The sequence below is a fragment of the Campylobacter sp. BCW_4338 genome (assembly GCF_001763255.1).
Classification (GTDB): Bacteria; Campylobacterota; Campylobacteria; order Campylobacterales; family Campylobacteraceae; genus Campylobacter_D; species Campylobacter_D jejuni.
Genome location: NZ_MJYJ01000061.1, coordinates 1 through 57,671 on the forward strand (window position 1 = coordinate 1; position 57,671 = coordinate 57,671).

The 57,671-nt window shown below is 29.6% G+C and carries 57 protein-coding genes and 2 pseudogenes (1 of these 59 running past the window's edge); 18 read left to right on the plus strand and 41 right to left on the minus strand.

Going from position 1 to position 57,671, the window contains the following annotated elements; all coding sequences use genetic code 11:
* Window positions 1-123: 123 nt before the first annotated feature.
* Genes AJN69_RS06250 through secA form a run of 3 tightly spaced genes read right to left on the minus strand, consistent with a single transcriptional unit; the run spans window position 124 to window position 4,722 of the window.
* Window positions 124-909, minus strand: a complete 786-nt coding sequence (locus AJN69_RS06250; RefSeq protein ID WP_053872395.1) for an amino acid ABC transporter permease — start codon at window positions 907-909, stop codon at window positions 124-126.
* A 22-nt stretch (window positions 910-931) separates the two neighbouring features.
* Window positions 932-2,137 (minus strand): ABC transporter permease, encoded by a 1,206-nt coding sequence (locus tag AJN69_RS06255; RefSeq protein ID WP_070210846.1) that lies wholly within the window; start codon window positions 2,135-2,137, stop codon window positions 932-934.
* Window positions 2,134-4,722 (minus strand): preprotein translocase subunit SecA, encoded by a 2,589-nt coding sequence (secA, locus tag AJN69_RS06260; protein WP_070288139.1) that lies wholly within the window; start codon window positions 4,720-4,722, stop codon window positions 2,134-2,136. Before secA ends, AJN69_RS06255 begins: the two co-directional genes overlap by 4 nt.
* Before the next feature lie 100 nt (window positions 4,723-4,822).
* On the opposite strand from secA, the gene lolA reads away from it, so the two are divergent.
* Window positions 4,823-5,332: a LolA-like outer membrane lipoprotein chaperone gene (lolA, locus tag AJN69_RS06265; RefSeq protein ID WP_002871477.1), complete on the plus strand. Its 510-nt coding sequence runs from the start codon at window positions 4,823-4,825 to the stop codon at window positions 5,330-5,332.
* On the opposite strand, the gene AJN69_RS06270 is transcribed toward lolA, so the two are convergent.
* Complete coding sequence (locus AJN69_RS06270; RefSeq protein ID WP_070233129.1) at window positions 5,329-6,063, minus strand: hypothetical protein; 735 nt, start codon at window positions 6,061-6,063, stop codon at window positions 5,329-5,331. The genes lolA and AJN69_RS06270 overlap by 4 nt on opposite strands.
* A gap of 9 nt (window positions 6,064-6,072) precedes the next feature.
* Window positions 6,073-7,416, minus strand: coding sequence for an ATP-dependent DNA helicase Pif1 (pif1, locus tag AJN69_RS06275; RefSeq protein ID WP_070233127.1), 1,344 nt, complete (start codon window positions 7,414-7,416; stop codon window positions 6,073-6,075).
* Window positions 7,417-7,464: 48 nt separating this feature from the next.
* Between pif1 and AJN69_RS06280 the strand changes: the two genes are divergently transcribed.
* Entirely contained in the window at window positions 7,465-8,811 is a 1,347-nt protein-coding gene (locus tag AJN69_RS06280; RefSeq protein WP_070247957.1) for an SH3 domain-containing C40 family peptidase, read from the plus strand.
* Window positions 8,812-8,822: 11 nt separating this feature from the next.
* Here the strand turns inward: AJN69_RS06280 and AJN69_RS06285 are convergent, their stop codons facing one another.
* The 14 genes from AJN69_RS06285 to rpmH all read right to left on the minus strand — a co-directional run bounded on the left by AJN69_RS06285 (window position 8,823) and on the right by rpmH (window position 22,807).
* The gene (locus AJN69_RS06285) at window positions 8,823-9,695 is read right to left on the minus strand and encodes an N-carbamoylputrescine amidohydrolase (protein ID WP_002871473.1); all 873 of its coding nucleotides are present in this window, start codon (window positions 9,693-9,695) and stop codon (window positions 8,823-8,825) included.
* Window positions 9,692-10,579, minus strand: coding sequence for a cation diffusion facilitator family transporter (locus AJN69_RS06290; RefSeq protein WP_070247955.1), 888 nt, complete (start codon window positions 10,577-10,579; stop codon window positions 9,692-9,694). The genes AJN69_RS06285 and AJN69_RS06290 overlap by 4 nt, the downstream gene beginning before the upstream one ends.
* Window positions 10,576-11,553, minus strand: a complete 978-nt coding sequence (locus AJN69_RS06295) for an agmatine deiminase family protein (RefSeq protein WP_070247953.1) — start codon at window positions 11,551-11,553, stop codon at window positions 10,576-10,578. The genes AJN69_RS06290 and AJN69_RS06295 overlap by 4 nt, the downstream gene beginning before the upstream one ends.
* 98 nt (window positions 11,554-11,651) lie before the next feature.
* A complete protein-coding gene (locus tag AJN69_RS06300; RefSeq protein WP_070247951.1) occupies window positions 11,652-12,086 on the minus strand; it encodes an META domain-containing protein in 435 nt (144 codons plus the stop codon).
* Between the two features lie 9 nt (window positions 12,087-12,095).
* A complete protein-coding gene (locus AJN69_RS06305; protein ID WP_070288141.1) occupies window positions 12,096-13,688 on the minus strand; it encodes a methyl-accepting chemotaxis protein in 1,593 nt (530 codons plus the stop codon).
* Window positions 13,689-13,786: 98 nt separating this feature from the next.
* Window positions 13,787-15,319 carry a bifunctional phosphoribosylaminoimidazolecarboxamide formyltransferase/IMP cyclohydrolase gene (gene purH / locus AJN69_RS06310; RefSeq protein ID WP_070288143.1) on the minus strand — a complete coding sequence of 511 codons (1,533 nt, stop codon included), beginning with the start codon at window positions 15,317-15,319 and terminating at the stop codon, window positions 13,787-13,789.
* 2 nt (window positions 15,320-15,321) lie between these two features.
* Window positions 15,322-16,092 (minus strand): DnaJ family molecular chaperone, encoded by a 771-nt coding sequence (locus tag AJN69_RS06315; protein ID WP_002881661.1) that lies wholly within the window; start codon window positions 16,090-16,092, stop codon window positions 15,322-15,324.
* Window positions 16,092-18,275: a phosphoribosylformylglycinamidine synthase subunit PurL gene (gene purL / locus AJN69_RS06320; RefSeq protein ID WP_070247943.1), complete on the minus strand. Its 2,184-nt coding sequence runs from the start codon at window positions 18,273-18,275 to the stop codon at window positions 16,092-16,094. Before purL ends, AJN69_RS06315 begins: the two co-directional genes overlap by 1 nt.
* A gap of 10 nt (window positions 18,276-18,285) precedes the next feature.
* Window positions 18,286-19,614: a tRNA uridine-5-carboxymethylaminomethyl(34) synthesis GTPase MnmE gene (mnmE, locus tag AJN69_RS06325; RefSeq protein WP_002881663.1), complete on the minus strand. Its 1,329-nt coding sequence runs from the start codon at window positions 19,612-19,614 to the stop codon at window positions 18,286-18,288.
* On the minus strand, window positions 19,607-20,425 hold the full coding sequence (locus AJN69_RS06330) for a Jag N-terminal domain-containing protein (RefSeq protein ID WP_002853389.1): 819 nt from the start codon (window positions 20,423-20,425) through the stop codon (window positions 19,607-19,609). Before AJN69_RS06330 ends, mnmE begins: the two co-directional genes overlap by 8 nt.
* Before the next feature lie 3 nt (window positions 20,426-20,428).
* Window positions 20,429-22,015 (minus strand): membrane protein insertase YidC, encoded by a 1,587-nt coding sequence (gene yidC, locus AJN69_RS06335; protein ID WP_002861707.1) that lies wholly within the window; start codon window positions 22,013-22,015, stop codon window positions 20,429-20,431.
* The gene (gene yidD / locus AJN69_RS06340) at window positions 22,012-22,353 is read right to left on the minus strand and encodes a membrane protein insertion efficiency factor YidD (protein ID WP_002865962.1); all 342 of its coding nucleotides are present in this window, start codon (window positions 22,351-22,353) and stop codon (window positions 22,012-22,014) included. Before yidD ends, yidC begins: the two co-directional genes overlap by 4 nt.
* Window positions 22,350-22,676 carry a ribonuclease P protein component gene (rnpA, locus tag AJN69_RS06345; protein ID WP_002853349.1) on the minus strand — a complete coding sequence of 109 codons (327 nt, stop codon included), beginning with the start codon at window positions 22,674-22,676 and terminating at the stop codon, window positions 22,350-22,352. The genes yidD and rnpA overlap by 4 nt, the downstream gene beginning before the upstream one ends.
* Complete coding sequence (gene rpmH, locus AJN69_RS06350) at window positions 22,673-22,807, minus strand: 50S ribosomal protein L34 (protein ID WP_002776864.1); 135 nt, start codon at window positions 22,805-22,807, stop codon at window positions 22,673-22,675. Before rpmH ends, rnpA begins: the two co-directional genes overlap by 4 nt.
* A gap of 130 nt (window positions 22,808-22,937) precedes the next feature.
* Here rpmH and AJN69_RS06355 point away from each other — a divergent pair, with 130 nt between their 5' ends.
* Genes AJN69_RS06355 through AJN69_RS06365 form a run of 3 tightly spaced genes read left to right on the plus strand, consistent with a single transcriptional unit; the run spans window position 22,938 to window position 25,209 of the window.
* Window positions 22,938-23,417 (plus strand): GNAT family N-acetyltransferase, encoded by a 480-nt coding sequence (locus AJN69_RS06355; protein ID WP_002867426.1) that lies wholly within the window; start codon window positions 22,938-22,940, stop codon window positions 23,415-23,417.
* The gene (locus AJN69_RS10110) at window positions 23,414-24,022 is read left to right on the plus strand and encodes a uracil-DNA glycosylase family protein (RefSeq protein WP_070210213.1); all 609 of its coding nucleotides are present in this window, start codon (window positions 23,414-23,416) and stop codon (window positions 24,020-24,022) included. The genes AJN69_RS06355 and AJN69_RS10110 overlap by 4 nt, the downstream gene beginning before the upstream one ends.
* A complete protein-coding gene (locus tag AJN69_RS06365; protein ID WP_070210214.1) occupies window positions 24,019-25,209 on the plus strand; it encodes a hypothetical protein in 1,191 nt (396 codons plus the stop codon). Before AJN69_RS10110 ends, AJN69_RS06365 begins: the two co-directional genes overlap by 4 nt.
* On the opposite strand, the gene AJN69_RS06370 is transcribed toward AJN69_RS06365, so the two are convergent.
* Window positions 25,201-25,575 (minus strand): YbgC/FadM family acyl-CoA thioesterase, encoded by a 375-nt coding sequence (locus tag AJN69_RS06370; RefSeq protein WP_002871461.1) that lies wholly within the window; start codon window positions 25,573-25,575, stop codon window positions 25,201-25,203. The two genes, AJN69_RS06365 and AJN69_RS06370, sit on opposite strands and share 9 nt — an antisense overlap.
* A 305-nt stretch (window positions 25,576-25,880) precedes the next feature.
* Between AJN69_RS06370 and AJN69_RS10400 the strand changes: the two are divergent.
* The 4 genes and pseudogenes from AJN69_RS10400 to AJN69_RS06390 form a co-directional block, all read left to right on the plus strand.
* Window positions 25,881-26,450 (plus strand): annotated as a pseudogene (locus AJN69_RS10400) (hypothetical protein); the annotation flags it as partial.
* Window positions 26,451-26,489: 39 nt separating this feature from the next.
* Window positions 26,490-26,959 (plus strand): annotated as a pseudogene (locus tag AJN69_RS06380) (ShlB/FhaC/HecB family hemolysin secretion/activation protein); the annotation flags it as partial.
* Window positions 26,960-27,032: 73 nt separating this feature from the next.
* Window positions 27,033-27,923, plus strand: coding sequence for a tRNA 5-methoxyuridine(34)/uridine 5-oxyacetic acid(34) synthase CmoB (gene cmoB, locus AJN69_RS06385; RefSeq protein ID WP_079860344.1), 891 nt, complete (start codon window positions 27,033-27,035; stop codon window positions 27,921-27,923).
* 71 nt (window positions 27,924-27,994) lie between these two features.
* Window positions 27,995-28,573 carry a hypothetical protein gene (locus AJN69_RS06390; protein ID WP_070288145.1) on the plus strand — a complete coding sequence of 193 codons (579 nt, stop codon included), beginning with the start codon at window positions 27,995-27,997 and terminating at the stop codon, window positions 28,571-28,573.
* Here AJN69_RS06390 and AJN69_RS06395 read toward each other — a convergent pair whose 3' ends face one another.
* Window positions 28,574-28,747, minus strand: coding sequence for a hypothetical protein (locus tag AJN69_RS06395; protein ID WP_070210218.1), 174 nt, complete (start codon window positions 28,745-28,747; stop codon window positions 28,574-28,576).
* A gap of 8 nt (window positions 28,748-28,755) precedes the next feature.
* Entirely contained in the window at window positions 28,756-29,283 is a 528-nt protein-coding gene (locus tag AJN69_RS06400) for a thermonuclease family protein (RefSeq protein ID WP_002853671.1), read from the minus strand.
* 67 nt (window positions 29,284-29,350) lie between these two features.
* Here AJN69_RS06400 and AJN69_RS06405 point away from each other — a divergent pair, with 67 nt between their 5' ends.
* Window positions 29,351-30,619, plus strand: a complete 1,269-nt coding sequence (locus tag AJN69_RS06405) for a M20/M25/M40 family metallo-hydrolase (RefSeq protein ID WP_070210219.1) — start codon at window positions 29,351-29,353, stop codon at window positions 30,617-30,619.
* On the opposite strand, the gene AJN69_RS06410 is transcribed toward AJN69_RS06405, so the two are convergent.
* A complete protein-coding gene (locus AJN69_RS06410; protein WP_044779505.1) occupies window positions 30,602-31,849 on the minus strand; it encodes an MFS transporter in 1,248 nt (415 codons plus the stop codon). The two genes, AJN69_RS06405 and AJN69_RS06410, sit on opposite strands and share 18 nt — an antisense overlap.
* 39 nt (window positions 31,850-31,888) lie before the next feature.
* A complete protein-coding gene (locus AJN69_RS06415; RefSeq protein ID WP_070288148.1) occupies window positions 31,889-32,728 on the minus strand; it encodes a cysteine ABC transporter substrate-binding protein in 840 nt (279 codons plus the stop codon).
* Window positions 32,729-32,949: 221 nt separating this feature from the next.
* Between AJN69_RS06415 and jlpA the strand changes: the two genes are divergently transcribed.
* Both jlpA and AJN69_RS06425 read left to right on the plus strand, forming a co-directional pair.
* Window positions 32,950-34,068 (plus strand): lipoprotein adhesin JlpA, encoded by a 1,119-nt coding sequence (gene jlpA / locus AJN69_RS06420; RefSeq protein ID WP_070288150.1) that lies wholly within the window; start codon window positions 32,950-32,952, stop codon window positions 34,066-34,068.
* A 90-nt stretch (window positions 34,069-34,158) separates the two neighbouring features.
* Window positions 34,159-34,899, plus strand: coding sequence for a YaaA family protein (locus tag AJN69_RS06425; protein WP_004305720.1), 741 nt, complete (start codon window positions 34,159-34,161; stop codon window positions 34,897-34,899).
* 3 nt (window positions 34,900-34,902) lie between these two features.
* Here AJN69_RS06425 and AJN69_RS06430 read toward each other — a convergent pair whose 3' ends face one another.
* The gene (locus AJN69_RS06430; RefSeq protein ID WP_070288152.1) at window positions 34,903-36,054 is read right to left on the minus strand and encodes a M20 aminoacylase family protein; all 1,152 of its coding nucleotides are present in this window, start codon (window positions 36,052-36,054) and stop codon (window positions 34,903-34,905) included.
* 1 nt (window position 36,055) lies between these two features.
* Window positions 36,056-37,276, minus strand: a complete 1,221-nt coding sequence (locus AJN69_RS06435) for a CynX/NimT family MFS transporter (protein WP_002861726.1) — start codon at window positions 37,274-37,276, stop codon at window positions 36,056-36,058.
* 232 nt (window positions 37,277-37,508) lie between these two features.
* Between AJN69_RS06435 and AJN69_RS06445 the strand changes: the two genes are divergently transcribed.
* Window positions 37,509-37,715 (plus strand): membrane protein, encoded by a 207-nt coding sequence (locus AJN69_RS06445; RefSeq protein ID WP_002853356.1) that lies wholly within the window; start codon window positions 37,509-37,511, stop codon window positions 37,713-37,715.
* A gap of 2 nt (window positions 37,716-37,717) precedes the next feature.
* On the opposite strand, the gene AJN69_RS06450 is transcribed toward AJN69_RS06445, so the two are convergent.
* From AJN69_RS06450 to hemB, 6 genes are read right to left on the minus strand one after another with little or no spacing between them, the layout of a single operon-like run.
* The gene (locus tag AJN69_RS06450) at window positions 37,718-38,479 is read right to left on the minus strand and encodes a DUF5416 family protein (RefSeq protein WP_083262296.1); all 762 of its coding nucleotides are present in this window, start codon (window positions 38,477-38,479) and stop codon (window positions 37,718-37,720) included.
* The gene (locus tag AJN69_RS06455; protein ID WP_053872888.1) at window positions 38,476-39,741 is read right to left on the minus strand and encodes a (Fe-S)-binding protein; all 1,266 of its coding nucleotides are present in this window, start codon (window positions 39,739-39,741) and stop codon (window positions 38,476-38,478) included. The genes AJN69_RS06450 and AJN69_RS06455 overlap by 4 nt, the downstream gene beginning before the upstream one ends.
* 1 nt (window position 39,742) lies before the next feature.
* Window positions 39,743-41,098, minus strand: a complete 1,356-nt coding sequence (hemN, locus tag AJN69_RS06460; RefSeq protein WP_002861729.1) for an oxygen-independent coproporphyrinogen III oxidase — start codon at window positions 41,096-41,098, stop codon at window positions 39,743-39,745.
* Window positions 41,085-41,576 carry a DUF2603 domain-containing protein gene (locus AJN69_RS06465; protein WP_044779214.1) on the minus strand — a complete coding sequence of 164 codons (492 nt, stop codon included), beginning with the start codon at window positions 41,574-41,576 and terminating at the stop codon, window positions 41,085-41,087. The genes hemN and AJN69_RS06465 overlap by 14 nt, the downstream gene beginning before the upstream one ends.
* Window positions 41,573-42,493 (minus strand): ornithine carbamoyltransferase, encoded by a 921-nt coding sequence (gene argF / locus AJN69_RS06470; RefSeq protein WP_004305704.1) that lies wholly within the window; start codon window positions 42,491-42,493, stop codon window positions 41,573-41,575. Before argF ends, AJN69_RS06465 begins: the two co-directional genes overlap by 4 nt.
* Entirely contained in the window at window positions 42,490-43,473 is a 984-nt protein-coding gene (gene hemB / locus AJN69_RS06475) for a porphobilinogen synthase (RefSeq protein WP_070288157.1), read from the minus strand. The genes argF and hemB overlap by 4 nt, the downstream gene beginning before the upstream one ends.
* 57 nt (window positions 43,474-43,530) lie before the next feature.
* On the opposite strand from hemB, the gene ribA reads away from it, so the two are divergent.
* Both ribA and rsmG read left to right on the plus strand, forming a co-directional pair.
* A complete protein-coding gene (ribA, locus tag AJN69_RS06480) occupies window positions 43,531-44,091 on the plus strand; it encodes a GTP cyclohydrolase II (RefSeq protein ID WP_070282490.1) in 561 nt (186 codons plus the stop codon).
* A complete protein-coding gene (gene rsmG / locus AJN69_RS06485; protein WP_004305702.1) occupies window positions 44,092-44,658 on the plus strand; it encodes a 16S rRNA (guanine(527)-N(7))-methyltransferase RsmG in 567 nt (188 codons plus the stop codon).
* A 15-nt stretch (window positions 44,659-44,673) separates the two neighbouring features.
* Here the strand turns inward: rsmG and AJN69_RS06490 are convergent, their stop codons facing one another.
* Both AJN69_RS06490 and AJN69_RS06495 read right to left on the minus strand, forming a co-directional pair.
* Window positions 44,674-45,246 carry a hypothetical protein gene (locus AJN69_RS06490; protein ID WP_004305701.1) on the minus strand — a complete coding sequence of 191 codons (573 nt, stop codon included), beginning with the start codon at window positions 45,244-45,246 and terminating at the stop codon, window positions 44,674-44,676.
* Window positions 45,247-45,338: 92 nt separating this feature from the next.
* The gene (locus AJN69_RS06495; protein ID WP_044780252.1) at window positions 45,339-46,436 is read right to left on the minus strand and encodes a YeiH family protein; all 1,098 of its coding nucleotides are present in this window, start codon (window positions 46,434-46,436) and stop codon (window positions 45,339-45,341) included.
* A 112-nt stretch (window positions 46,437-46,548) separates the two neighbouring features.
* Between AJN69_RS06495 and AJN69_RS06500 the strand changes: the two genes are divergently transcribed.
* Both AJN69_RS06500 and rpoD read left to right on the plus strand, forming a co-directional pair.
* A complete protein-coding gene (locus AJN69_RS06500; protein WP_004305699.1) occupies window positions 46,549-47,430 on the plus strand; it encodes a LysR family transcriptional regulator in 882 nt (293 codons plus the stop codon).
* A 79-nt stretch (window positions 47,431-47,509) separates the two neighbouring features.
* On the plus strand, window positions 47,510-49,378 hold the full coding sequence (gene rpoD, locus AJN69_RS06505; protein WP_004305698.1) for an RNA polymerase sigma factor RpoD: 1,869 nt from the start codon (window positions 47,510-47,512) through the stop codon (window positions 49,376-49,378).
* A gap of 14 nt (window positions 49,379-49,392) precedes the next feature.
* On the opposite strand, the gene AJN69_RS06510 is transcribed toward rpoD, so the two are convergent.
* Window positions 49,393-49,905 carry a histidine phosphatase family protein gene (locus AJN69_RS06510; RefSeq protein ID WP_070247902.1) on the minus strand — a complete coding sequence of 171 codons (513 nt, stop codon included), beginning with the start codon at window positions 49,903-49,905 and terminating at the stop codon, window positions 49,393-49,395.
* Entirely contained in the window at window positions 49,902-50,420 is a 519-nt protein-coding gene (locus AJN69_RS06515) for a rhomboid family intramembrane serine protease (RefSeq protein ID WP_070288159.1), read from the minus strand. The genes AJN69_RS06510 and AJN69_RS06515 overlap by 4 nt, the downstream gene beginning before the upstream one ends.
* A 97-nt stretch (window positions 50,421-50,517) precedes the next feature.
* Here AJN69_RS06515 and AJN69_RS06520 point away from each other — a divergent pair, with 97 nt between their 5' ends.
* Window positions 50,518-50,934: a PepSY-like domain-containing protein gene (locus AJN69_RS06520; RefSeq protein WP_004305692.1), complete on the plus strand. Its 417-nt coding sequence runs from the start codon at window positions 50,518-50,520 to the stop codon at window positions 50,932-50,934.
* Window positions 50,935-50,941: 7 nt separating this feature from the next.
* Here AJN69_RS06520 and AJN69_RS06525 read toward each other — a convergent pair whose 3' ends face one another.
* The 5 genes in view from AJN69_RS06525 to AJN69_RS06545 are tightly spaced (at most 45 nt apart) and all read right to left on the minus strand, a layout consistent with a single transcriptional unit that may run on beyond the window.
* Entirely contained in the window at window positions 50,942-52,558 is a 1,617-nt protein-coding gene (locus AJN69_RS06525; RefSeq protein ID WP_070288161.1) for an AAA family ATPase, read from the minus strand.
* Window positions 52,559-52,561: 3 nt separating this feature from the next.
* A complete protein-coding gene (gene mtaB / locus AJN69_RS06530; protein ID WP_070277501.1) occupies window positions 52,562-53,812 on the minus strand; it encodes a tRNA (N(6)-L-threonylcarbamoyladenosine(37)-C(2))-methylthiotransferase MtaB in 1,251 nt (416 codons plus the stop codon).
* The gene (locus tag AJN69_RS06535) at window positions 53,809-55,380 is read right to left on the minus strand and encodes a mechanosensitive ion channel family protein (RefSeq protein ID WP_070288163.1); all 1,572 of its coding nucleotides are present in this window, start codon (window positions 55,378-55,380) and stop codon (window positions 53,809-53,811) included. Before AJN69_RS06535 ends, mtaB begins: the two co-directional genes overlap by 4 nt.
* Window positions 55,377-56,432: a 3-dehydroquinate synthase gene (aroB, locus tag AJN69_RS06540; RefSeq protein WP_070210228.1), complete on the minus strand. Its 1,056-nt coding sequence runs from the start codon at window positions 56,430-56,432 to the stop codon at window positions 55,377-55,379. The genes AJN69_RS06535 and aroB overlap by 4 nt, the downstream gene beginning before the upstream one ends.
* Before the next feature lie 45 nt (window positions 56,433-56,477).
* On the minus strand, window positions 56,478-57,671 hold the 3' portion of the coding sequence (locus tag AJN69_RS06545) for a COG3400 family protein (RefSeq protein WP_002880603.1). 207 nt of this gene lie beyond the right edge of the window; only the last 1,194 of its 1,401 coding nucleotides appear in the window; the start codon falls outside the window, past its right edge; it ends in the stop codon at window positions 56,478-56,480.

The following is a 57,671-nucleotide window of genomic DNA, read 5'->3' on the forward strand; positions in this document are numbered from 1 at the left end:
GGATTCGAACCAACGGCCCCCTCCTTAAAAGGGAGATGCTCTACCGGCTGAGCTAACGAGACACTTTCTGAAATAAAAATGTGATTATGCCAAAATTAGCTCTATTTGTCAAGCTTTTTTAAATCATTTTTGGCATTTTCTCTCCAAATAACGAGAAAATATACTTATAGGTAAAGTCAAAACAAGATATGTAATAGCCAAAATTACATAAGCTTCAAGAGTAGCAAAAGTATAAGAATTTATCTCTTGTGCACTTTGGGTTAATTCATTTACAGCAATAACGCTTAATAAGGAACTATCTTTAATTAAATTTGCAAATTGTCCACTCAGAGGTGCTAAAATATTTTTTAAAGCTTGGGGAAAAATTACATACGCAAAAACCTGCATCTCTTTTAACCCTAAAGCCCTAGCGCTCTCAAGCTGAGATATAGAAATACTTAAAATTCCAGCTCTAAATATTTCAGCTAAGTAAGCAGCAGAAAAACATGATAAAATAATAACTCCAGCCACATATCGATTATCAAGTCCTAAATTATTTGCAACGATATAATATATCAATAATACCTGCACTAGTAAAGGGGTTCCTCTGATAAGCTCTATGTAAAATGTAGATAAAAATCTTAAAAAAACAATTGAACTTAAAGAAAAAGCACAAAAAACTCCACCCAAAATTATACTCAGTAATAAAGAAAAAAAACTGATTATTAAAGTATTTAAAAAACCTTGAAGAAATTTTTCTTTATAGGTCGCAATTGCACTAAAATCAAAATGATAAGCACTTATACTAAAACTACAATAACAAAACAATATTAAAAATAAAATCAAAAGAATTAAATTAGTGATTATTTTTGACTTTGATAGAGGTTTTAAAGGTTTAAAATTCTTATTTTTTTGGATAAACAAAGACAATAAAAATCTCCAAAATTACAATTTATTCATTTCTTAAAGTATCTAAAATGTTAATTTGAGTTGCTTTTTTTGCAGGATAAAAAGACGATAAAGCTATGATTATTAAAGCACCTATAATGGTTAAAGAAAAATCCATTAAAGACAAATCAAGTGGTAATTTACTGGTTCCATAAACATCAGCAGGTAAAGTTACAATATCAAAATTTCCTAAAAGCCATAAAGCAAAAAATGCAAGCATCACACCCACTATCATACCGCCGCCGCCAATAAGCATGCCTAAGGCAAAAAAACTCTTTTTTACCTCATTTTTGCTTGCACCTAGGGCAAGTAAAAGTGCTATTTCACTGCGACGATTCATTACTATCATCAATAAAGAACTTACTATATTTAAACTTGCAACCAAAATAATAAGCATCAACACTATAAAAAGCGCTCTTTTCTCAAGCTCTAAGGCTGAAAAGAAATTTTTATTTTGTTCCCACCAACCTACCACAGCATAATCATCTTTTAAATAAGATTTAATTTTTTCAACATCCTTAAAAGCATTATCACTATATACATGAACTCCATCATAATTTGGATTTTTAGGCATTCCAAGTACTTTTTTCAATGCATCAACATCTGTGTACATATAAGCTTTATCATAAAATGCAAGCCCTGAAGTAAAACGCGCTTTAACATCAAAACGTTTAGTTTGCGGTACTAAAGAAAATCCACTAGGATTAAGATTTGAAAAAATAAGTGCAAGTTTGTCATTTTTATGCAAACCAAATTCATCAATAAGTGCTGATCCTACAAGTATATCAAAACCACTTAAATTCTCATCCTTTAAAGCTTTAGCAACCACTTCGTTTATTTTTTTTTCATCATTAAAATTAACGCCAAAAAGCACACCACCTTCAAAACGATTATCTCCCTTTACAACAACTTGAGTGCTTATATAAGGGCTAAATAACAAATTTGGAAATGTTTTTCTTAACTCATCTATAAATTCATCATTTACAGGAGCGTAAAATTTAGGCAAAATAGTAATAGGATAATTCATCACAAAAAAGCGTTTTTCAAATTCTTTATCAAAACCATTCATAATTGCCATAGCTACAAGCAAAACACAAAGTCCTACACAAACTCCTAAAAAGGCCAAAAGCATAGAAAGATTGATAAAGGGTTGTTCTTTATCAAATCTTAAATATTTAAAAAGTAAATATTTTAAAACGCTTTTATTCAAGCTAAAATTCCTTGCTTAGGACCACTTTTTCCATGGCATTCTTTAAATTTTTTTCCACTTCCGCAAGGACAAGGAGCATTGCGTGGAACTTTTTTAAACTCAACTTCGCCAAGATTATCTTCGCTTGCGCCCATTTCTACTGAGCTTTGAAGTAGCTTTTCATTTTCTTCATTGGCTTTATTTTCTAAATTTTGTACCTCTTCTTGATTAAATTGCACACTAAAAAGTAGTTTAATACTATCAAATTTAATACGATTAACTAGCTCCAAGAAAAGATTATAACTTTCTTTCTTATATTCCACAAGAGGATCTTTTTGATTGTATCCGCGAAGTCCTATTCCTGTTTTTAAAATATCCATTTGATACAAATGCTCTCTCCAAGCATTATCCAAAACTTGCAAATATAAAATACGCTCTATATTACGCAATTCTTTAATCTCAAGTCTTGACATCTTTTCGTTATAAGAATTTTCAAGAATTTGACTTAGCTTATCTTGCATTTCAATGACGCTTAAATTTTCAAAATCTTTTTCACTAATCTGAGTTGAACACTCATATAAAATTTTTGCTTTCAAATTTTCAAAATTTACATTAGAACCGCTTTCATCAAGCATATAATCATTCATTACATTTGCGCTATATTCAGCGATATTTTGAGAAATTTTAGCTCTAATATCATAGTTTTCATCTAAAAGCTCATTACGATAACGATAAATAGTTTTTCTTTGTTCATTTGCTACATCATCGTATTCCAACAAATGCTTTCTGCTTTCAAAATGTAAGCTTTCTACTTTTTTTTGCGCATTTTCAACCGCTCTTGTAACGATTCTTGACTCTATGCTTTCGCCCTCTTCTATACCTAAGCGATCCATAATGCTTTTAATACGATCCCCGCCAAAAATTCTTAAAAGATTATCTTCTAAACTTAGATAAAAACGACTTATTCCAGGATCGCCCTGCCTTCCTGCACGACCACGAAGTTGATTATCAATACGGCGGCTTTCATGTCTTTCTGTACCTATGATATAAAGCCCACCCAAAGCCCTAATCTCATCATCGATTTTTATATCCACACCACGACCTGCCATATTTGTAGCGATAGTTACGGCACCTTTTTTACCTGCATCTTGGATAATCAAAGCTTCTTGCTCGTGATTTTTAGCATTTAAAACATGATGAGGGATTTTCTCTTTTACAAGCATATTGTGAAAAACTTCACTGCGCTCTATACTTGCGGTTCCTACGAGCACAGGCTGACCTTTAGCATTGGCTTTTTTAATCTCTTCAATTACGGCTTTAAATTTTTCATTTTGAGTTTTATAGATAAGATCATCTTTATCTTGTCTTTTAATAGGAATATTTGTCGGTATAGAAATAACATCTAAACTATAAATTTGAGAAAATTCAGTCGCTTCTGTTTGTGCAGTTCCTGTCATACCTGCAAGTTTATTGTACATTCTAAAATAATTTTGAAAAGTAATATCTGCTAGTGTTTGGCTTTCTTCTTGAATTTTTACATTTTCTTTGGCTTCTAAAGCTTGATGCAATCCTTCGCTAAAACGACGTCCTTCACTTAAACGCCCTGTAAATTCATCAACGATGATAACTTCATTATTTCTTAAAACATAATGCACATCTTTTTCAAAAAGATTATGTGCCTTTAAAGCTTGATCAAGCTGATGTGCTAAGATAGCATTATCAAGACTGTATAAATTTTCTACACCAAAAAGTTTTTCAGCCTTAGCAATACCTGCTTCGGTAATCAAAACACTACGATTTTTCTCATCTACCACAAAATCACCCTCAGGTTTTGCAGGAGGTAAAACTGCTTCGCCTTTTTGCATTTGCTTAGCTACTTCATTGGCTTTAATATAACCATCTAAAGTGCGATTTGTAGGGCCGCTGATGATAAGCGGAGTTCTTGCCTCATCAATTAAAATACTATCTACTTCATCTACAATAACAAAATTATGCTCTCTTTGAACTTTTTCAACTTTTGAAAATTTCATATTATCACGCAAATAATCAAAACCAAACTCATTATTGGTTCCATAAGTAATATCGCAATCATAAGCTTGCTTGTGCTCTATGTCACTATTTTGAGAAGAAAGAATCACGCCTACGCTAAAACCTAAAAAATTATAAATCGCACTCATTTGCTCAGCATCTCTTTTGGCTAGATAATCATTCACTGTAACGACATGTACGCCTTTGCCACTCATGGCATTTAAAACAACAGGCAAGGTCGCTACAAGGGTTTTACCTTCTCCTGTTTTCATTTCTGCGATTTTTCCATCGTGTAAAACCATACCACCGATTAACTGCACATCAAAATGACGCATATTTAAAGTTCTCTTACCTGTCTCTCTGACTATAGCAAAAACATCATTTAAGATATCATTTTCGTTTTTTTCTCCGCTTAAAATTTGCTCTTTAAATTTTGCAAATTCGGCTTTTAATTCATCATCGCTTAAATTTTGATATTTGCCTTCTAAAGCATTGATTTGTGCTACACGCTTGAAGTATTTTTTAACTTCACGATCATTTTTTGTTCCAAAAACGGCTTTTAAGGTATTTAAAAACATTTTTAAACCTTTATAAATTTTTCAAACTATCATTATAACGATTATTTAATTAAAATTAGCTAGAATGATATAAAAAATATAATTTTTTTAAGGAAAATAAATGAAAAAAACATTCTTGATATTTTTTATTTTTATAGGACAACTTTTTGCCCTTGATCTTAATTTTAATACCTTTTCAAGCGATTTTATCCAAATAGTAAAATCCAAAAACTCTACACTTTCTTATTCTGGACATTTTATACTGAGTAAAGATCAAGCATATTGGAGTTATGATACTCCTAGTAAAAAAGAGATTTATATTAACAAAAATCAAGTAACCATAATAGAGCACGATCTAGAGCAAGTCATTTTCTCTCATCTTGATAACATTCCAAATCTTAATGAAATTTTCAAAAAAGCAAGTCTTATAGATAAAGATAAACTTGTAGCAAAATATGATAATATAAATTATACAATTAAACTCAATCAAGAGCAAATTCAAAGCATATCCTATAAAGATGAATTTGAAAATGATGTTATAATCAATCTAAACAATCAAATTAAAAATCCAAAAATTAATTCCGATGTTTTTAAGGCAAAAATTCCACAAAATTATGACATAGTTCGCTAATTTTGCGTTGTATTTTCATCAAGCTTTATATCATAACCTGTTTGTGGTAAATGATAAGGCTTGCTTGCGTTATTTTCTTTGAATATTTGTGGAGGATTGGCGATTAAATCTCTTTTAATTTTTTCTTCTATATCTGGAGTCATTTTAGGTGTATTTAAATTATCTATATTGATTTCTCCATTGTCATTTTTATTTTCTTCATCTGAATCTTTGAAAAGCTGTTCAACTTGTTTGACTTCTAAATTTGGAACACTAGGAGTTGAGATCTTTTCAACACTAGGAACTTGAGTTTTAGGAGCTTCTAAGTTTTCAAGTGCTTTTTTTACCTCGCTGCCCATACCCTTCTCTTTAGCCTCAGTGCTTTCTAAAAAGCGTTTAAACTCCTCTAAATCAAATTTTTCCACTCCGCTTAAAGATATGATATATATATCATCTAATTTAATCTTATATTTCTTATCTAAAAATTTTTCTAAAGTCTTTTTAAAATTATTTTTTCCAATTTCTGTAAAAATATCTTCGTAAAAAAATCCTGAAATTACTGTATTTACAGCATCAATTAACTTATTTTCATTTTCTTTTAAATTATTCCCATCAAATTCCAAAGAAATTTCAACTTTTTTAAGAACATTTGTCCCACTTTTAGAATACAAATCTGTTCTTATGTTATCTATTTCAAGATTTTGAGCATTTAAACTCAAAACCAAAAAAACACTTAAAAATATTTTTTTCATTTAATGCCTTTAAATGATTTGTTCTTGTATTTCAAGATCTAAAAAATTATGTTTTTTATAAAATTCGATCACATTAGAATCTATTTTTAAAATATTAGCAAAATAAAATCCAAAATTTATCTTTTTTGTAGAATAAATTTTTAAAGTATTTGGGTTTGTAGCGCGAGAAAGAGCGACATAAAGCTGTCCATTTTCAAAAATATGATCAATATCACACACTAATTTTTCAATGCTCATACCTTGTGATTTGTGTATAGTAATAGCATAAGCTAATTTAATAGGAAACTGTGTAACACTTGCGAGAATATTAACAACAAAATCTTTACCTGATTGCTCAAGTTCTTCCATGAAAAAAGTATAAGGTTCAAGTAAAATTTTCATCCCATTATTTTTAATAATGCTAATATAAATTTTCTCCTCTTCATAAAGAATATCTTCTATAATGCCTTGCTCTCCATTATAATAATTCTTATCCCAATTATTTACACAAAAAATAATACGAGCGCCTATTTTAATATTTAATTCTTCCAATATATTTAAGCTTCTAATCCAAGAATCAAGCTCTTCATCTTTTATTCTCTTATCTTCTTTTTTAACCTGAGCTTTAAAGCATACAAGCGGGGTCTCAAGTTTGCTTAATTTTTCTTGATTAATATTGTTTACTTTTTTATTGATACCACAAAGTAAAGTATAATCATCTTCTAAATTTTCTAATTCTTTATAATCAATTCGCAAAGATTCAAAAAAGCTTAAAATTTTTTCATCTAAAAAACCTTGTCTAATCAAAGATAAATGGTTATAAAATTCCATATTTTGCGTTCTTTTAGGTTGAGAAAGTTTAACATTCTTAAAATTTAAATCTTGCCAAAAAAATGAAGAAAAAGCATAATAAGAATGGTTAAATAAAGTTTCCTTTTTTTCTTTAACTACGGGAGGCAATTGAAAAAAATCTCCTACAACTAAAATTTTTCCATTAAATTGAGAATTTTTAAGTCTAAAACCTATCATTTCAAAAACACTTGCACTAACCATGGAAATTTCATCGATAATAATAAGCTCAATCGTTTTTAAAAGTTCTTTAAGTTTTGTTAATTTTTCTTTTTGTTTTTGATTGCGATCCAACGCACTTAATTTCATCATATCATCACAATACCCTAAACAAAAAAAGCTGTGTAAAGTAACACCGCCTATATTAAACGCCGATAGAGCACTAGAACCAAGAGCTATGGCTAATTTTTTTTGTTTTCTATAAGATTTGATAAGCTCATTTGTCAAAAAGCTTTTACCAACTCCAGCACCACCACTTAAAAAAACATTATCATAAGCTAAAATTTTTTCTAGTTTATCAAGCATTATATTTCCTTGGCTTTAATTATAACTATTTTTTCTAAAAGGTTGATTATGAAATCTTGTTTATATTTTACTTTTATAGTGCTATTTTTAACAGCTTGTTCAACAAAAAATTTAACTTCACTTCATCATGAAAATTTAGAACAAAAAAATGAAAATCAACATTATGCAAAACTTGAATACGAACAAAATGTAAGCATTTTGCCACAATTTGCTTACGATATTAATTTTGATGCAAAACGATATAAAAAATATTTCTTTAACCCTTGGCATGATTCGTTTAAAAATTACAAAGGACAAAATATTTTTTGGTCCTTTCCTTTATATTTAAATTCAAAAAATACTTATTATTTTTTCAATAAACAAATTATTCCACTTTCATGGTTTAAAAACGCTATAAATAATGCAAATATCCAAGAATTCGGTAAACTTAATCAAAAAGCTTTAATTATCCAAAATACAATCATTAAAAATCTTCCAACCCAAAGAGCTATCTTAAAAAATCCTTTTTTTGAAAATGAAGGAATTCCTTTTGACTATGCAAGCGATGGTATTTTAAATGCTGGAACCCCTGTCTTAATTTCACATTTTAGTAAAGATAAGCGTTATGCTTTTGTTTTAGGTGAAGCTGGATTTGGATTTGTTGAAAGTAAAAATTTGGAATTTTTCTCAAACGATAGAGCGAAAATCTATGAAAATCTCAACTTTATCACACCACTAAAAGAAAAATTTCCTATCTATAGCGAGGATGGTAAATTTTTCTTTGAAAGTAGAATTGGCGCTATTTATCCTTGCTACAAAGAAGATAAAAACTATTTTTATGGAAAAATAGGTTCTAAAAAATATAAAATTTCTAAAAAAGATGTATCTAAATTTCCTTTACAATTCAATGATAAAAATTTAAAAAATCAACTTTCACAAGTTTTAAATTTGCCTTATGGCTGGGGCGGTTATAATTTTGAAAGAGATTGTTCTTTACTAACTCGTGATATCTTTTCAGCTTTTGGACTTTATCTACCAAGAAATTCAGCTGCACAAAAAAATTCTTTTAATCATTTTGATATAAGCACTCTTAGCAATTCTCAAAAAAAAGATTTTTTAAACCGCTTTGGGAAAGCTTATCTTAGTTTACTTTATTTACCTGGACATATTATGCTTTATGCAGGACAAATTACAGATAATAATATTGCCATACATAATATATGGGGCTTAAAAAAAGATGCAACCCAAAGACTTCTCATAAGTTCTAGCGTCATCACTTCTTTAGAAATAGGAAAAAATGAAATTTTAGAAGATAATTTGCTTTTATCAAGACTTAAAGAAATAAGTTTTATAAATTTAAACGAACAAGAAAAAGAGCAAATAAAAAGCTATCTTGAAAATATACAAAACAAATAAGATTTATTGATTTAATCAATAAATCTTTTAGTTAAATCTGCAAAATATTCTATGCGTCTATCTCGCAAAAAAGGCCACCAACGACGCACATTTTCACTTCTTTTTTTATCTATTTCTATGATTTTTACACATTCGTTTTGAGAATCTAAAAGACAAAGTTCTTCACCTTGAGGGCCAAAAACAAAAGAATTTCCCCAAAATCTAATGCCCTCTTCTACCCCACTTACATCTTTTTCAAAACCTACTCTATTGATAGCTACTACATATAAACCATTAGCTATAGCATGTCCTTTTTGAACACCAAGCCAAGCATTGAGCTGCCTTTGTTTTTCTTCATCTTCATCCTTATCAAACCAACCAATTGCCGTGGGATAAATAAGAATCTCAGCTCCTTTTAAAGCCATAATTCTTGCTGCTTCAGGATACCATTGATCCCAACAAATAAGCACTCCAAGCTTACCTAAACTTGTATTTATAGGTTCAAAACCCAAATCTCCAGGAGTAAAATAAAATTTTTCATAAAAACAAGGATCATCAGGTATGTGCATTTTGCGATATTTGCCTGCTATAGAACCATCTTTTTCAAAAACCACTGCAGTATTATGATAAAGTCCAGCACTTCGTTTTTCGAATAGTGAAGTAATAAGCACTATTTGATTTTTTCTAGCTATATTTGCCCAAAATTTCACATCTTTTTCATAATCATTAGCATAGTCAAAAAAATCCACATTTTCACTTTGACAAAAATACTCACTTTGATGAAGTTCTCCCAAACAAATAAGCTCAGCTCCTTGTTTAGAGGCTTCTTCTATAAATTCGCAAGTTTTTTTTATAGTTTGTTCTTTGTTTGAGTGAAATTTTTGTTGTATTAAAGCGATTTTCATTGTCTTTGCCTTTCTTGTTCTGCATCATCATAAGGATCTAAATGAATTTGTATATCCCATTTTTCATTTTCAAACATCTTACGCACACCTTCTTCTATTTCATCTGAAATTCTATGCGCATTTAAAAGCGAAATTATAGGGCAAAAAACCAAATGCACGCTTAAATAATTACAACTTGGAGTTTTACGCGTCTTTAATTCATGATAGGAAATTATTTCAGGATTATTAGAAATCAAAGTACAAATTTTATCCACTTGTTCCTTGGGCAAAGCCTCATCCATTAAAAAAGCCAAAGCTTTTTTAATGATTTTAAAAGCAGAAAATGCCGTATAAAGACTGATCACTATCCCAAAAATAGCATCAATAATATGTAAATTTGTAAAATAAATCAAAACCAAAGCTCCCAAAGTGCAAACATTGGTTAGACAATCTGTTTTGTAATGCAAAGCATCACTTTCTATAATCAAACTTTTGGTTTTTTTAGCTACATAATTTAAAAAAAGCACAAGAAAAAAAGTCATAATTAAAGCAAAAATCATCACATAGATACTTGAATTTAAATCTTTAATTTCTTCTTTATAATAAATCTTTAAAATACTCTCATAAAAAATAAAAATCCCCACGCCAACTATAAAAACACCTTCTAACAAACCCATTAAAGCTTCAATTTTAGAAAAACCAAAATTATAATTTTCATTCGCCTTTTGTGAGCTTTTTTTAAGAGCTAAAAAATTAAAAGCAGAAATAACAAAATCCATCAAAGAATCAATCGCGCTTGAAAGCACTGCAACAGAACCACTTGTTAAGCCTACTATAAATTTAACCAGGGCTAAAACAATAGCACATAAACTTGCTACAAGAGTTGCTTTTTTTTGCAAACTCATCTTAAACCTTTGAAACGATTTTGACAAGAACAATGCAAAGAACCGTTTTGTCGTAAAAACACTCTTGCATCTACTCCTATAATTTTATGATTGGGTAAAGCTTTAGAAAGTCTTTTAGCTATGATTTCATCATTTTTATCCTTATAAAAAGGCACAATTAAAGCATTATTTATAAAAACAAAATTCGCATAAGTCGCCCCCAATCTTCTTCCTTTATAGTATAAAGGCTTAGGTATAGGAAGTTCTACTAAATCAAAGCCTGTTTTTTTAAGCTCTTCTTTCATTTTTTGCAAAGGCAAATAATGCTCATCCTCTTCATCTTCACAAATACAATGTGCTATGGTATTTTTATCTATAAATCTTGCTAAGGTATCGATATGATGATCTGTATCATCACCTTTTATGAAACCATTTTCTAACCAAATAATTTGCTTTAAACCAAAAAATTCTTTTAATTTTGTATCAATTTGAGTTTTGTTTAGATGAGAATTTCTATTTTCATTTAAAAGACAATGAGAGCTTGTAAGCATCACGCCTTCTCCATTAAAGTCAATGCTTCCTCCTTCTAAAACAAAATCCACCTTTTTAAGCCCCTCTTTAAATTTTTCTTTAAAAAGCTTAGAATTTACAGCATTATCAAGCTCACTTTGAAATTTATTTCCCCAAGCATTAAAAGTAAAATCAAGAGCCTTTAAACGACTATTTTCTACTATATCTATAGCTCCAAAATCACGTATCCAAGTATCATTTGTATCACATTTAAAAAACTCTACATTTTTTATATCTTTAAAATTTTCAAAATCACTCTGTTTAGGAGCTATAAGTAAAACTTTTTGAAATTCACTTACCACTTTTACAAATTCTTTATAACTTTGCAAAATTTCCTCTAAATATGGACTCCAATCGCTTTTTTCATGAGGTAAAGAAAGTATGAGGTATTCTTGCTCGCTCCATTCAGGAATTGATTTTATCATTTAACTACCTTTTTTGATAATAAAATTATAATTGTATCATTTTTTGGACTTTTGTCAAATTTAAGAAGATTGCCTCGATATTTCGAGGCTTTAGGATATTATTTAAAAAAGATTTTCATTTCATCATTACTTAAAACAAGTTTTCCATTTTCATTTGAAATTTTAAAAGTTCCTTTGAAATTTGAAAGGAAAGAATTTTCAAAATCCATTACATCCATTGGGTGACAAAGCATTTGAGTTGAAGCTACGCGATCACCTTCGATTTGCAAAGTATCTGCCTTAGTTTGGTAAGAACCAAAAAAACGATTACATCCTGAATAACCATAAAATTTATTATTTTCAAAACTAATATTTGGACTTTCCTCTGCGTTTTTTGGTTCAAAAGTTTTGCCATTAACTATAATTTTTTCTATTTTGAAAAGCTGGTTTTGCACAAGTTCATTATTACCTTTAGAAGTAGATGAAGTAACAGAAGTACTAGCACAACCTGCAAAAAAAGTTGCAGCTAAAGCAATTTGAAGCGTTTTTTTCATTTTATTCCTTTAAATTTGAAATTGGTTAAGTTCACTTTCGAGATTATGACACACTATTTTTAACTCATCTGCAACTTGAAGCAGAATTTTAGAAATTTCTTCATTCTTTTCACTTACTTCGACATTTTTTTGCATACGAGAAAGTAAATTTTGTATATTCTCTTGGGAAATTTTTATTTTTTCAGTACATTGAGTTACCAAAGCCCTAGCATCTTCGTTGCATAATTTAACCTCATTAGCATCATCAACCAATAAAATGGTGTCATCATTTAAAGCTTGTATACTTTGAGCATTTTTCTTTAATTCTGCGCTAACCTCATTAATACTTTGCAAAAGCTCTTTTGTAATTTGAGCTACATTTCCCAAAAATTCTTCACTGTTCTGAGCCAACTGCCTAACATCCTCAGCAATTACAGAAAAACCTCGTCCAAATGCACCAGCCCTAGCTGCTTCTATGCCAGCATTTAGGGATAGTAAATTGGTTTTATCTGCAATCTCATCCATCATTTGAGTTGCTTTTTGTATATTACCTGCTTGATTAACCATGTTTTCAACTTTTTTAGCCAATTCATTTTCATTTTGAGATACTGTTGATACTTTATTAGCAACATTAAACAAAGATTTAAGCATTTGCTCTAATAATAAAAAGGATTTTTCATTGGCACTATTTGCCTTATTTGACAAACTAGCAAGTTCTCCAAGTTCATTGCCAACATTTGCACCAAGTTTAAAACTTTGATCTATTTGCTTATGACTTTGTGAACTGATATCACTTAAAGAAATAGCATTTGAATTTAAAAGATTGCTTTGTTTTTCTACATTTTTTGAATTATGACTTGCACCGCTAACTGCCTTGTGAGTTTTTTCGATAAATTGATTGATATATCCACAAGCTAAAGCAATTTCATCTTGACCTTTAACTGAAATACGAGCTTTTAAATTACCACTTCCTTGAGCTAATTCTTTAGCATGATTTAAAAGCTCTAAAACAGGCTTTCCAACAACAACTTTAAGCATTAAAAGAACCACACAAAGGGTAAAAATCAAAGCAATAGTAAATATTATAATATAAGATTGACTGGTTTTACTTATATCTTTTTGAACACCTTCTAAAGAATGCGATATATCCATAACCCCTATCACGCTCCCTACATTAGCATTTGCATGACAAGCAACACAACTTTCATCTGCAATCAAAGGGCGTATCAATCTTAAATGCACAACACCATTTACATTTTCTTCTAAAGCTTGAATTTTAGGATTTGAAAATTGTTCTATAATACGCTTATCATTTGAAATTTGAGGGGCTTTCATCTCAAAAAGATCTATAGTATCTTTTGAAGGATAAATTTTAATATCACTAATACCCTCTATACTTTTTGCATCTTCAATGGCTTCTTTAATTTTTTCAGGATCTCCTAAATTCATAGCCATTCTCATTGTTTGAAAAACAGAAGTACTTACGGTATCTAAATTTGCCCTGCTCATTTTATTGGCAGTATTTTTAAAGTCCAAATTTAAAATCACTTGCATTACAATAAAACTTATAAGCAACACCACAAAAATTGCAGCAGAAACCTTAAATCCTATAGTTTTAAACATCATAGTTTCCTAAAAATAAAATTTTTCGGAAATATTTTACACATAATTTATTTAATTTTTATTGAATTATGTGTAAAAAACATAACATTCCATTAAACTTAATGCAAGAAATGTCTTACGCCTGTGAAATAAAGCGCCATACCATACTCATCAGCCGCCTTTACCACTTCATCATCTCTTATGCTTCCGCCTGGTTCTACTATAGCTTTAACCCCTATTTTACTTGCTTCATCTATGCTATCTCTAAAAGGAAAAAAGGCTTCACTTGCTAAAACGCAACCTTGCAAATCAACTCCCATTTCTTTAGCTTTAGCGATTGCTGCCTTTGCTGCATCGATTCTACTTGTCATACCCATACCTATAGCCACCATAGCGCCATTTTTTACATAAACAACATTGTTTGATTTGGTAAATGCTGCTATTTTCATAGCGATTTCAAGATCTTTTAATTCTTCCCTACTTGCCTCTCTTTGACTCATAAGCTTTGCATTTTTAAGCTCATCTTCGCCTACTTCATCGCTGTTTTGATATACAAAACCCCCATCAATATGTTTAAAATCATATTTATCAAAACTGCGGATTAAAAACGGACTTTCTTGAGTGAAAATTTTAATGCGTTTTTTACCTTCAAACACGGTTAAAGCTTTTTCATCTACATTGGCTGCAATGATTACTTCTACATAAATTTCATTGATTTTATTTGCTAAAGCCTCATCAAGAGTTCCATTGATTGCAACCACTCCTCCATAAGCACTGACGCTATCGCATTTTAAAGCATGTATATAGCTTTGTACTAAATTTTCTTTTATAGCAAAACCGCAAGGATTTCCATGTTTTACTATAGCAATAGCTGGAGCTTTATCGAAACTACTAGCTAAATTTAAAGCTGCGTTAATATCGGTTAGATTGTTAAAACTTGCTTCGCCTTTAAGGGCTTTGAAATTTGCGCTAAAAAAGGCATCAAACTCGTATAAAGCCCCTTTTTGATGTGGATTTTCTCCATATTTTGTATCAAATACTTTTTGTCCTACTATAAATTTACTCGCTCCAAAACCTCCATTAAAGCGTTCATTCATATAATTTGCAATATAAGCATCGTAATTTGCTGTATGCTCATAAGCTTTTATCATCAAATTTAAACGAAAATTCTCATCATTTTGACCTTTTTTTAAAGTCTCAATCACTTTTTCATAATCAAGTGGATCGCAAAGCACCATCACATCTTTATAGTTCTTTGCTGCACTTCTTATCATCGCAGGTCCGCCTATGTCGATATTTTCTATAATTTCATCAAAATCATCGCTCATAATGGTAGTTTTTTTAAAAGGATATAAATTTACACAAACTAGATCAATGCCTAAAATTTCATTTTCTTTTGCTTGTTTGATATGATTTTCATCGCTTCTTTTATGCAAAATCCCACCGTGAATCTTAGGGTGCAAAGTCTTCACACGCCCTTCAAAAAGCTCAGGACTCTTTGTAAAATCACTCACTTCTATAACTTTTATTCCATTTTCTTTTAAAAGCTTAAAAGTCCCCCCAGTTGAAAGAATCTCAAAACCTAAATTTTCAAGCTCTTTGCCAAATTCTACTATGCCTTCTTTATCACTCACACTAAGTAATGCTCTCATTTTTACCTTTCTAAATGTTTTTTAACTTTTTCATAAGCTTCGTTGATTTTTTGAAATTTCTCTACGCCGATTTTAAGCTCTTCTTCGCTGACATTGTTTGCGTTTAAAATATCAGGATGGTATTTTTTTGCTAAATTGCGGTATTGTTTTTTTACCGCATTTAAATCTGCATTATTTGGAAGTTCTAAAATAGTAAAAGCTTCATCAAGACTTAATTCTTTTTTAGAACTTTTTAAATTTGAAAGACTTGCAATAAAAGCATCTAATTCGCTTTTTGCTATATCAAAGGCTTTAGCGATTTGCTCTAAAATTTCACGCTTTTTAGCATTAAAATCTGCATCGATTAAAGCCATAAAAACAAGCACACGCAAGACATTAAAACGCTCATTTTTAGGTAAAGGCACTTCTTTTAAAAAATCTTTTGCCACATAAAAAGCATCGCTTAAATTTTCTTTATGTTCATTAAAACTTGCTTTTAAAAAAGCTCTTTCTTTTTCATCTTTGGCATTTGCATCTAAAAGATCTTTGATCATTTCAGCTTCATTTTCACTTACTCTGCCATCGCTTTTTGCAATTTTTGCCAAAAGTGCGATAACATAGTAATTCATACGCCTTTTAAACTCATCCATTCTTTCTTCCATAACTCCACGAGCAAAACCCTTAGCAAAGCCTTTGGCTCCTCTTGTGGCTGAGTTTAAAAAATCCTGTTTTCCCCAAGTTTTATAATACCAGTAAAACACCAAAACAACGAGTATAATTAAAACTAAAGTCATTAGATTTGCTCTTTAAAACTTTCAAAATAAAACTTATCAAGTTCAGCCTTGCTTAACTCAATACTATCAAGTTTAAAATGTTTTTGGCTTGTACTCACACCTAATTTATAAGCTTTTACTCCAAATTCTCTAGCTAAATTTAAAAAAGCTTCTTCATTTTCTTTACTAAGCCCTACTATAGCACGACTTGCACTCTCATCAAAAATCATTTTTTCATCATCAAAACCACTTATTAAATTTGCACCCACACTAGAAATAGCAAACATTTTTGCCAAAGTCATAGCAATACCCCCTATTCCTACGCTATTGGCACACTCAAGTAAAGAATTTTGATTGGCTTTATAAAGCAAATCCCAAAGTGCAAGTTCAGCTTTATAATCAAGCTCTTTAAGACTTCCTGATACTTTTTTATCTTGGATTTTCATTACCATAGATCCGCCAAATTCTCCTAAACTTTCACCCAAAAGATAAACGCTTAAATTTTCTTTTTCAAAACTAGCTTTTAAGGTTTTATTTGCATCTTCTAAAACCCCTACGCTTACTATAGTAGGACTTGGATAAATACTTACACCATTGGTTTCATTATAAAGTGAAACATTGCCGCTTACTACTGGGGTATTTAACTCTTTACAAGCTTCTTTAATACCTTCGCAACCTTGTGCGAATTGCCACATCACTTCAGGATTTTGCGGATTTCCATAATTTAAACAATCGCTTATTGCCAAAGGCTTAGCTCCTGTGCAAGCAACCTTTCTTCCTGCAGAAGCTACTGCTAAAGCTGCTCCTATTTTAGGATTTACATAATTTAAGCGTGAATTACATTCTATAGCCATAGCCACACTTGCACCATTTTCTTTGATACGAATAACACTAGCACCCAATCTTCCATCAGCTTTTATGGTATTGGTTTGCACACTTGAATCAAATTGATCATAAATAAAAGCTTTATTATTAATATTTTCATTTTGAAGCATTTGTATAAAAAGCTCTTGAATACTTGATTTTAGCTCAAATTTATAGTCTTTAATTTCACTTAAATATTTTGGCTCACTTATAGGACGACTTAAAATCGGCGCTTTTTCACTTAAAGGCTCGATAGGAATAAGCCCTACAAGCTCATCATGCCAAAAAAGTTCCATTTTTCCTGTATTGGTAACCTCACCCATAACCACAGCATCTAAATCCCATTTTTTAAAAATTTCTATAACCTTATCTTCATAGCCTTTTTTTGCACAAATAAGCATTCTTTCTTGAGACTCACTAAGCATTAACTCATAAGGAGTCATACCGCTTTCACGCATAGGAGTTTTATCTAGGTAAAGTTTCATGCCACTGCCACTTCTTCCTGCCATTTCAAAAGAACTTGAAGTAAGCCCTGCAGCACCCATATCTTGAATACCCACAATATAATCGGTTTTAAAAAGCTCTAAACAAGCCTCCATAAGAAGTTTTTCACTGAAAGGATCGCCAATTTGCACTGTAGGACGCAAAGATTTGCTTTCTTCATTGAAGCTATCACTTGCCATAACCGCTCCACCAAGTCCATCACGCCCTGTTTTTGAACCCACATAAATCACAGGATTTCCTACACCTTCAGCCTTAGCATAAAAGATATCTTCACTTTTACAAACCCCTAAAGCAAAGGCATTAACTAAGATATTTCCATTAAAACACTCATCAAAAGCACATTCTCCGCCTATAGTTGGCACACCCATGCAATTTCCATAATGAGAAATTCCATTTACCACGCCTTTAACAAGGTATTTTTGATGTTTGCCGCATTTTTCATCATGAATATCGCCAAATTTTAAAGAATTTAGCCCCGCAACCACTCTTGCACCCATAGTAAAAACATCACGCAAAATTCCCCCTACTCCTGTAGCCGCACCTGCAAAAGGTTCGATAAAACTAGGGTGATTGTGACTTTCCACTTTAAAAACCGCTGCCATACCTTGCCCGATATCAATAACCCCTGCGTTTTCACCTGGACCTTGAATCACCCAAGGTGCTTTAGTTGGAAAACCATTAAGATATTTTTTACTGGATTTATAAGAGCAATGCTCACTCCACATCGCAGAAATAACCCCAAGTTCTAATAAATTTGGCTCACGTCCTAAAATTTCTAAAATTTGTGCATATTCTTCATCGCTGATTTTATGTGCTTTTATGGTTTCTTTATCCATTTCTATCCTTTCATTTTCCTAAACAAAAATTACCAAACATTTCGTCTAAAATTTCATCTCTTTGAAAATCTTTAGTAAATCTTGCAAGTTCATTAATAGCTAAATTAAGTTCAAAAGCAAAAAGTTCTAAAGAACTTTCCTCTAAAAGTCCTTTAGCTCTAAAAATCGCTTCGCTTGAAATTTTACAAGCATTAATAAGATCTAAAGAACTTACCATAATACCTTCGCTATCAAAAGAATTAAGATAATTTTGCAATTCTTCTTTTAACAAAGCGATGTCTTTTTGAGCACTAAGCTTGATAAAATTTTTATTTTGAGTATTTTTGAAAACATTTTCTAAATCACTTTTATTTAAAATCCAAAAGATTTTTTTATCAGTATTTGCTAATAAGTCAAAAATTTTCTCATCTTCTTTATCTTGCACTCTTGAAGCATCAAAGACTGCCAAAATAATATCTGCATCTTCTAAACTTTTTTTACTTAAAGCTACGCCGATTTGTTCTATAGCATCTTTACTTTCTCTAATACCCGCTGTATCTATAATGCGCAATAAATGCGTTCCTAGTTTAAAGCTCTCTTCTATAGTATCACGAGTAGTTCCCGCTATATCTGAAACAATAGCTCTTTCATAAGAAAGCAAGGCATTTAAAAGCGAGGATTTGCCTACATTTGGCTTACCTACAATAGCGATTTTAAAACCTTCTATAAGTCCTTTTCTGCTTTGAGAAAGTGTATAAACTTCTTTTAAAATTTTAGAATTTTCTTCACACATAGTAGAAATTTGTTGTAATAAATCAGAAGGTAAATCATCATCAGCATAATCAATACTAGTTTCTACAAAAGCTAAAGTTTTAACCAAATCTGTGCGAATTTTTTCTAAAAGTTCTCCTAGATTTCCCTGCATGTTGCGTGCTATAATTTTAGCTGCAAGCGCAGATTTTGAAAGTATGAGATCTTGTATATTTAAGGCTTTTAAAGGAGTCATTTTGCCATTTAAACACGCTCTTTTGCTAAATTCTCCCGCTAAAGCAAGTCTTGCCCCTAAACTCACAAGTTCTTCGAGTAAAACTTCACTCACACTAAATCCTCCATGAGTTTGAAACTCTACTATATCTTCACCTGTAAAACTATAAGGAGCTTTAAAATATATCATTATAGCTTCATCGATGATTTCATTGTTTTGATTAAAAAGTTTTGTAAAAGTAGCATGGCGGGGGGTGAGTTTGGTTTTGTGGCTAAGCTTTAAGGCAAATTCTAAAGCTCTTTCACCGCTTAATCTTACAATAGAAATCGAACCCACGCCATGAGCTGTGGCAATAGCCGCTATAGTATCACTCATCTTTTTTGAAAAAGTCGTTTATTACAACAAATCTTTGATCATTATTTTGCTTAATTCCTACATACTTATCTGGAAATTCAGCTCTTAACTGCTCTAAAGCGATTTTTATCAAAACCCCATCTAAAGGTTTGGTTTGTCCGCGTCCATGAATTTTAATTTTTTCAATCACGCTTTGTAAATAAAGCTGCATACCTTGAATTTGATTTTCTAAAAATTGAGCGATCTCAAGGCGCACTAAAAGATTATATTTTAAATTGATCCAATTGTGCAAAAGATAAGAAATAGCCTTATAACGATGTGCTTCTTTGCCTATCATCAAAGCAGCATCTTCCCCATCCAATCGAATCAAAACACAATCTTCATCATACATTCTAAGTTCACTAAGCTCTATTTTAAACTGGGAGCTTTCTAAAAGTTTTACAAGCTGAATACGAATCTCATCTAAAATATCCTGAGTATTACGCACTCCTTTGCTTTCTCGATGAAAACTATCAAAAATTTCATCACTTTTTACTGTGTATTTTTCTTTTTGACTTTTATTTTTTTCATTTTTTATTTCAATCTTGTTTTCTTGTTTTGGCTCATGTGTTTCTGGTTTGTGATTTTTTGAACTTGTAAATTCTTTTTTAGGATTTTTTTTCAAAATCCTTTTTTTTGCTTTAGCCTCTATAATTGCCTTTTTTCTTCCAAATCCAAAAAAACCTTTTCTTGGATGCTGAATAATCTCATATTCTAAGTCCATCACAGAACATTCTAAACTTCTTGAAGCTTCTGTTAAGGCACTTTGAAGATCAATGGCTTCGATTTTCATTTTTCATGCTCCACTTGTTTTTTTGTGATGTTCTTTAGCAAATATTTTATTGATAACCCATTGTTGAACCAAAGAACAAAGGTTATTTGCAAACCAATAAAGCGTAAGTCCTGCTGGGAAAGTGATAAAGAAAAAAGTAAAAATCACTGGTAAAAATTTCATAATCTTAGCTTGCATAGGATCTTGTATAGTCATAGGTGTGATAAGTTGTTGTAAAAACATCGTTGCACCCATTAAAATAGGCAAAATAAAATAAGGATCCATTACCGATAAATCATGTATCCAAAACGCCCAAGGAGCTGCTTTTAGCTCAATAGCATTAAGCAAAACGCGATAAATAGCAAAGAAAATAGGAATTTGTAAAAGTATAGGCAAACAACCACTCATAGGATTTGCACCATGTTTTTTATAAAGCTCCATCATGTGCATATTCATTTTTTGTGGATCGCCTTTATAACGCTCTCTAATATCTTTCATTTTAGGAGCAAGATCTTTAAGTTTATTCATAGAAATCATAGATTTATAAGTTAGTGGGAATAAAATAATACGCACAATTAAAGTCATCACAACGATAGCCCAACCCCAATTTCCTATATACTGGTGTAAGAAATTCAAAAACTCAAACATAGGCTTAGCAATAAAAGTAAACCAACCATATTCAACAACTGCTTCAAGGCGTGGATCTATACTTCTTAAAATCACATGTTCTTTAGAACCTATATAACCCCCTGCTTTAAATTCATTATCACTATAAGCAAAAACTATAGGGTTTTTATTAGCATCCTTGCTGATTGCCACATTTAAAGGTTTATCAAAATTATAAAAGAAAGTTGCATAGTATCTATCAAAAGCCGAAGTCATTACGACATTATTAGCACTTTCATCCTTCTCTACATCTCCATCTTTATAAGTTTCGATGGTTTCTTTATTATCCATTACCAAAGCACCATGAACTGTATAACTATCTACGGCAATATTTGGACGATATCCTGGACTTATAAAATAATTTGCATTTTTGCTGAGTTTAACTTCTATCTCATAATTTCCTTTTGGATAAAAAGTAATATCTTTTTCGATTTTCAATCCGGAAAGATTTTGAGTGAGTTTTAAAACTTGACTTCCATTTTCATCAACAAAAAGATTGCTAGAGTTAGCAATATAAGGAAATTTAAAAGCCTCTGAGTTAATACTTGGATCACTAAAACGCATTTCTAAAGGATAAGGACTATTTTCCTTGCTAACAAGATTTATAAATTCCCCTTTCTCATTTTGGTATTTTTTATCTTTTAAATAAAAAGCAGAAATTCTACCAAAAGAGTCAATTTGTGCTTCAAAATGTTTGCTTTGAACCTTAGATATCACACTATCTTGCGAAACTAAAGCCGCACTTGGAGTATTTGTGGTGGTATTTTGTATATTAGGAGTGTTATTTATGCTTGTGTTTTGTTGATTTTGTTGTGTAATGTTTTGTTCTATTTTTAAAGGTTGCTTTGGAATGAAAAAATAATCATAAACAACAAAAAATAAAAAAGAAATCACAACAGCCAAAAGTATACGCTTTTGCTGAAAAATATTATTTGAATTATTCACTGATTTGTCCTTTTAAAGATGATTTTTATAAGATAAAAACTTTTATTTTTATAAGGTATGTATAAAAAACAAAGTTGTTTTTTTGCTAAAAATATAGGCTTAAAACATAAATTCATAGGATAAAAATTTTTAGAAACTCTAGGATAATCAAATCCCCCTTTAAAAAAAGGGTTACATCTTAAAATTCTAAAAAAAGTAGAAAAAAAAGCTAGAAAAAAATTCTTTTTTTGAAACTGCCAAAGTGCATACTCAGAACAACTAGGATAATACCTACAAGCAGCGGGTTTTAAAGGGCTTAAGAATTTCTGATAAAAACGGAGTATTTTTAGGCATATCATTTGAAACATTCTAGTTTTTTCAATCCCCATTTTAGATTTTTTTCTAACCTAGAAAAAGAAAGTTCAGTGATTTCATTTTTAGCTACAAAAATATATTTGCCATCTTGAAGATATCTTTCAAACTTAGCAAACAAAGCCCTTAAAATTCGTTTTGAACGATTTCTAACCACTGCTTTTCCAACTTTTTTACTAGCAACAACTGCTATTTTTTTTTCATAACTATTCAGATAAAAAATGATCACACCTTCGCAATGCCATTTTTTACCTACTTTATATACAGATGAAAATTCCTCGTTTGTGCTAAATTTATCAAAATTTTTCACACAGCAAGTCTTTTTCTACCTTTAGCGCGTCTTGCATTGATCACCTTGCGACCATTTTTAGTTTTCATACGAACACGGAAACCATGAGTGCGTTTTCTTGGAGTGCCATGCGGCTGATAAGTTCTTTTCATTTGATTTTTCCTTAAAAAATTATAAAATAAACTTGTATTTTATCTTAATCTTACTTATAAATTGCTTTTAATTAAGAGTAATTTTTAAATTCTTTTGATAAATTTTGAAATTATTTTTAAAAGGTTAAAAATGTCAGAATTTAAAATTATTGATTTAAGACAAGAAGATTTAGATATTTTACAAGAAATGATCATAGAATTTGCAAAATACGAAGATATGTTAGATTTTCTTCAATGCACGAAAGAAAAACTGGAACATTCTTTACTAAAAAATAAATTTGCTCGTGCTTTTTTGTTAAAAGAAAATGAAAAAACTATAGGCTACATGATTTATTTTTATACTTTTTCATCTTTTTGGGGTAGCGGTGGAATTTATCTTGAAGATATTTATATACGAGAAAATTTTCGTAAAAAAGGTTATGGAAAAGCTGTTTTTAAATTTTTAGGAGAAATTTGCAAAAAAGAAAATTTAAAAAGACTCGACTGGGTTTGCTTAAATGATAATATTTTAGGTATTAATTTTTATGAAAGTTTAAACGCTAAACATCTTAAACAATGGAGAAATTATCGTCTAAGTGGAGAAAATTTAGAAAAATTGTGTGATTTATGATAAGAAGTCTTTATTATTTAAAAGCTATGGGATTTAACTTTGTTGATACACATATAAACCGCTTTGAACAAGCACAAAATTTTCAAGAATTAAAACAACTTGTTTCATCTTGCGCCTTATGTCAATTTTCCAAAACAAGAAAATTTAGTCTTATGGAACCTAAAATAAAAAATGTCAAATTGCTAATTCTTGATGTTTTTGGGCAAAAGAGTGAAAATGAAAGTGGAATTTTACTTAATTCAAAAAAAGGTGAAAAATTAAAACACTATATTTATCAAATTTTAGGGCTTTGCGATGAAGATTTTTATTTTTCTTATTTATTTAAATGTTTTTGTAATGGAAAATTTGATGATTTTTCGCTACAATCTTGCTTACCATTTTTCTGGAACGAACTAAAACTGATTCAACCTGCTTTTTTACTTTGTCTAGGAGAATACACATTTAAAAGCTTGGGATTTAAAGATTATCACATTTTAAAAGGTGAAGTTTTTGCTTATAAAAATTTTTTCATAATGCCAAGTTATGATTTAGATTTTATAGAAAAAAATCCAAGTTATGAAAAAAATTTCATACAAGATTTAAAAAAAATTAAAGGATTTTTATGAAAAAAATATTTTTAATATTTTTCTTATCTTGCTTTTTGCTTAGTGCAAAAGAGCAAAAATTAGTCGATGTAAAACCTGTTGAAAATTTTTATCCTAAATTAAGCGTTCAAGAATGCAACACAAATTGTCTTTTTGATCTTTTAGAATCAAGATTGTATCTTAGTTTTTTAAGTGAATTTGCAGATCAAAACGATCAATTTTTATCTAATGTTTATGCAAAATTATTAAATTCCATTACTGATTTTGAAAAAAATGTTCAAAAAATTACTTCTGTTAAACTTGCGATAATTATCCCAGAAAAAACCATAAAAAGCTACTCAAATACTATAATAAATTCAAGCATAGCCTATCTTTTAAGACAAAGAGCTGAAATCAAAGTAAAAGTTTTTTTAACTGGCACAGAAGATAGTGATAAAATTCGAGCCGCGCTTGATGCAGCACAAGCTCAAGGATATCAGTATGCCATAGCTGGATTTACTCTAAAAGGTGCCAATGAGTTGAAAAATTACTCAGGAAATATGAAAATTTTTATACCGACCATCCATAAAAACAACATACAATTTTCAAATCAAAATATTATTTTTGGAAGTATTGACTATGATGCTCAAATTACCACACTTTTAAGCAAATCAAATGCTAATATCGCAATATTTAGCGATGGCTCTGCCTTATCAAGCAATCTAAATTCAAGAATTCTTGCTCAAAATAATAATGCTAGAATATATACCATAGAAGGCGAGAAGCTTGATTTTAGCAGACTTTTAAGATCACAAGGCGGAGTTAATAATGCCTCAATATTTTTTAACACTCCATTGATCAAAACAGCTCTAGCAAGTTCTCAACTAAGAATTTATAACATTCATCCTTATGTGCTTTTATCCACTCAAATCAACTATAATCCAACATTTTTAAGTTTAACGCAACAAGGAGATAGAGAAAATTTCATCATTGCTAATTCTATCAATAACCACGATGATAACTTAGTCTATCTTAATGAAATTTTTAATCAAAGTATAGATTATAACTGGATTGCTTATGCCACTAGTATAGGAGTTGATTACTTTTATACCGAATTCTTAAATAAAAAAAGTGAAAGTTTATTTGATGAGAAAATCAAAAATTCTCAAGTTGATTACAAAGTGCGTCTTATGCAAGGCAAACAAGCAAGCTTTGAAGAATTAAAATAATTCTTCAAAGAGCTTTTTTAACTGCATATCCATTCTAGCTGGTTTTTCGTTTTTAATAAAAGCTAAAGTTAATTCCATTTTAAAAAGCAAAATTTCATCTTTATAAATTTCTTGTGAAATTTCCACAGAAGCATTTTTGACTTCTAAAATTTTTGTTTTAATCTCTATTATATCTCCAAGTTTTGCAGGTTTTAAGAAATTGCAATTTGCTTTTGCAAGCAAAAAATGTCCCTTAGACGCATCAAAAATATCTACTTTTTTATTGAAAAAAATTTCACTTCTTGCTCTCTCACAAAATTTTAAATAATTACTATGATACACCACTCCACCCGCATCAGTATCTTCATAATACACACGCATTTTCATCGCTTTACCTTAAAAAATATTTTACATTTAAAAAACATTAGATTATACAACGGAAATTCTTTGATATCGCTTTTTAGCTTATATTAAAAATTCCGTCCAATATTAATTTAATAAAGCTTTTTAATAATATTAAATATATATTATAAAAAATAAAATTAAAAAATAACTTTTTTATTATTAATATTATTTAAATATTTTATTTATAATTAATATACTTAAGAATATTATAATTACGCTTTCTTTTGATAATATTTACAGATATTGTTAAATAGTTAAAATATAATAATCAATATTTAAGGATATCTATGCCAGCCATTAAGCTTTTTAACTTCACGGGGAGGGGTGTAGAGAAATTTTGTTTTAAACTTTCTATTGTTACCTTCTTAAGCATCAATGCTTTTAGTCACTCAAGCAAATACTACAGACAATCGAAATTTCAATATTCCAGAGTATTATTTTAATGATAACAAACTTTATGATAAAACCAATTCTACTTATAAAAACCCCAAGGTATAAATTATTATTCTAAGAGTTCTAAACATGATATTAACAATATTACTTTAATTTATAACAATACTAAAGTAAATATTATAAATATAAACGATTTAAATTTTAAACATTATTTACTTGCTTCTGATATGAGAGAAGATAAAGTTCTTTCTTTTAATAGTGTCAATACAGCTAATCATAGTAATAAAAACAGTTAGAGCACTTCCTTTTTTAATCATAGCAAAAACCGATTATGCTAATGCAAGTTATAATAAACTTATATTAGAACAAGGAGAACTTAGTTCAGTTTTTTATCTTAAACCTAAAGATACTCATATAAAAATCTTAGCAGTTCTAAAAGCAATCAACGCATGAATTTCTTAATGAGGTATAGAAACAAGCAAAGTAGATGGAGTAGAATTTGAAAATTTGCTAAACTTAATGTCAATCTTAACAATACTTATTTCTTTAATGATACCTTTACTCATCTTTTTAGCTTAAATTATCAACAAGTTATTAATGAATCTATTTATACTAGATAATAGTAAAACTATATCTTTAGTAGGTCCTTATGGAGTAAGGGTTTATAATAATGAAGATAGAGATAATGCTGTAGTAGCTAGCTTTGGACTTAGAATGGCTACTCCTTTGAAAGATTTTTATATCACTCCTTTTTATGATATAGGTTATTCTTGGTGTGAGAATGTTTCTAAACTATATAGAGTAAGTGAAACAAACTATATGGATGCCTATGATTTGCAACTGCTTTATAATAAAACAGGAAATTTTTATGTTAAGCTTGATTTAGCTAAAGCTTTATAAAAATGATGATTATAGTTCTAAAGCTTATGTGAGTTTTGGGAAGTATTTTGAGTTTTTAAAAATTTATTTTTGATCAAATATTTAATACATATGAGATTTATATTGCCATAAAAGCTTTTAATGTTATAATTTAGCATTAAAAGCAAATGTCAAGGATAAAAATGCAAGAAAATTTACTCAAAAAACAATTTCTAAATCACCCTTTATACGCTAAAATTCAAGAACTTAAAGCTCTCAATCTTGCTTGTAATTTTTCTTTAGATGATAGTGTAAATTTATCTACAAATTCTCAAGCCAAAGATGAAATCCTAGCTATAACAAAAGAACTTAAACCATGGAGAAAAGGTCCTTTTAAAATAGACGATCTTTTCATCGATACAGAATGGCAAAGTTTTATTAAATTTAATATTTTAAAGCCTTTTATGAACGAAATTTCTCAAAAATGCGTTGCTGATATAGGCTGTAATAATGGTTATTATATGTTTAAAATGCTTGAATTTAATCCTGCAAAACTCATAGGTTTTGATCCTTCTATCAAATACCGTTTGCAATTTGAACTCATTAACGCTTTAGCTAAAACTCCTATAGAATACGAACTTTTAGGCGTAGAAGATCTTCCAAGCTATGGCTTGAAATTTGATGTGATTTTCTGTCTTGGGGTGATTTATCATAGAAGTGATCCTATAAAAATGCTAAAAGATTTAAAAGCAGGACTTAATAAAAATGGAGTTGTTTTTTTAGATACCATGTATATAGAAGATGAGAGAGAAATCGCTCTTGTGCCTAATAAAACTTATTCTAAAATTTCAAATATTTATTTTGTACCAAGCATTAGTGCATTAAAAAACTGGTGTGAAAGAGCAGGATTTAAAGAATTTGAAGTTTTGGCTACAAAAAAAACCGATGAAAACGAACAAAGAAAAACAGAATGGATAGACTCTTTTTCGCTGGAAAATTTCTTAGATCCAAAGGATAAAAATCTTACCATTGAAGGCTATGAAGCACCCAAAAGAGTTTATGTGCGTATTGGGATATAAATTCTTTTTGCTTTTTGTCGATCTAGGCTTTAGATATTTTGAAGTAGATAAGTAGAATTTAAAGGTTAGATATGGCAAAAAAAGATAATTTTGAAGAATATGCACAACTTGAAGAATACGCATCTGCAGAAGATATATCTCGTGTTAGAGCAGAATTACTCACTTGTCCTGAATTAAACACTTCGCTTGCTGGAACCATTATAGAAATTGATAAAAACTATGCCAAATCAATTTTAATAACCACAAGCGAAATGGTAGTAGATGATCAAGGATTGATTTTTGATGCCTTTATTTTCGCTGCGGCAAACTATGTAGCACAAGCCTCTATCAATAAAGAATTTTCAGTGATTATTGGATCAAAATGTTTTTTTTATGCTCCGCTTAAATTAGGCGATGTTTTAGAACTTGAAGCTCATGCACTTTTTGACGAAACCTCCAAAAAAAGAGATGTAAAAGTGGTCGGGCATGTTAAAGAAATTAAAATGTTTGAAGGAACGATACAAGTTGTTAGCACTGATGAGCATATATTTAAACTCAAGCGTCCGCCACTTAATACTGTTAAACCTACAGAAAATCAAGAACAAGGTGCCAAAATCAACAATCCAGAAGCCGTAGCAGCTGCATTAATGGCCTCTGTGGGTGGAAAATAATCAAGGAGTCATTTTAATATCCACCCAATTCTTTGGGCAATCCTTATGATAAGTTCCACTTCCATCATAATACTCTTTACAATCATCATAAAAACGATTTGAAATCCCTCTTTCATTTACAAAACATCCAGAAATTCCTAAAGCCAATAGCACTATTAAAGTATATTTTTTCATGTTTTTCCTTAGAATTTATTGTGTTTTCTCCATTTATAAGGCTCTATAGGATTACTCTCTTTCCAAAGACCTAAATGATTTTTCTTAGCATTTTCTTGTTCTTTGGTATAAGCGTTACTATAGTAAGTATCAGCCCAAGCATAGCCTTTGCTTACCAAAAATCGATTAATATCAACATCATTAAGCTTTACAATAGCAACAATTCTACCATAAGTATCTTTATTTTTATAAATAATTTCAACTTGTTTGCCGCTTAAAATTCTACTTAAAGCTTCTTTTGATTGCTTTCCAAAACTTTGTTTAAGTTCTGGTGCATCTATACCAAAAAATCTTATTCTAGCGAGTTTGTTTTCATGATTAACTTCTATAGTATCTCCATCAATAATTCTAACTACTTTTCCTTCAAAACTAGAATTTTGGGCAATATAGTTCTGGATAAAAACAACTACAAGAGTGAAGATTAATACAGAAAAAAGTTTTTTTGGATCACTTAATAATTTTCTTAGATTAAATAATTTTTTATAATTTATTCTCATTTTTTAATCATTTTGCCTTTAAATTTTAAAAAATATGCCATAATTTTATCAAAACAAAGGAGATAAAATGCAAAATGTTATAGAAAATTTTAAACAATTATGCAAAATTCCTCATTGCAGTTATGAAACAGAACAAATGAAAGAATTTTTAAGCTCTTACGCCAAAGATAAAGGCTTTAAGGTGAGTGTAGATAAGGCAGGAAATATCCATGCCATAAAAGGCAAACCAAAAATTTGCTTACAAAGCCATTATGATATGGTCTGTATGGGCGATGCACCAAACTTAGAAGTTTATGAAGAAAATGGCTTTTTAAGAGCCAAAAATTCAAGTCTTGGTGCGGATAATGGTATAGGTATAGCCATCATGATGAGTGCTATGGCTAAATTTGAAAATTTAGAGTGTCTTTTTACAAACGATGAAGAAGTAGGACTCATGGGAGTGAATTCACTCGAGCACACTTTAGAATCTAAAATGCTTTTAAATTTAGATCATGAAAGCGATGATGAGATCATGATAGGCTGTGCAGGTGGAGTAGATATAGAAGCTAGCTTGCCTTTTAATACCCTTAGAAAAAAGGGTAAAATTTATGAGCTTTGCGCGCAAAATTTTAAAGGTGGACACTCAGGCATAAATATCGTACGCAACGAAAAAAGCTCCATCAAAGAAATGGCTAAATTCATACAAGAAAATAAAGGAGAAATCATTTCTTTTGAAGGTGGAGAAAGAATCAATTCTATACCTAAACACGCCAAAGCTTTAGTGCATTTTAAAAATGAAGTAAAGAGCAATAACTGGATAAAATGCGATTTTAAAGAAGAAGGTGAATTTGAAATTTGCGATCAAAGTAACAAACTTTTAAGCCTTATAAATTCTTTTACTCATGGAGTTAGAGCTTATGATGAAAATCTAGGTATAGTTCAAACAAGCATTAACCTAGCTACTTTAAGAATGCAAGATAAACAAATCAAATTCGCACTTTTTGCAAGATCTAATATACTTGATGGACTTAAGCAAGTAGAATTTGAAACTTTAGAATTTTTCAAGGCTTTTGATTTTAAAGTAAGAAGTTTTAATTTCTATCCACCTTGGGAAGGCAAACCAAACGCACTTAGCGACATGGTTTTTAAAGCGCTTAAAAAAGTATCGCCTAATGCCAAAGTTTCAGCTATCCATGCAGGGCTTGAGTGTGGCATTATAGAGAAAAAACAAGAGCTTTTATGCGCTTCTATAGGTCCAAATATCCATAATCCTCATTCAACTGATGAACATTGCGAAATCGCTTCAGTTGAAAAAATATCTAAGGTTGTTTTTGAAGTTTTAAAAGACAATGCTTAATTCTTTAATCTTGCTTCTTGCAAAAACGCGTTTTAACAAAAACACACAAAGCAAGGAGCAAGATCCCACTATAGCAAGATAAATACCTAAATACTCTTTATAAAAAGCATTGACTATAAAAGGGGTTAAAAAACCTAAAATCGCATAAGAAATATTATAAGCAAAACTAAGCCCGCTAAATTTAAGTTCGCTTTTAAAAATTTGCGTCATAAAAACAGGCGCGAAAGTAATAATACCTTGTGCAAAACAAGCCAGTAAAAAATAAAATAAAAAATTCTCATCATAAAAACTAAAAAGCACACCAAAAATAATAAAAGCTATACTAAAAATAGAACAAATCCTATAGCTTCCCCATTTGCTTGCTAAAAAACCTTGAAATAAAGCTCCAAAAATCACCGCTAAAATAGCAAAATTTTGCACCCATAAAGCAGAAGTTTTACTCATAGCTAAAAGACTTTCAAAATACTTAGGCAAAATCATCAAAGTTGCCACACCGCTTGTTAAAACCATAGTCATTAAAAAACAAACAAGCATACTCATTTTATGAGTTTTTAAAGCTTCAAACAATGGAAAATTTAAAATTTTCTTTTCATTTTGAACTTTTATAAATTCTGGAGTTTCGCTGAGTTTATTTCTTAAAAACAAAGCTAAAATTCCAAAAAATCCTCCTATGATAAAAGGAATTCTCCAAGCATAGCTTTGAACTTCTTCTGGGGTAAAATAAGATCTTATGCCTAAAGTGGCAATATTTCCTAGCAATAAACCTATGGTTAAAGTCGCTGAAATAAAACCAAGAGCTAAAGGAATTTGGCACCCTTTGACAAATTCGCTCACATAAATCCAAGCTCCGCTCACCTCAGTTCCAACGGCTAAACCTTGCAAAATACGAATAGTGAATAAAATCAAAGTAGCAAATATACCTATACTTTCATAACTTGGCAAAAAAGCTAAAGCAAAACTAGGCAAAACCATCAAAAGCATAGAAATATAAAAAATATTCTTTCTTCCATATCTATCAGCAAAATGTGCCATCACAATAGAACCAAAAGGACGCGCTAAATAAGCAGCACCAAAGGCTATATAAGCATTTATCTGCATCCAAAAAGCATCATTTTGCGGAAAGAATACCTTAGCAAAAATATCCAAAAAAAAAGCAAAAAGCACAAAATCATAAAATTCTAAAATTCCACCCAAAGAAGCATAAATAATATTTTTGTATTTTTTTTGCATATTTTATCCTAAATCAACTAAAGGGCAAAAAGCCCTTTATTAAATTTTTCCACCTTCAATCACTACATCATCAGCCTTAACATCATCTCCAAAATGAACTTTTAAAGTTTCATCATAAGCCTTGTGAAAAAACTGCTCTTGGCCTAGTTTAATGATCAAATTATCGATAAATTCTTTAAGTTCTTTATCACCTTTTTTAACTGCTGATGCGATAACATCTTTGTTGCCTAACTCTTTGATAGCCATTTTAAAATCAGGATGATCTTTCATCCAAGCAAAAAGCAAGGTATTATCATGACTTAAAGCATCGCCTCTTTTATCCATCAAAGCGGCAAAAGTTTCAGTATTTTGATCGTATTTTAAAGTTTTAATATTAGGATAATTTTGCGTAAAATACGCATCCGCTGTTGTGCCTTTGTTTAAAAGTAAAGTTTTATCTTTTAAATCTTCTACGCTAGTTATATTACTATCCTTTGGCACAGCTACGCCTAAAGCTACCTTCATATAAGGCAAGCAAAAATCAACCTGTTCAGATCTTTCTGGAGTTTGAGTAAAATTAGCCAAAATAATATCTACTTTATTTGATTTTAAAAACTCAACCCTATTTGCAGCTTCAACAAGAACAAATTGCACCTTATTTTCATCGCCAAAAAGTTCTTTTGCTATGCGTTTAGCTAAAGCTATATCATAGCCTTGATTGTTTCCTTTTTCATCCACATAACCAAAAGGTGGTTTATCGCCAAATACCCCAATCCTAATAACTCCATTTTGCTTGATCTTATCAAGAGAATTTAAAGTTTTAGAGTCAGAATTTCCTCCACAAGCAGCCAATACTACTGCAACAAAGGCCGTTAAAACACTTAGAAGTATTTTTTTCATACATTTCCTTTCTTTAAAAATAAGCTTAAAGCTATTGCAAAAATATATAATAATTGCAAAGTTAATTATACTTAAAATTATAAATAATGCATTTGAAACAAACTAAAAAGATTTTCCTATGTGTAAAAATGTAATTAATCTCACACTCTCTTTTAGCATTGTTTAAATTTTAAGTAAAAAAAGATATAATCTTTGTTTTAAAAATTTTTAAGGAGAAAACTATGAAAAAAGGTATTTTTCTCTCTATTGGAATAGCTGTTTTGTTTTCAGCTTGCGGAAATTCCATAGATGAAAAAACAGTTAAAAAATATGAAAATCAACTAAATCAAACAGTTAAACAAGAAATTGCAAACCTTTCTCAGGATTCTGGAATAAAGATTGAATTTTCTGATTTTAAATGCAATGCAGATGGTGATTTTATAGCGTGTTTAAGTTCAAATTTCAAAACTCTTGCAAAAGATAACAACGATGAGTATCAAGAACTATTTCAAGCAAAAAATATCAAAATTCGCTCAAATGAAATTTACAAAGGCGAAGCAAATACATCAATTAACATTAAAGAATATTACAACGATCTTTTTAAAAACCAAAAAAGCATACAATCAAATTTGGTTTTTGAAGATTTTAAACTTGGAGAAAAAGTTGTTAGTGACATCAATGCAAGCTTATTTCAACAAGATCCAAAAATCAGCTCTTTTATCAATAAATTAAGCTCGGATTCTTATACTTTATCATTTGATAACTCCATAAACAAACAAGAAAACAATTATCTAGATAATCTTAATATAAAATTTTATAACGCAAAATTAAATTTCAATACAAATCTAAATATAAATCTAAAAGAAGATCTACTTAATTACCTTGATTCTAAGGATATAAAATTTAACACTCAAACTTTAGCTATGGATGAACAAGCTATCAATGAACTTCTTAATATAGCAAACTACGAACAAGCTTCAGATTTTAGCAATACAATCCAAAAATACATCATCTTAAATAATTTTAAAATTGATTCAACTCTTAAAACCGAAGGCGTATTTAGTAGCTATATAGCAACTGCTAAGGAAAATTTACAAACCTTAAAAGCTCAAAGTCAAAATGAAGAACAAGCATTAATCTTTGATAAAGCTTTAGCTATTTTAAACAATATCACTCAAAATGATGATTATAAACTCAATCTTGATTTAAAATTTAAAAACATCCCTGTTAGTGACTATAGCACACAAGGAATCGACAGCATAGAAAAACTAAGCATCAACAATCAAGACGCCACAGAAGCGTTAAAAATTATACTTCCATTTATCATGTTTTCTATGTTAATGGGCGGAGCGTCGTTTTAAATTTTAAAATGATAAAAACTTCAAAAACATTAAAAGCAAGATTAAATTCTTTGCTCTTAATGTTTCATAACATTAACAAAAAAGGCTAAAATGAAAATTTTATTCTCCCCTAGTGAAAGCAAAAATGAAAATTGCGTAAAAAATCCTATCAATGAAAACTCATTTATATTTAAAGAATTATTTCCTTATAGAATAAAAGCTTTAAAGCATTATGAAGAATTTATCAAAAACGCAAGTTTACAGAATTTACAAGAACTTTTTGGCATTAAAAATGAAAATGAAATTGATAAATTTAAACACAATTTAAAACAAGCTCCCACTCAAGAAGCTATATTGCTTTATACTGGGGTAAGTTATGAATATCTTAATTTTAAAGCTTTAGATAAAAAAAGTCAAGCTTATATTTTAGAAAATACTCTTATATTTTCTAATCTTTTTGGCGTTGTAAGAGCTAATGATACCCTACCCTTTTATAAATTCAAGCAAGGGGCTAAAATAGGAAATTTTGCCATAGAGAAATTTTATAAAGAACATTTTAGTAAAGCCTTAGATGAATACTTAGAAAATAAAGAAATACTTGACCTTAGAGCAGGATTTTATGATAAATTCTACACCCCAAAAAAGAAATTTTATACCTATAAATTTGTAAAAAATGGTAAAGTCATCAGTCATTTTGCTAAAGCTTATAGGGGAATTTTACTCTCCATAAGTGCAAAAAACCAAGTAAAAAACAATAAAGAGCTTTTGGCAAACCTTCCTTCAAACCTAAAACTCAAAGAAATTCAAATCAAAGGTTTAAAGGAAGAAATTGTGCTTGAAATTCTAGATTAGTTTTTATTTTAAGTATTTTAAAGCTAGCTTCGCATAATAACTTGCAGCCCTAGCTAAAAGCTTATCATTAAAAACATAACTAGAATTATGTAAATAAATGTCGTTTTCATTTTCTAAAAAAGCATAGGCACATTTTTTCATTTCGCAAAAAAATCCAAAATCCTCACTTGCCATTAAAGGACGATGATTAAATTCACAATTTTTTTCGCCAAATAATTCTTTTGCAACCTCACTAGCAAAATCCACAGCTTCATCGTTGTTCATAGTCACTGGTGCAACAACATTTTTATTGATTTTAATCTCTATATCATTAGCCTGTGCAATACCTTTACAAATTTTATAAATTTTTTCTTCAGTTAGTTTTCTAGTTTCATTATCTAATGCTCTAACACTCATTTTAATCGTTGCAATATCTGGAATGATATTAAAAGCATGCCCTGCATTAAAAGCTCCTATGCTTATAACTGCTGAATTTTGAGGATCAACATTGCGAGATACTATACTTTGTAAAGCCACCACAAGTAAAGAAGCAGCATAAATAGGATCTTTTGCCTTTTCTGGAGCACTTCCATGACCACCTCTTCCAATAACTTCAATGCTATAACTATCCGAAGAAGCCATCATCGCACCTTTTTTAAGATAAAATTTCTTATCGCTACCAAAAGGCATATTGTGCCATCCAAAAACATAATCACTATCAAATTTTTCAAACAATCCATCTTCTATCATTGCCTTAGTACCACCCAAACCCTCTTCAGCAGGTTGAAAATAAAGATTTAGAGTGCCATTAAAATTCTGATTTGCTAAATACTTTGCAGCAAGCAATAAAGAAGTAGTATGTCCATCATGACCACAAGCATGCATTACATTTTCTTTTTTGCTTTTATAAGGCAAATTTGTGCATTCTTGCAAAGGCAAAGCATCCATGTCTGCACGAAGTCCTATTTTTTTATCGCTATTTCCCTTTTTTAAAACCCCCACAACACCTGTTTTTCCTATTTCTTCATAAACCTCATAACCAAATTCTTTTAATTTTTGCGCCACTAATTTTGCAGTACATAATTCATCAAAACCAAGCTCAGGATTTTCATGAATTTGATGACGAATTTTTTCAAATTCGCCTTGTAAGTCTAGTATTTCTGGAATTAAATTCATTCTATTTTTCTCCTTGTATAAAATTTTCTCTTCTAGGTAAAACAAATTGTGCTAAGATCGCTGAAATAAAAATCAAAGCAAAAATATAAACAAAACCCAAAGTAAAACTATGGGTTTTATCAACACTCCAAGATACTACCCATAGGTTAAATGATAGTATAACAAAGGTAATACTCCAAAAAGCACTCATAATATAAGCAGTTTGATTTGGATTGGAATTTTTTAATTCTGAAGGTAGATTAAAGAAAAATGGAAACCACATAGAATAAAAAATGCCTGATAACACAGCAAAAATCTGTATCAATACTAAATTTTGTAAAAACAACATACAAAATCCGCATATAAAAATACACGCTCCTCCAGACAATAGCATTATTTTAAAAGAAATATTTTTTCTTTTAAAAAATAATCCAAGATAAGGACCAAAAATAATAGCAAAATTAGCCAAGGCTGGAATTTCTTTTTTAGCAAAATCAGCTAATTCTTTACTAAAACCCGCATATTGCGCATAAAAAGTTGGTAAAAAAGTAAAAAGAGAATTTAAAAATAAAATAGGCCCTATGTAAAAAATAATCATACCCCAAGTAACACGAGATTTTAGAGCATAAATAAGATCTTTTGCATTATTCTTTTTTTCTTCTTTTTTATTCTCATCTTTACCTACAAAAAGCCACAAAATCAATAAAATCAAATTAATCCAAGCATAAAATGATAAAGAATCTCTCCAATTTCCAAAATAATTTGAGATACTTTCAGCTAAAACAAGTCCTAGGGTAATGCCTACCAAATTTGAAGTCATATTAAAACTAATTACAAAATGTAAAGCTTTTTTTTCAAACCATTGTTGTGCAATAGGCACTAAGCAAACTAAAGCACAAGCTGAACCAAGCCCTGTTAAAAATCTTATAATCAAAATACCACTATAACTATCTACAAAACTTAAAAAGATACCCGAACTCATTAAAATACAGCCTAAAAAATATCCCTTTTTTAATCCGAATTTATAAACCAAAAAAGCAGTAAATGAAGCACCAAAAATTTTCGCAACTACTATCATACTAGTGATTAAAGTAGCTTGCTGAGTATTTAGAGCAAGATCATTTGAAATCAAGGGCATTAAAGACCCTGTTGCTGCCCAAGAGATACTAAAAACAGCATAAACACTAAAAATAATAAATTCAACCCCAATGCGTCTAAAATGAAATAAAAGTGATTTTTCCATATTAAAATCCTTTTTGGATATTTATTAAAATATAACATAAAAAAATGAGATATTTATTATCTTTGATTATTTTTTTAATTTAATTATTTTTTTATATATTTTTTTGTTACTTTTTGAAAATTTATATATAAGTTTAAAGATAAAAAAACTAAAATACAAAATAAAAACCCATAAAAGTTTTTTGAAGTATTTAAATGATATATTTCAAAATCTAGTTTTAAAAAGGAAAAATATGGAATTTTTAGCATTTATTTTTTTGATTATTATATTTTTATTTGTAGTCTTTATCATCGTTACTCGCTATGAAAAAAAGATAAAATTACTCAACCAAAACATACAAAATATGAAAGAAGATATAGCCGATCTTAAAGAAACAACTCAAAAAAATCGCTCTTTAATTGAAAAAAATCGCTCTAATATAGAAAATATAATAAAATAAAACTAAGAAAGATTTGCGATAAGTTTATAGTGCTTTTTCTGATTTATCATTAAAGTAAAAATTTTTTCACTTGAATTTTCGCTTTTATTTTTATAAATCATGCTTTTTAAAAACGGAAAAAGCATCGTACTAGAAGTTTTACCTTGTAAAATAATATGCATAGAACCTTTTAAAATTCCATACTTATAGCTCATACCGCTTGGAAATATATCAAGATTAAAACTTAAACTATCTTCATTACTATCATAATTTAAAATTTCAATTTTAACAAAGCTAATTTCTTGATCTTCTTGAGATAAATTTTTAAAAATTTCAAGTTTTTCATGTTTTTTGATAGCAACAACTTCTTGCTTGCTTTCTTTAAAATCAGAAAGAAAATTTTCATTTTTAAAAATTCTTGAAAAAAATTTTAAATTTTTAAATTGCATACTTATTTGTTTTGTGTTTTCATGTATTATTTTTTCGGATTTTAAGATGTTGCGTTCTATACTATCTTCTTGGTTTTGATTATCTTTGTTTGATTTCATGTCAAAATCTTCAACGATAATCATATCTTCACTATTACAAATATTAAAATGTTTTACAATTTCTTCAAAAGTAAAACTGTCATCACTAAATTCCAAAAGCTCTATATTTGAAGTGATAAAATCAACACCATCTCGTTCTTCAATCTTATCTTTAATCACAAAAGCATCAACACAAAAGCACGATCTTTGAATTTCATATTCAGAACTTTTGCCTTTAAATACTATCTTCATCATCACAAAGCTTTTGCTATAAGTTCTAAAGGACTGGCAAAAACAACCTTGCTTGAATTTTGTTCTAATGCATTTGAAATTTGCATTCTACAAGCTGAACACTCGGCGCTTACCACACTAGCCTTACTTTCATCGATCATTTGTGCTTTTTTAAGCCCTACACTTAAGGCTTTATCATAATAATCCGTTTGCATACTCACCCCGCCAAAACCGCAACAAGTATTAGAATTACTCATTTCCACAAAATGATAATTTGTTTTTAAAAGTTCTCTTGGCTCTTTAAAAACCCCTTGCATTTTTCTTGCATGGCAAGGATCGTGATAAGTAATGCTATAATTAAATTTATTTTTTGTTTTTAAAATTTCTTCCAAAGAAGTAAATTTATAAAAATACTCGCTAGCCATATATATCTTAGATGACACACATTTTGCGCGTTTTGCCCAGTCTAAATCATTTTGCATTATAAAAAAATGTTCATAATCTATCTTTAACATAGCCGAACAAGTGGCCTCAGGAACTATAATAGCATCTAATTTTTCTAATTTTTTTTCAAAATACTCAATATTTTTTTTAGCCAAAACTTCAACACTTTTAAAATCACCCGTAAAAAATTGCGGCGCTCCACAACACACTTGTTCTTTCATCAAATCCACATTGATTTTTAATTCCCTAGTGATTTTAAGCACTGCATTAGCCGTATCTATGTAAAAATAATTCGCCAAACAACCTACAAAAAAACCTATTGTTTTTTCTCCATCATTATTGATAAATTTTGGATTAGAATTTAAGAAACTTTTTTTATTAAAACTTGTAAGTAATCTTCCCTTTTTAACAAAAGGCATGGAAAATCTTGCCTTCATACCTGTATTTTCATTCTCATTTTGAATTTTAAACGCACAACTTTGAAACACATAGCCAAGCTTAGCTACCAAATCTAAAATTGTGCGTCTTCTTAAAAAGAAAAAAATAAGTTTTTTATACCAAGCTATACCAAATTTTTTAGCTATGTCATAACGAACTTCTTCTATGGCATTATCTACTCTTAATTTACTTGGACACACTTCAACACAATTGGTACATAAAAAACAAGATTCAAAAACTTTCTTAGCTTCTTTATCAAGTTCTAGAATTCCCTCTTTATAAGCAGATAAAAGATCTAAAAATCCTCTTGGACTGGTAATTTCATCGCGATTTTCTTCATGTATAGTACAAACAGGTATACATTTGCCACATTTAACACAAGCATCACTTATTTGACTAAATTTCATCTTACACCGTTTTTGAGAATACTTTTTTATCTTCACTAATGTTTTTCATATAAGCATCAAAACACATAGCAATATTTCTTATAAGCAAAACACCTGTTTCATTGACTTTGATAAAATTTTCATCAAAATTAATAAAATCTTTGTATTCTTCTAAAGCTTTTAAATCCTCTTTAAAATACTCCTGAAAATCAATGCAAAATTCTTTTTCTATTGACTTGATATCAAGCTTAAAATTTGCCATTAACTCCATAATCACTGCTTTTCTAAGCTCATCATCATCGCTTAAAGCTACGCCTCTTTCAAAAGGCAAAACTCCTCTATCTAATGCAGCCTCATAACTTGACATATCTTTAAAATTTTGCGCATAATGTCTTTGTCCTTCGCCTATACTTGTAAGCCCAACACCGACTAAATCAGCACCACCTTTAGTAGTATAACCTTGGAAATTTCTATGTAAAGTTCCATTTTCTAAAGCTTTAAAAAGCTCATCATTTTCTTTTGCAAAATGATCCATACCTATCATTTTATAGCCGTTTTTACTCAAAAAATTCTCACAAAATTCTAAAATTTCAAGTTTAACATCAGGACTTGGCAAGGTATTTTCATCAAATTTTCTCATATTTTTCTTAAGCCAAGGCACATGAGCGTAATTAAAAATCGCCAAACGATCAGGATTTAAAAGCATAACTTTTTCTAAAGTTTGTGTAAAGCTTTGTAAATTTTGATAAGGCAAACCATAAATTAAATCCATATTTACAGACTTTATGCCTTTACTTCTTACAAGATTTAAAGCATTTTGTGTTAATTCAAAAGGCTGGATGCGATGAATTTCTTTTTGAACTTTTTCATCAAAATCCTGCACTCCAAAGCTGATACGATTAAAGCCATTTTGTGTTAAAACTGTGGCTTGTTCGTCATTTAAAAAACGCGGATCGATCTCACAGCTAATCTCTGCATCTTTAGAAAAATTTCTAAAAATAGATCTGATTTTTAAAATCAAATTTTGAAGTTGTTTAGCACTAAAAAAAGTTGGAGTTCCGCCCCCAAAGTGCATTTGCACCACTTCTCTTTTAGTATCTAAAATAGTACTTAAAATATCAAGCTCTTTAAAAATATAAGTTAAATACCTTTCTTTACTCTCTTCTTTTGCAGTATAAATAACATTGCAACCACAAAAATAACAGGCACTCCTACAAAATGGTAAATGAAAATAAAGCGATAAAGATCTATCTTGCTTTTTTAAAATTTCTATATATTCTTCGTATTTGAAATTTGCATTAAACTCTACTGCTGTAGGATAAGAAGTGTAGCGTGGTCCTGCTTTAGAGTATTTTACAAAAGCTTTATAATCTCTCATTTTGGTTTACCCTTTCTATCATCGCTTGCATATCTACAAATAAATTTGGATGCTTTTGTTTGATTTTAGAAATTAATTTTTCAAGATCAATACTAACTTCCATGGTGCCATTTTGCGCCTTTTGCTTGATCTCATCCATAGCAACCGTCCAAACATCGTTAAAATCTACAGGAATTTGTTGATAAATCGCCTTTTCTAAACGCAATTCAAAATTCTCTTTTTGACTTTGTTTTAAACTTTCAAGTATATTCTTAAGACTTTGTAAAGAAAGCAAAGTGTGAATTTCATCGTTTTCATCAATCACAAACCAAGGCTCAGGAGAATCAAAACTTCCATTTTCAAGAACTAAACATTTTTCGTTTTCATTCTCGCTTTGCTTCATTTTAAAAATCGTTCTATCTTTTTTCTTTATTCCTAGATTTTGACTAAATTCATCAATGCGTTTTAAGCAAATGCTATACTTTTCTAGCTCTTTCATTCTCTTCCTCTCTGATTATCCAAAAAGCAAAGCAAGGCTTTTACCACATAAAGGCGATTTCTTGCTTCTTCAAAAATCACATCTGCATGTTTTTCAAAAATTTCTTCACTCACTTCATAACCCCTATAAGCAGGCAAACAATGAAGCAATATCGCGTCTTTATTGGCAACGCTCATAGCCTTCTCATCGATTATAAATCCTTCAAATTCTTTAATCTTGCGTTCTTTTTCATTCTCTTCACCCATAGAAACCCAAGTATCGGTGATGACTACATCTTTATCCTTTAAGGCTTCAAATTTATCATGACTTAAGGAAATTTTGGCTCCTGAAATCAAAGCCTGTTTCATAGCAAATTCCCAAATTTCAGGGCTAATTTTATAGTTTTTTGGTATAGCTATACTAAATTCAAAGCCCAAAATCGCAGCCGCAATAAGCCAAGAATTGCACATATTATTACTATCTCCGATAAAAGCAACTTTTGCTATACCATTTTGCATCTTATTCCATTCTTTGATAGTAAGCAAATCTCCTAAAACCTGAGTAGGGTGATAAAGCTCGCTTAAAGCATTGATCACAGGGGCTTTAGAATATCTTGCAAATTCGAGTAAAGTTTCATGTTTATTGACTCTCATCATCACAAAATCAACCATCGCCCCTATCACCCTAGCTGTATCCTTTACAGGCTCGCCACGACTAAGTTGTAAATCATTGCTATTTAAAAATAAAGCCTTTCCGCCAAGCTCTGTTATGGCTAATTCAAAAGCCATTCTTGTTCTTGTAGAATTTTTCTCAAAAATCATTGCTAAAGTTTTATCTTGTAAAAGTTTTTTAGGCTCTTTTTTAAGCTCGCTAGCATGATTTACAAGGCTTAAAATTTCCTCCTTAGAAAAATCTCTTAAAGTTAAAAAATGTTTCATTTTTCTCCTTTTAACATTTTAGCTAATTCTTTGGCATGATAAGTGATGATAAGCTTTGCCCCTGCTCTTTTAAAAGCTATCATAGTTTCATATAAGATTTTTTCATAATCAATCACTCCCGCATTTTTAGCTGCCTTTAGCATAGCATATTCTCCGCTTACATTATAAACACACAAAGGCAAGTTAGAATAAAGGGATATTTCTTTAATTACATCAAGATAAGCAAGAGCGGGTTTTACCATTAAAATATCAGCTCCTTGTGCTTCATCTTCTAAGCTTTCTTCTAAAGCTTCTTTACCATTAGCAAAATCCATTTGATAGCTTTTTCTATCTCCATAACTTGGAGCTGACTCTGCTACATCTCGAAATGGCCCATAATAACTTGATGCAAATTTAGTAGAATACGCCATTATAGGCAAATTTTCAAAACCTTCCTTATCTAAAGCTTTACGCAAAGTAGTGATAATACCATCCATCATTCCACTAGGTGCTATCATATCTACCCCTGCTCTTGCGTGAACTAAGGCTTGTTTGGCTGAAATTTCTAAAGTGGCATCATTATCCACGCTTTTTGTTTTTGGATCGATAATCCCACAATGCCCGTGATCTGTATACTCACAAAAACAAAGATCGCTAATTACAAAAAGATCTGGAAAATTTTTCTTAATCTCTCTTATGCTTCTTGCAACAAGCCCTTCATCATCTAAAGCATCGCTTCCGCAACTATCTTTTTTCTCATTTTCTAAAACGCCAAAAAGTATAATAGCTTTAATACCTAAGTTGACTACATTTTGACACTCTTTTAAAATTTCATCTAAACTCATTTGAAACACATCGGGCATAGAAGAAATTTCTTTTTTTATCCCTGTTCCATTAACCACAAAAAGCGGATAAATCAAATCATTTACACTTAAAGAATTTTCCCTTACCATAGATCTTAAGTTTTCATTAAACCTTAATCTTCTAAATCTTTTAAACATTTTTTTGTCCTTTTTTTGCTAAAATCTTAACATAAATTTGATTATAGAGAGTAGTAAATGAAAATAAAAATTTCAGAAATTGCGAATTTACCTAGCAAATGGGGAAATTTCCAAATACAAAGTTTTAAAGAAAATGATAAAGAACATTTATGTATATTTAAAAATACTCCAAAAGACACACTCAATCTAAGAATTCATTCAGAGTGCTTAACAGGAGATGCTTTAGGAAGTTTAAAATGTGACTGCGGAGAACAGCTTGAATTTTCACTCAAATATATAGAAAAAAACGGCGGAATGGTGATTTATCTTAGACAAGAAGGAAGAGGTATAGGACTTTTTAACAAGGTTAATGCCTATGCTTTACAAGATAAAGGTTTTGATACGATTAAAGCAAATCATCAGCTTGGCTTTAAAGCCGATGAGAGAACTTATGAAATTGTAGAATTTATACTCAAACACTATGAAATTTCTAAGGTTAATTTACTCACAAATAATCCCAAGAAACTAGAGTCCATTAAGGAAAAAATCATCACACGCATACCGATTTTAATAGAACCTAACCGTTTTAATGTAGAATATTTAAACATAAAACAAACTCAAATGGGACATCTTAAATAAATGATTTTTAAAGATTATGATTTTTTACAACACTACGATTTAAAAAACTTTAAAGAAAAGGTAAAAATTTATAAAGAATTATTATCTAAATTTAACCGCATTCACAATCTTACTCATTTAAAAAATATAGATGAAAATATCTTTGATAGTATTAAAATTTTAGATTTTTATGATTTTTCTAAAGCAAAAAATATTGCCGATATAGGAAGTGGTGCAGGATTTCCAGCTGTATTTTTAGCCTTTTTACTGCAAAGCAATTTTCATCTTTTCGAACCCAATCCCAAAAAAGCTGCCTTTTTGCGGACACTAAAAATAGAATGCGAACTTTCAAATTTACATATTTACAAAGAAAAAGTTCAAGAGTGTAAAAATACCTTTAAAGCCGATATCATCACTTCAAGAGCCTTAATGGATGTCAAGCCTTTGCTTGAAATTTGCAAAAATCTAAAAGATGAAAATACAATTTTTATTTTATGGAAAGGCAGTGAAATTTATCAAGAACTTGAAAATATAAAAAATTATGAAATTTTTGAAAATAATTTAAGAAAATACTGTATTTTAAAGTAGCCCTAAGGCTACTTTTTATTCTGCTAAATCAGCATTAAAACTGATATCAACCAAAGGCCAAGAGATTCCACCATGTCCTGGAGCAGCATCACTTAATGCTTTTAATGCTTTAGAACCATTTTTAAAAGTATGCAAATCAAGCTGCCCTTTAGCTTCAAATTTATTATCTTTGATAGTATAAGTTAAAGGTATAATAGTACTTTTTTTATCCATGGTAATTTTTGCTGAAATAACGCCTTTGTTTTCACCTACAATCACATCTTGGAAAACAACTTTAATATCTGCATTTCCCAATAAAGCAGGAAAAAACACTTTTGTGATATTATTGGTTATAACATCATTGCCTTCACCCATAAAAGCATTACTTGGCTTTATAGTAGCTTTAGCTCCTTTAAGATAACTTGCAAAATCCTTTGTATTTTTAGAAAATTTATATTCTACATTCTTAAATTCACCTTCTACTCCTACCATATCCTTAGTTTTATACCCTTCAAAAGATATTTTTAAACTATCTTCTTTAAAAGATACGGCACTTAAAGCAGATGCTAATAAACAAGAACTTAAAATACTTAAAACAATTTTTTTCATTTTAACTCCTTCAAAATGAGATTTTATTAAACAAAAACAATTATATTATCACTTGATTAATAAAAATAAATTTTTTCAAAAAATAATTGTTATTACCAAAGTATATCTTTAAAAGTCAAAGTTAAAAAATATCCTCCAAAAATCAAAACAAGCCCTAAAACAAAAGCCAAACCAAATACTCTAGAGCCACTCTTTAAAAATTTTTTAAAGTCAATTTGCAAACCTAAAGCTGCCATAGCAAAAACAATACATAAAGTACAAAGTGTTTTACCTAAAGAAATAATATCACTCGTAGCAATACCTAAAATACTTTCTTTAGTTGCTAGATATGTATTTAAAACTATCATACCTAAAAATGCGAATGCAAAATAAGGAATAGTAATACTTTTTGCAGTTTTTCCACTGCTTGAATGCTGATTTTTAGCAAAAAAATAAGTCACTATAAGCAAAAAAGGCACAAGTAAAATCACTCTCATCATTTTTATAATCACTGCAACATTAGAAGCACCTTGCTCAAATCCTGCCATATCTTTTGCCATTTCAGCGGCACCTGCAACATTTGCCACTTCATGCAAAGTAGCCCCCATAAAAACCCCCATAGCATTTTGATCAAAAAAAGGAAAAAGATTTAAAGAAAAAGCTATAGGATACAAAAACATAAACACAAGTCCAAAAATCACCACCGTACCTACAGCTAAAATTCCTTTAAAAGGATCACTTTTTAAACTTGACTCCAACGCTAAAACCGCTGCCGCACCGCAAATCGCACTTCCGGCTCCAACAAGCATAGAAGTTTCTTTATCGAGTTTAAAAATTTTCATTCCTACAAATAAAGCAATAATAAAAACAAAAAATATCACTATAGCAGAAAGTAAAAACCCTTTCAACCCTACACTTAAAAGCTCAGTTAAAGTAATATTAAAACCATATAAAACAATACCGAGTCTTAAAAGCTTTTTTGCACTAAAATGCACTCCAGCTTGAAAATGATGTTGGTATTTAAAAAACCAAGGAGAGAGCAACACTCCTATGATGATAGCAAAAGCAGTCGCTGCCAAATGAGTAGTATCTTTGATACTTTGAACACTAGAAAAATACATAGCAAAAATCACTATACAAGCAGTAAAAAGCAAACCCTTAAAATTTGAACGCACTATAGCCATGCTATGTGCTAAAAAACTTGTTTTCATTTATTTTCCTTTTTCTAAATTTTGTGTTATTATATTTTTTTTATTAAAATTATAAAAATATATTATTTTAATTTTTATAATAATTTTTTTTTATTAAACAAAGGAATCACTCATGAAAATCAAAGATATGGAAATATTTTTAGATCTTTTAAACACTCAAAGTCCAACTCATACAGCCAACAATTTTTCCATAACTCAACCTAATGTTTCAATAGTAATTAAAAATTTAGAAAATAAATTTGATGGCATTTTATTTGAAAGACTTGGAAAAAAACTCTTACCTACACCAAAAGCTTTAGAACTAGGAAAAAATTGGTTAAAAATTATACAAGCCTACTACCAAAGCTTAGAAAAATTAAACGACGAAAGTATGCTCTTAGGGGAAATAAAAATAGCCTCAACTCAAAGCATTTCTGAACATTTTTTAGCTCCTATTTTATTTGATTTTAAAGCAGAATTTAAAAACATAGAAATTCGCTCTCAAACACAGAATTCAAAAGAATGTTTAAATTTGCTAAAAAACGGAAATATAGAATTTGCAATTATTGAAGCAGAACTTGATCCAGCTTTAGTGGAGTATGAAAATTTAGAAATAAATTTTTGGCAAAATGATGAACTTATAGTAGCTACAAGTGATAAAAAATTCAATGAAAAAGAATTTTATATCGATGAACTTTTAGAACAAAAGTGGATTTTAAGAGAAGTAGGCTCAGGCTTAAGGGATAAATTTTTAAACGAAATTGGTGCAAGCTCAAAAAAACTTAATATTTTTCTTGAGCTTGATAGAATGGCTGCGATTAAAGAACTTGTTTTACAAAAAAAAGCAATCTCTATTTTTTCCAAAAAAAGCATAGAAAAAGAATTAAAAAATTCAACACTTTATGAAATCAAGTTAAAAAATATCAACCTAAAGCGTAAATTTTATACCTTAAAAAGAAAAAATTATAATTTTAACAGAGCTTTAGAAAAATTTGAAAAAATATTTAAATCATAAGCATAATAACCGATTTATATAGAAAGTTAAGCAATTTTTAGATAAAATCTAAAGCTTATATAAATTTCAAGGATAATCAATGAACGCCAAAACTCAAGAAGCTGAATTAGAAGAATTATTTCAAGAAAATGCAAAAGATTATATCACATATGAAAAATTGGTAAAATATCTTACAAAACAACCAAGTGCATCAACCGCTAAAAAAGTGCAAGCATTAGTGAAAAAACACAAAGTGCAACTTTTTTCAGCAGCTGAAATTGCACAAATGAAAAACATAGAAGATGCAAAAAGACTTCAAGAAGAAAAACAAAAACTCCAAGATACAAGCCTTGAGAACGAATTTGATTTAGCCAATGAAAACGATTTATTAGAATGGAGCAGATCAGACTCTCCTGTTCGTATGTATTTAAGAGAAATGGGACAAATTGCTTTATTAAACAAAGATGAAGAAATTGAAATTTCCAAAAAAATAGAACTTGGTGAAGATATTATCATTGATGCTTTTTGTTCTGTACCTTATTTGATAGATTTTATTTTAGATTATAAAGAACCTTTAATAAACAGAGAAAGAAGAGTAAAAGAATTATTTAAAAGCTTTGACGATGAAGAAAAAAATGATGATAAACTTGATGAACTTGATATAGACGAAGATGAAGAAAACGAAACAGAATTAGAAACAGATGAAGAAAATACTAAAAAAAACAGCAAAAAAGAAGATGAAAGAACTTTAAAAGTTATAGAAAAATTTAAAGCTCTAGAAAAAGCTAAAAAAGATTGGCTAAAAACATCCAAAGACAAGGAAAGTGGAGATGAGCTTTTAGATAAATTAAGCATTGCATTCAAAAAAAATATTTTAAAAGAAAAATTAATGGATCTAGGCCCTACTTCAAAACTTATTAGTGAAATCGTAAAATCAATGGAAACTGCACTAAAAAGTGATGAAGAATTTGACAAAGAACTTAAGCGTTTAGAATACCGCTTACCTATGTTTTCTGATGAACTTAAAAAACGCCATGCAGATATTTTAAAAGATATTACAAAATTGAGCAAAGAAGAAATCACAGAGCGAGCTTTAGAAACAACCATGGTAAGCACTTATATGGAAATTAAAAAACTATTTCAAACTAAAGAAGCCAGTGAAAAAAGCTTTGATCTTGAAAAATCACGTTTAAAAGAAATTTTAGAGCAAATTAAACGTGGTAAAAAAATCTCTGATGAAGCAAAAGGAAGAATGGCAAAATCAAACTTGCGTCTTGTTGTAAGCATAGCTAAACGCTACACAAATCGTGGTCTACCTTTCTTAGATCTTATTCAAGAAGGGAATATAGGCTTGATGAAAGCTGTGGATAAGTTTGAATACAAAAGGGGTTATAAATTTTCCACTTATGCAACCTGGTGGATCAGGCAAGCTATTTCAAGGGCTATAGCTGATCAAGCAAGAACCATAAGAATTCCAATCCACATGATAGAAACCATCAATCAAATTAACAAAATTATCCGCGAACATCTACAAAAAGATGGAAAAGAACCTGATGTCAGCGTTATAGCTAAAGAAGTAGGTTTAAGCGTAGATAAGGTTAAACAAGTTATTAAAATTACAAAAGAACCAATTTCTCTTGAAGCTCCAATAGGAAATGAAGATGATGGTAAATTTGGAGATTTTGTTGAAGATAGAAATTCACTTTCTCCAATGGATCATATCTTAAAGGATGATTTAAAAGAACAAATTGATGAAGTTTTAGATCAATTAAACGATAGGGAAAAAGCGGTAATTCGAATGCGCTTTGGCTTAATGGATGATGAAAGCGATAGAACCTTAGAAGAAATTGGGAAAGAGCTTAATGTCACTCGAGAAAGAGTGAGACAAATAGAAAGCTCAGCTATAAAAAAACTCAAACACCCTAAAGTAGGAAGAAAACTAAAAAATTATATAGAAGGTTGGAAGTAAGAATCAATCTCTTACTAAAAACCTAAATCTTTTTCTTCTTTTAACTTGCGTACATGTTCAAAAAAAACTAATTTTCCGCTATGTTTTTTTAAATTTTTAAATTCCTTAATATCAAATTCTAAACACAAGATAGAAGAAGTTGGAAAAGAAGCTAAACACAGCGAGCTTAATAACTCTCCAAGCTCCATTAAACCAGGATTATGGCCCACTAAAAACACCTCATTAAACTCATCATCAATATCTTGCAGAATTTTTAGCAAATTCTCAACATTGCAAAGATACAATCTTTCATCAAAACAAATTTTATTTTTATCAAGATTATAAAATTTGGCTATTTTTTTCGCTGTTTTAGCGGTTCTAACAGCAGGACTTGATAACACTAAATCAGGATGAATTTCATGCAAGGCAAGATTTTTAAAAAGTTTTTTTAAATCTTCCTTTCCACTCTTAGTAAGCTTTCTTTCAAAATCATCGATATCTCCTCTCTTACTTGCTTTTGCATGTCTTATAATATAAATTTTTTTCATTTTACCTCTTTTATTTTAGCTAAAATATAACCACATATAAACCCGAAAATATGACCATACCAAGCAACATTTACCCCCATAAGCAATGGCGCAAAACTCATAAGTAAAATTGCCACTATAAGTCCTTTTGTGCTATTTTTATCAAGAACAGCATAAAAACCCATTAAAACACAAATTGCACCACTAGCACCTATGACATTTATATTTTCTCCAAAATATTTAAAATCAAAATACACATAAAAAACACTTAAAAGTGAACATAACAACCCGCCAATAAAATAAATAAAAATAAAACGCAAAGCACCCAAATAAGTTTCTAATATACGCCCAAATTGAAGTAAAACTATCATATTTAATATAAGATGAGTTAAATTTCCATGTAAAAACATTGAACTTAAAAGTTGCCAATAAGCTCCATTAAAAAATAAAATATTCAAACCAAGAATATTGTAATAATCATAAGAAATCAAAAAATAACATAAAACATTTAAAAAAATTAAAAAAATTGTAAGCAAAGTATTAAACCTTTATTTTTTATAATATTGTCTTAAAATTCACATAAAATTCACATAAATTCTTTACAATTTTACTAAAAAATAATTAGGAAAAATATTGAAAATTAAATTTTTAAGTATTATTACTATTTTAAGTTTATCTTTAAACGCTGATATAATAATTTCTGCTGATAATTTGCCAAGTGTTTCTAAAGAATTTTTACAACATAATTTCAAAGCACCTATAGGGATTGTACAAAAAGACAAAAATTCCTATGAAGTCTATCTTAGCGATGGGACAGAACTTGAATTTGACATAGATGGAGCTTGGAAAGAAATTGAAAATAAAGCCTTTCCTTTTGAACTAGATTTTTTGCCTCAAAATTTAGCTAATATCATTAAAAACGAATTTCCAAATACAAAAGCTAGAGAAATCGAAAGAAAAATCAACCATTACAAGATTAAATTTGATAACGATGTAAAAATTCTTATAGATTTTAATGGAACTATCTTGCACAAAGAAATTGATGATTAAAATATAATCAAATCTGCATTATATTTTTAACATCATCATGTTCTATCTTTTCTTTTTCAAGCAAAAGCTCTGATAATTTTAAAATTTTATCCTTCATAGAATTTAAAAATTCATCCATTTCTTTTTTTTGTTTGCTTAACTTTGGTTCTTCTAACATATCAAAACTCAACATATAATCAAGCAATTCTTTAATCTTTAAAAAATCATCTTGCGAGTTAGTATAACTTTCATTGTAAATTAATTTCATAGCTCTAGAACCAGCCAAATAAACTTTTATACGATTAATAAGCTCTGATTTTGATCTTATATTATGCTCATATTCTTTAAAACGATCTTCAATGAGAGTTATTTTTTCAAATCCTATGTCAAAATAATACGCACTCAAAGCTTTTGCAGCCTGATAAGTGGCTTGAATTTTCTTCTCTTCATCATTAAAACTTAAAATCTTTTTCTTGCCTAAAAGAACTTTATTTAACACAGCATAAAAATCACTTTCCTCAACTAAAGCACTATTTCTTCTTAAAGCATTAATTGCTGCTTCATTAACCAAAGTTTCAAGCCCTGCTCCACTAAAACCTACGCTTGCTTTGGCGATTTTATTTAAATTGACATTATTGTTTTTATCTTTCATATAAATTTCTAAAATTTTAAGTCTATCCTTAAAATCAGGCAAAGATAAAAAAATTCTCCTATCAAAACGCCCTGAACGCAATAAAGCAGGATCCATAAGTTCGATTTTATTTGTCGCAGCTATAACTATAACCCCACTATTGTCCTCAAAACCATCCATTTGAGTTAAAAGTTGATTTAAAGTGCTATCTCTTTCAACATTTGACATTTCTCCTCTTGCCTTACCTACAGCATCTATTTCATCGATAAAAACTATACTAGGAGCCATCATTTTAGCTTTTGAAAAAAGCTCTCTAACTCTTTTCGCACCCATACCTACATAAATTTCAACAAAACTTGAACCGCTTTGATAAAAAAATGGCACCCCTGCTTCTCCTGCAACTGCTTTTGCTATCAATGTTTTTCCTACACCAGGTGGGCCTACCATTAAAACACCTTTTGGCATTTTTACACCAAATTCTTTATATTTTTTAGGATTTTGTAAAAAATCCACAAGTTCGCTTAGCTCCATTTTAACTTCATCAACACCTGCTACATCATTAAAAGTAATATTTGAAATCACAGGTTTTATATGAGAACTTTCTAAATTTATATTTGAATTTTGAGCTTGAGTGTGATTTTGATTCTTATTTGATATTGGATATTTAGCTAACTCTTTTTTACGAGCAAAATAGCCAAGACTTATAAAAAGTGCGATAATAAAAACAAGTAAAATAAAAAACACCCAAAGCGTGTTATCTTTTTTAACTTCTACGGGAACTTTTGCTAAAAGTGTTTTTATATCTATACCATCTTTTATAATTACGTAATTTTCACCTTCCGCCTTAAGCCAAATTTCGTCTTTATCAACCACAGCTTTTTGGATTAAATTTTGACTTAACAGACTTTGATAAAGATTTTCATCTATATATTTAGGTTCATTTTTAAAATATAAAATTCCCAAAAGCATACATAAAACCATAAAAGATGCTAAAATTATCTTTTTATTTTTCATTATCTAGCCTTTTAAATTTGCAAAGTTAGACTTTTCTTGCACTTCATATTCAGATATAAAGATCCATTCTTTAGCTATATCTTTATCACTTTTAATTTTGATCTTATTAAAAAACTGATCATAACCCTCAAAAAAACCATCTTTTTGATTTTCTACCAAAACTTCAAGTGAGGCTTGATTTTTTTTTCTAAATTCATAATTATTTTTTTCTACTATGGATTTTAAAGTGTTTAATCTTTCTTTAGCTAAAGTTCCATTTATCACATCTTTCATGGTAGCAGAATGCGTGTTGTTTCTAGGACTAAAAATAAAAGCATGAATATGAGTGAGTGGAAATTCTTTAAATTTTTTCAAAGCTTCTTGCCATAGCTCTTCACTCTCACCTGGATGAGCTACTATAAAATCCGTCCCTAAAGCATATCCTTTGCTTGCTATAGTATTAAAAAGCTTTAAATCATTATCCGTATGCGATCTTCTTCGCATTATGCGAAGCATTTTTTCACTTGTATGTTGTAAGGCAATATGTAAATGCCTTTCAAGCCAAGTCTCATCTAAAATTTCTAAAAAACTTTCATCAATTTGTGCGGGTTCTAAACTACCTAACCTTATGCGTTTTATACCTGAAATTTGTCCCATTTTTTGCAAAAGCTTGCCTAAACTTGTGCCATTTTTAAGCCCATATGAACCTATATTAGTCCCTGTTAAAACAATTTCACTATAGCCATTAGCTCCTAAAATTTCAACTTGTTTTAAAAGAGCTTTTTCATCTACACTTCTTGATCTTCCCCTCACGCTAGGGATAATACAATAAGAACAAGCAAAATCACAACCTTCTTGAATTTTCACAAAAGCTTTGGTATGATTTTCATACTCGCAAACTATATCTTTATCAATAAAATTTAAATTTCCAAGTTCATAAAAACTTGTCTTTGCTCCTAAAAATTCATTGATTTTATCTTTATTTGACGCTCCAAGCACTCCAAAAACTTGCTTTTTATCTAAAAGCTCCTTACCTTTGCTTACAGCACCGCAACCTGTAAGTATAACTTTAATGCCTTTTTTTTGCATGGTATTTACATAAGACTTTATCCCGCTATCAGCTCCATTTGTAACCGTGCAAGAATTTACAACGATAATTTGTGCTTGATTCTCATCATTTATAATCTCATAATCTTTTACATAACTTTTTAAAAGCTCTGTATCATAAATATTTGTACGACACCCAAAGGTTTTAAAAAAAACTTTTTCTTTCAATCTTTATTCCTTGCATGAAAATGCATATTTTCATGATGTTGTTCAAAATGATTTTGATTTAAATTTCCTAAATATAAATTTTGCGATGGATAAGCAATTTTTATATCTTTATGCTTATTAAATTCTTTTATAATCTCTTTGCTAATCGTACTTCTTAATACCAAAGCCGCATAAGCATTGGTCATATACCATGCAGAAATTCGCATTCCCCAATGTTCAAAAAACATAAAAAACCTTGGCTCCACTTTAGGATTTTTAATACTATATTCATGTTGTAAACGAGCTATATTTTTTCTAGCAAGCTCAGTATAACCTTTGGCATGGCGTGTAACAATATTTTCCACAATTTCTTGCGCCTTATCAAGATTGCTATCAAAAGTAACACTTATATCAATGCCATCAAGCACGGTTTTCATACCATGATGAGTATAATTAGCAAGCAAATTTGTAAAAACATAGTTATTAGGAATAAATATAATACGCCCGCTACGACGATTTTTATTATAAGTTTCAAGTGTAAGCTCTTCATAAAGAGTAATGCGTAAAAAAGAAATGTCTATAATATCTCCTATATAGGTAGTATCATTTTGAAAAACCTTTACACGATCCCCTACTCTAAAACTTCCGCCAAAAATAATCACACACCATCCAAGCATAGACATAAACATATCTTTCATAGCAATAGCTAAGCCCGCAGAGGCAAAACCAAGTATAGTTACAAGATAAGTAATATTTTCTATATAAGCAAAGAGCAAAATAAGAAAAATAATATTTATATTAATAAAATTAATAATCTTCGTAGCAGTATAATATCTTTCACTATCTTTAATGTATTTTTTAGCAATAAATTTCAACATAAAAGATATAGCTATAACAATAACAATAGCAACAAGTATATTTACAGCCCTTAAACTTTGAACTTTAATCTCAGCACTTACTCGAGAAAGCTCTTCATCAATTTTTTTCTCATAAACAGAATAAGAAACACTAGCAAAATTTAAAGCTTGCTCAAATTCTTCCAACTTTTTATCCGAAGCTTTTAAAGCTTCTATATTCTCAACACTTGGTTTAAGCTCAACTAATTCCTTAAGTTCTGAGTTTTTTTCCCTGATCTTATCTACTAAATTTTTAAAATCATTAAATTTAAATATATACTCTTCCTTTTCTCCTTTTAATTTCTTAATATGAGAAAAAGCTCCTATAATAGCCAAAGGATTAGTAAGCTTAGATAAAGTTTCTATATTATCAGGGGCACTAAGACTTTGTGCAAAATTTAAATCTTTATATTCTTTAAGCAAGCTCAATTGCTCTTCTAAATTTGCTATCTTGCGTTTAAGTTCTTCTTGTTGGTGAATATCGGAAGTTTTTTTTAAATTAAGATTTAAAATGATTAATTCATCATTTATATCTTGATATTTTATAAAATTTTCATAACGTATATTCCAAATACTAGCACTGATTACAGTATTTAAAGTATTAATTTTCTCATTTATATTATTAATAATAGTCCGATTTACATCACCAAAAGCAAAAACAACAAAAAAGGTTAAAATAATAATTTTTTTCATTGGAATTCTCTTAAAGTTGCAATTATATCTTCTTTAGAAATATCACCTTTTATCAAACCCTTACCCAAAGGACTAGCAAGAACAAAATTGATTTTTTTATTAGAGCTTTTTTTATCCATGAAAAAAGCTTCATAAAATTCATCTACATTGTTGATTTTATATGATATTGGCAAACTGAATTTAAGTAAAATATCTTTTATTTTTTGACTTTGCATTTTATCCAAAAGCCCTAAATTTAAAGCCAATTGATTTGCCATAACCATACCTATAGCCACCGCTTCTCCGTGTAAATAAAGCTTATAATCTGTAAAATTTTCTATAACATGAGCAAAAGTATGACCATAATTTAAAAGCATTCTAAGCCCTGATTCTTTTTCATCTTGTTCAACAACCCTTGATTTAAGTTCTATGCTTCTTGCTATAATTTGAGTAAAAATTTCATTCTCACAAGTAGCATTTAAGAAACTTTTTTCATCAATTTTTTCTATAAAATCAAGTATACTATCATCAAACATTGCTGCCATTTTAATAAATTCAGCTATGCCTGCAGCAAGTTCTCTAGAGCTCAAAGTCTTTAAAAAAGAACTCTCGCAATATACAGCTTTAGGTTGATAAAAAGTGCCAATAAGATTTTTACCAAAATTATTATTAACACCTGTTTTTCCACCTACTGCTGCATCAACGCAAGCTAAAAGTGTAGTAGGAATATTTATAAAATCAATACCTCTTTGATAAATACTAGCAGCAAATCCGCCCATATCACTAATCACGCCACCACCAAAACTTATAAGCACGCTTTTTCTATCCAATTTAGAATTAAACATTTGGTTTAAAATTTCTTCCATGGTGCTTAAATTTTTATATTCTTCACCATCTTTTACAGTGGCAATAAAAATTTCTTTTGCCTTAATTTTAGAAAGTAATGTTTTCAAATGAAGACCTGAAATCTTAGGATTTGAAAGTATAAAAACCTTACTATCAAATTCTAATTCTTCAAGTTCATCAATATAAACCTTATAAGCATTTTCTTTTAACTTAACTTCTACTTGCATTGAACTACTCTTTTTGCGTTTATTCTATCACATTTAATTAATTATTTATTCTACTGGTATGAAAAGTTGGTAATTTTGTCTCATTTTATAATAATGTCTATTTAAATTTGTACTTAAATTTCTGCCAAAATCTCTATTTAGTAATTCTTTTTGAAAACTCACAAATTGTAACAAATCTTCGCGATATTGCAAATTTAAAAGAGGGTTTTCATCATTTTTATTAATAATTTGTATATTTTTATCATAAAGCTTAGATAAACTTCTAAAATACTCCTCCATATCTGTAGTATTTTGAGAATTTGGATTATAATAATATAAAATAACTCCAAAATCAAGCTGTTTGCTTAAATCAGTAATGACATTTGCATTGTTTTCAAGTTCGCTCTCATCGGCACTTAAAATAATCGCTTCTTTAAGCTCATCAAAAGAAGCTTCACCCACTTTCATAATAGGAATTTTTAAATCAAAAAAAGCTTGTTTTTCTTTCTCAAAATTTTTTATATCGGTTACAACTAATCCTATATCATTATTTTGCAACCATGTGGAAATTTGTTTAAAATCCGTGTTGAAATAATCAAAAAACACACCTTCTTTATCCTCAGAAAGTTTTTTTAATTTTTCATACATTACCCCTAATTTAGGATTGATAACATGTATAAAAAATCTTTTTGCATTGCTTTTTTGAGCTAATTTTAAAGTAGTATCAAGCACTCTTTCTTGCATATTTTGATTCATATTTTTCATATCAATTAAAGCAAAAACATTACTTCCAAAAGGCATAGGAAATTGCCCTGCTTTGCCTCTTATATTATGAAAAATACTTTGTAAAACAACAGGATCTCCAACGATCAAAATGCTATCATTTGGCTCTAAAACAAAAGATGGTTTTACAAAATAAATCTTAGAATTTCTATAAATAAGGACTATGCGCCACCTTTTTTGTTGTATTGAACTTATGTGCCTATAAGCAAAAATAGATCCTGCTGGAATTTTTACTTCCATAATCTCTCCAACCCCAAGTCCTATATACTGAGCTGTTAAAGCAATATCTGGTAAAAAATCCATAAATCTACGGCTTAAAGTCATTCTAGCATCAGCTAAATTTGCATGAGTATCATTAACACTTAACCCCCAAAAATCCATTATTTCTATTTCTAAATTTGGATTTAAAGAGCGCAAAGCCTCATAACTTTTTTTAGTTTCAAATTCATCTTGCATATAAATAAAAGCCTGTTTAAA

Coding starts and splice junctions, on each gene's coding strand:
- secA (WP_070288139.1), bottom strand. CDS start 4,722: ATGTTTTTAAATACCTTAAAAGCCGTTTTTGGAACAAAAAATGATCGT.
- lolA (WP_002871477.1), top strand. CDS start 4,823: ATGAAAAAAACATTCTTGATATTTTTTATTTTTATAGGACAACTTTTT.
- AJN69_RS06270 (WP_070233129.1), bottom strand. CDS start 6,063: ATGAAAAAAATATTTTTAAGTGTTTTTTTGGTTTTGAGTTTAAATGCT.
- pif1 (WP_070233127.1), bottom strand. CDS start 7,416: ATGCTTGATAAACTAGAAAAAATTTTAGCTTATGATAATGTTTTTTTA.
- AJN69_RS06280 (WP_070247957.1), top strand. CDS start 7,465: ATGAAATCTTGTTTATATTTTACTTTTATAGTGCTATTTTTAACAGCT.
- AJN69_RS06285 (WP_002871473.1), bottom strand. CDS start 9,695: ATGAAAATCGCTTTAATACAACAAAAATTTCACTCAAACAAAGAACAA.
- AJN69_RS06290 (WP_070247955.1), bottom strand. CDS start 10,579: ATGAGTTTGCAAAAAAAAGCAACTCTTGTAGCAAGTTTATGTGCTATT.
- AJN69_RS06295 (WP_070247953.1), bottom strand. CDS start 11,553: ATGATAAAATCAATTCCTGAATGGAGCGAGCAAGAATACCTCATACTT.
- AJN69_RS06300 (WP_070247951.1), bottom strand. CDS start 12,086: ATGAAAAAAACGCTTCAAATTGCTTTAGCTGCAACTTTTTTTGCAGGT.
- AJN69_RS06305 (WP_070288141.1), bottom strand. CDS start 13,688: ATGTTTAAAACTATAGGATTTAAGGTTTCTGCTGCAATTTTTGTGGTG.
- purH (WP_070288143.1), bottom strand. CDS start 15,319: ATGAGAGCATTACTTAGTGTGAGTGATAAAGAAGGCATAGTAGAATTT.
- AJN69_RS06315 (WP_002881661.1), bottom strand. CDS start 16,092: ATGACTTTAGTTTTAATTATACTCGTTGTTTTGGTGTTTTACTGGTAT.
- purL (WP_070247943.1), bottom strand. CDS start 18,275: ATGGATAAAGAAACCATAAAAGCACATAAAATCAGCGATGAAGAATAT.
- mnmE (WP_002881663.1), bottom strand. CDS start 19,614: ATGAGTGATACTATAGCGGCTATTGCCACAGCTCATGGCGTGGGTTCG.
- AJN69_RS06330 (WP_002853389.1), bottom strand. CDS start 20,425: ATGAAAATCGAAGCCATTGATCTTCAAAGTGCCTTAACAGAAGCTTCA.
- yidD (WP_002865962.1), bottom strand. CDS start 22,353: ATGATATGCCTAAAAATACTCCGTTTTTATCAGAAATTCTTAAGCCCT.
- rpmH (WP_002776864.1), bottom strand. CDS start 22,807: ATGAAAAGAACTTATCAGCCGCATGGCACTCCAAGAAAACGCACTCAT.
- AJN69_RS06355 (WP_002867426.1), top strand. CDS start 22,938: ATGTCAGAATTTAAAATTATTGATTTAAGACAAGAAGATTTAGATATT.
- AJN69_RS10110 (WP_070210213.1), top strand. CDS start 23,414: ATGATAAGAAGTCTTTATTATTTAAAAGCTATGGGATTTAACTTTGTT.
- AJN69_RS06365 (WP_070210214.1), top strand. CDS start 24,019: ATGAAAAAAATATTTTTAATATTTTTCTTATCTTGCTTTTTGCTTAGT.
- AJN69_RS06370 (WP_002871461.1), bottom strand. CDS start 25,575: ATGAAAATGCGTGTGTATTATGAAGATACTGATGCGGGTGGAGTGGTG.
- cmoB (WP_079860344.1), top strand. CDS start 27,033: ATGTCAAGGATAAAAATGCAAGAAAATTTACTCAAAAAACAATTTCTA.
- AJN69_RS06390 (WP_070288145.1), top strand. CDS start 27,995: ATGGCAAAAAAAGATAATTTTGAAGAATATGCACAACTTGAAGAATAC.
- AJN69_RS06395 (WP_070210218.1), bottom strand. CDS start 28,747: ATGAAAAAATATACTTTAATAGTGCTATTGGCTTTAGGAATTTCTGGA.
- AJN69_RS06400 (WP_002853671.1), bottom strand. CDS start 29,283: ATGAGAATAAATTATAAAAAATTATTTAATCTAAGAAAATTATTAAGT.
- AJN69_RS06405 (WP_070210219.1), top strand. CDS start 29,351: ATGCAAAATGTTATAGAAAATTTTAAACAATTATGCAAAATTCCTCAT.
- AJN69_RS06410 (WP_044779505.1), bottom strand. CDS start 31,849: ATGCAAAAAAAATACAAAAATATTATTTATGCTTCTTTGGGTGGAATT.
- AJN69_RS06415 (WP_070288148.1), bottom strand. CDS start 32,728: ATGAAAAAAATACTTCTAAGTGTTTTAACGGCCTTTGTTGCAGTAGTA.
- jlpA (WP_070288150.1), top strand. CDS start 32,950: ATGAAAAAAGGTATTTTTCTCTCTATTGGAATAGCTGTTTTGTTTTCA.
- AJN69_RS06425 (WP_004305720.1), top strand. CDS start 34,159: ATGAAAATTTTATTCTCCCCTAGTGAAAGCAAAAATGAAAATTGCGTA.
- AJN69_RS06430 (WP_070288152.1), bottom strand. CDS start 36,054: ATGAATTTAATTCCAGAAATACTAGACTTACAAGGCGAATTTGAAAAA.
- AJN69_RS06435 (WP_002861726.1), bottom strand. CDS start 37,276: ATGGAAAAATCACTTTTATTTCATTTTAGACGCATTGGGGTTGAATTT.
- AJN69_RS06445 (WP_002853356.1), top strand. CDS start 37,509: ATGGAATTTTTAGCATTTATTTTTTTGATTATTATATTTTTATTTGTA.
- AJN69_RS06455 (WP_053872888.1), bottom strand. CDS start 39,741: ATGAAATTTAGTCAAATAAGTGATGCTTGTGTTAAATGTGGCAAATGT.
- hemN (WP_002861729.1), bottom strand. CDS start 41,098: ATGAGAGATTATAAAGCTTTTGTAAAATACTCTAAAGCAGGACCACGC.
- AJN69_RS06465 (WP_044779214.1), bottom strand. CDS start 41,576: ATGAAAGAGCTAGAAAAGTATAGCATTTGCTTAAAACGCATTGATGAA.
- argF (WP_004305704.1), bottom strand. CDS start 42,493: ATGAAACATTTTTTAACTTTAAGAGATTTTTCTAAGGAGGAAATTTTA.
- hemB (WP_070288157.1), bottom strand. CDS start 43,473: ATGTTTAAAAGATTTAGAAGATTAAGGTTTAATGAAAACTTAAGATCT.
- ribA (WP_070282490.1), top strand. CDS start 43,531: ATGAAAATAAAAATTTCAGAAATTGCGAATTTACCTAGCAAATGGGGA.
- rsmG (WP_004305702.1), top strand. CDS start 44,092: ATGATTTTTAAAGATTATGATTTTTTACAACACTACGATTTAAAAAAC.
- AJN69_RS06490 (WP_004305701.1), bottom strand. CDS start 45,246: ATGAAAAAAATTGTTTTAAGTATTTTAAGTTCTTGTTTATTAGCATCT.
- AJN69_RS06495 (WP_044780252.1), bottom strand. CDS start 46,436: ATGAAAACAAGTTTTTTAGCACATAGCATGGCTATAGTGCGTTCAAAT.
- AJN69_RS06500 (WP_004305699.1), top strand. CDS start 46,549: ATGAAAATCAAAGATATGGAAATATTTTTAGATCTTTTAAACACTCAA.
- rpoD (WP_004305698.1), top strand. CDS start 47,510: ATGAACGCCAAAACTCAAGAAGCTGAATTAGAAGAATTATTTCAAGAA.
- AJN69_RS06510 (WP_070247902.1), bottom strand. CDS start 49,905: ATGAAAAAAATTTATATTATAAGACATGCAAAAGCAAGTAAGAGAGGA.
- AJN69_RS06525 (WP_070288161.1), bottom strand. CDS start 52,558: ATGAAAAATAAAAAGATAATTTTAGCATCTTTTATGGTTTTATGTATG.
- AJN69_RS06535 (WP_070288163.1), bottom strand. CDS start 55,380: ATGAAAAAAATTATTATTTTAACCTTTTTTGTTGTTTTTGCTTTTGGT.
- aroB (WP_070210228.1), bottom strand. CDS start 56,432: ATGCAAGTAGAAGTTAAGTTAAAAGAAAATGCTTATAAGGTTTATATT.